This window comes from Oceaniferula marina (assembly GCF_013391475.1).
In the GTDB taxonomy this organism is placed as follows: Bacteria; Verrucomicrobiota; Verrucomicrobiia; order Verrucomicrobiales; family Akkermansiaceae; genus Oceaniferula; species Oceaniferula marina.
Genome location: NZ_JACBAZ010000004.1, coordinates 115,344 through 171,383, shown reverse-complemented (window position 1 = coordinate 171,383; position 56,040 = coordinate 115,344). Strand labels below are relative to the sequence as shown.

Sequence of the window (56,040 nt, the reverse complement as noted above, 5' to 3'; positions counted from 1 at the left end):
TTCCCGATGGTTGTTAGGGGATGGGGCTGAAACAAGGGAGGAGGCTGAAACGTTTTCTCATCATGCCCGTTACCGAAAAGGACGGGGGGGCGAGTCTGCGTCGGAGGCCTGGTCGAGACGCCTTGCCGGCCCCGAAGGATTTGACTTTGCGTTCTGGAACAATGCTTACGGGATCAAATGTGCCGGAGCCTTTAATGTGAATTCCACTTCAGTGGATGCTTGGATGAGTGTGTTGTCTGGAGCTTTGAGTAAGATGGAGGATGGGACCGGTAGAGAGTTTTCTCGAGTGGCTCGCCCCATGACACGGGTTGATGGTCAGCCAGAGGGAGTCGAGCAGCCTGAGTGTTGGGGAGGCTCCAGAAGCCTGAGTCACGATGAAATTGAGACATTGGCGAAGTGCCTGGTTGAGCTAGTGAAACAACGAGGCCCCTTTCTATCGATGGCTGATTTTGTTAATCGGCGTTTGGCCGGGGCTGCTGACCCATCGAGCCAATGTGGTGTGCTTGACGAGGCGATCATGCGGTCTGGCATTAATCAGGCCTTTCATGAATCGGTCTATCAAACCTCGTTCATGGCGGCCTATGATAACAATCATCCCTCGTGGAAACCGAGTCTGCAAAAACAAGTCCAATCCAAAGCCTGGGGGATCCCGGCATATTTAACTCAGGGGGACTTTTTTGCGTCCTTGGCTCCGGTGATGACAGTGCGCGGTGATTGTTTTACCGTACGTTGTTACGGTGAGTCTCATGATCGTGATGGCAAGGTTATGGCAAGGGCCTGTTTGCAGGCAGAAGTTGTGAGAGGGCCTGATTATCTAATGCCCGACCCAATACTCGATCCCTCATCTGGTAGGGGGGATCCTGCGATTCGTGGCGCATTGAAACAGAACCGGGTGACGGCGGCATTGGTTGATGGCGGCCTGCATGAGGTGAACCGAAAATTTGGACGAAGGTTTGAGGTCACATCGATGCGCTGGCTCTCTGATTGTGAGATATGATGATGGCGGCTGTACTGAACAAGGGAAAGCGGAGGGTGCCGGGAGCTGGCTTAGGTTTCCTATGGATGCTTTTGTGGGTGTCCCTGGATGCAGAACCGTCCATGGAACCAGCCCCTGCGTGGGTGACGGTGATTGCGGTGGGGGATCGTCCCCAGCAAAAGTTTAAGATGATCAGGGAGAATCGGAGGATGGACAAATCGGAAAGCAAGCATGCGGACATGGCGGGGCTTCCATTGCCTGTGGCTCCTGATCAGGGTTCACTTCCGCCCTCTCATTTGTATTTCCGTTCTCCGCAGGGTGTCGAAGACCAATCTGGTGATTTTGGCTGGCGGCGCTTGCCTGTCGGACTTGGAGTGGCTGCCGCCCCCATGGCTGTTCCTTCACAGGTGACGATCCCTCTTTGGCGAAACGTTCCCGAGCAAATATCAACAAAGCGTGCTTACCTCCAGCTGCCGCGGCTCGACCCCGGCTGCCAGTATTTGTGTTTTCTTCTCTGTGATCCTCAGATACGTGAAAAAGAGGGGGGCTCATGGCTACGGACGCCTCAGCTGAGGATGCAAAAATTGAATCACCCAAGGATGATGATAAAATCTCTGCTTATTCGTAATTTTGCCAGTCGCCCAATTGCTTATCGACTGGGTGACGCGGAATCCGAAATACTCAAGGCTGGGTCGAGGAGGAGTTTTGAAATGTTTGATTTCGATGCCTACCACCCGTTTGTTTTCGCTGACGCAGTTTCCGACAAGGTTTACGTTCGCTCGGTTTTACGCCCGCATCGGGACCGGTTGACGGTCCTGATCCTTTATGATCGGGCTCGAAGCTCCCAGCAGGACGGGGCTCCCGGATTATTCCGTGTCTCAGTGAGGAGACTGTCCGGGCCGCAGTTGCGGTTAAAGGCTGGGGGAACAAGCTAAGCTTTATGCCCCAGGCTCGCCATCGGGGAAATAGCAGGCATGGATGAGCTCTTGCACGGTTGTGGTGGCAAGTCCGATGCTGGTGTCCGCAGCTCCGTAGTAGATGTTAAGCTGGGTGTCGTCGGCGATACTGCCATCGGGCTCGGTGGACTCGGGGATGCAGCCGGATGGGAAGACGACGTTGGGGACCTGCCCCGTAAGTTCGTAGTTTTCCCGTGGCTCCAAGATATTCAGGCGTGTGCGTGCCAGAACATGTTTGGGGTCGTGGAGGTCGAGGAGGGCGGCTCCGGCCTGATAGATTTGGCTCGATGCAAAATGGGTGGCAACTCCGTGGTAGATGAGCAACCAGCCGTGTTTGGTTTTCAGGGGAGGCGGGCCAGCTCCAATGCGTTCGTCCCAGAACCTCCAGCGTCCGGCCATAACATCACCCCGGTGGTTCCAACGCAGGAGGTTGTCCGACTCCGAAATGGTGATCATATCGCCGGATGTTGGGTTGCCTGGTTCCTGCGGGAGGTTGGGGCGTTCGAGTCTGAGGTACTTGCCGTTGATTTTTTCAGGGAAAATCACGCCGTTACGCGTATCGGCATAGGTGCCGGATGTGTAGCCAAGAAATTCGAAGGTTTGGAAGTCGTCGCTGACGGCCAGTGCCAGGGTGCAACGATCGTCGAGATCCACGGCATACATCATGTAGCAGCGTCCGTCGATGACGCTTAGTCGCGCATCGTAGGCATGATGAACCTTGGGGATGGCAGGAAGGTTTCCGATTTGAAGGGGCTCTGTTTGGACATCAAAGCGAATCCCGTCACTGCTGGTCGCAGGGACAAAGAAGGTTTCCCGCGAGCGGCTTTGGGTGCGCAGCATCAAGCGGTAGCGCCCATTGAAAAAGACAGCCCCCGGGTTGAATACGGAGCTTGGGTCGCGCAATAAGGGATGCTCAGACTGGATGTCCGCACGGCTGAGGATGGGGTTGTGCGGATGGCGGATCATTGTCGGAAGCCCTTACTTGGCGGGGATGCGCACTGGTTCGATACGCTGGTTGATAAAGCGGATGGCCAGGAAGCATTGGTCTTTCTCGATGCCTGCTCCGAGAAGAACCGATTGGTCGTCATCGCGGTGCCAGATGTGAGACATCATCATACCATGTTGGCTGACATCGTGGCGGTCGGGGAAGCCGGCGTTCTGAGCGGGGGCACCATAAACACGGGAAAATAACTGACCCGCCTCGTTCCAGGCTTTGTAGAGAGTGGAGCTATAGGTCGATTTATTGATGTCCTCGGAGCGCAAAGTGATTTCACGTAGGCCGCCATTTTCATTCCAATCGAAAAAAAGGTGGTAGCTGAGGCCGGCCAGCGGAGTTTTGCACTTGAAGATGCCGTTGAGACCGGTTCGGGAGATCAGGCTGGTGTTGATCGTTTGTTCAACCAGTTTGCTTTGCTGTAGCTTTTTAGTGACGGTGTTGCGGTCGTCGCCGAATTCAAGGTCACCGTAAACTCCAGCCATGCAGGGAGCCATGGTAAGTATCAGAAGTGTGAATATCAGAGATTTCATTGGCGGATTGTGGTGTTGCTCAGGAGCAAACTGAGCGCAGGTGCTTTTTCTTAGGTGAATTTAGAGGATTTTCGCCCGTAAGCCGTCGGTTACCATTTTCGGGTTGGCCTTACCCTTGGAAGCTTTCATCACCTGTCCGGTGAGGAAGTTCAGCAATTTTTCGTTGCCGGCTTGAATCTCAGCTACTTTGTCTGGGTTCGCGGCAATCACTTCTTCAATCATGGTTTCAATGGCTCCGGTGTCAGCGGGCTCAAAGCCCATGGCTTTGGCTGTATCCGCGGCCTTGTCTTCCGGCTTGTTCCAGAGCGTGGCGAAGACCTCGCGGGCCTGATTGTTGGAGATGGTTCCGGCTTCGACCAATTCGACGAGTTCCAGAATACGTTCGGCGGGAAGTGGACAGTCGAGGATGTCGATTCCTTCTTCGTTCAGTTTTGCGAGCAAGGAGTTGGTGATCCAGTTGGCAATTTTTTTTCCGAGATTCGGTTTGCTGACTGCGGTTTCGAAATAATCGGCGAGGTTTTGGTCGCTGGTGATCACCCCTGCGTCGTAGGGGCTGATACCGAAATCGGCCTCAAAGCGTGCCCGTTTATCATGTGGGAGTTCGGGAACGTGGCTACGCATTTTTTCGACGAGCTCGGCGGTGCGGATCGGGAGTAAGTCGGGTTCCGGGAAATACCGGTAATCGTGTGCATCTTCCTTGGTGCGCATCATCTGGCTTTCCCCGAGGTCGGCGTCCCAGCGGCGGGTTGATTGGATTTGGGCGATACCGGCATCCAGTTCCTCAGCCTGGCGCAGGATTTCGTAATGCAGTGAGTTGCGCACTGCGGAAATGGAGTTGAGATTTTTGAGTTCCACTTTTTCTCCGAGTTCCTCTTGTCCGTGCGGACGGAGTGAAACGTTGACGTCACAGCGCATTTGGCCTTTTTCCATATCTGCATCGGAAATCCCTCCGTAAATGAGGATTTGTTGCAGCGATTTGAGGTAGGCGTAGGCTTCTTCAGGGGTTTCGATGTCGGGGTCCGAGACGATTTCCATCAAGGGGGTTCCGGCGCGGTTGAAGTCGATGGTTGAGTTGTTGCTGTGGTGGGTGGATTTGGCGACATCCTCTTCCAGGTGGATCCGGGTGAGTTTGACGACTTTTCCTGGATTCGGGATGTTTTTCTGGGTTTCTTTCGGGTAGGCGAGGTCGTAGAGCGGGACTCCTCCCCCGATGCAGAGCGGCAGGTCAAACTGGGTGAGCTGGTAATTCTTTGGCATGTCCGGGTAGAAGTAGTTCTTACGATCCCACTTCGAGACTTCCGGGGTTTTGCAGTTGATCATCATACCTGCGAGAATCGTTTGCTCGATGGCGTGCTGGTTGAGTACGGGCAGCGCTCCGGGAAGCCCGAGGCACACCGGGCATACGTTGCTGTTGGGCTCTTCGCCAAAGCTGGTGGCACAGCCGCAGAACATTTTGCTCTTAGACTTAATCTGGCAGTGGACTTCGAGGCCGATGGTGACGATGTAATCTGATACGGGCATGGTATGAGCGTGAAATAGGGCAAGGCCCTTGGGTTGCGGGAGGAATTAAGCGGATTATGGCCGACAGATCAACGCCGGATTTGTGCATCCGTGGAGATGGGGTGAGGCTCCGGGTCATAAAAAAAGCGCGCCAGATGACTGGCACGCTTTGAAAAGAAGAGTAAAGGGTGGTGTTGGCGCTGGTTATTCGCCTTCCTCGTGAACGTGACCAGGCTCTCCGTGGGGAGGATTGTCTGACTTGTTTCCCCCAGCCTGGGCTTTCATTTTCTCCAAGCGCGGTTTGAACTGTTCGGCAAATTTGCCAGCCCTTGTGTTGGGATCGACCGCGATGATGGCATCGATGACCTTAGCGGCTTCATCGAATTTCTTGGCCTGGAGCAATGGCCCCATTTTGACGCCGAGGACGTTTTGCTTCATTTCACCTTCAAGTTTGTTTTGGGTGATGTAGCTGTCCACGGTTTTGAGGGCTTTATCCATCTCTCCGCTGCGCGCCGCCGAGGAAACAAGGATCTGCAGTTTGGTGAATTCGAGTTCTTGTTTTTCCTCACCTTCCAGTTTGTGTTCAGCGATGAAGGCGTCGATCATGGGAGGCACGGTGTCGGCTTTATTTCCACGCATTGCTTCCGAGATGGAAGCCTCAAGTTTTTGCTTCGCTTCTTTGAGTTGTTGAGCTTTGACAAATCCGGACTGATCTTCGGGGTCGAGTTTGGAGATTTCACCGGTCAGTTCACTGTAGTGGCTGAGGTGGTCTTCGGGTAATTCCTTGAGCACGGCGACCAGAGCCTTGGCTTTTTCAACGCCTTCGAGTTTAGCGGCTTTGGCCAGGTTTTCGTCTCGCTTGACACGCTCGGCCTGGAGTTCATCGAGGTGGGTGACATAGGCCTCGGGGCCTCCTGCCTGATAGCCGGTCTGAGCGTAAGGGCGGCCTTTGGCGTCCATCAGGAGGATGGTTGGGTAACCTTTGATGGTGTAAGTCTCCTTGAGCTTTGCATTTTGCTTTTGTGTTTCTTCACTGAGTTTAGATTTGTCCCTTGGGTAATCGAGTTCGACGAGCACGAACTTTTCGGCGACTCCTTTTTTGAAGGCGTCGTGTTTAAAGACTTCGTCGTTGAGCTTGATGCACCATCCACACCAGTCGGAGCCGGTGAAGTCGACGAGTAGGTCTTTTTTCTCCTCCGCGGCTTTCTTTTTGGCTGCTTCGAAGTCGGTTACCCAGCCTTCGCCTCCGGCGAAAGCGAAAGATGCTGTCAGTGCCAGCACAAAACTGGCAAGTCGTGTGGTTTTTCTCATAATGATCGATTGTTGTTCAGGTTGGTCGCGCTCGGGCGGGAAGGCACCCTGTGCCCGCGCTGATGATTTGTCCATAAGGAACGGCGGTGATGCGGTGAATTGTTTGATTAATTGCAGGGGATGTCTACTTTTCAGGTTGCCCTTGGGGCCGTAGGGTGTTCAGGATGTCTCCGCCATGGCATATACGGCTGAAAAAGCATATCAACTGATTGAATCCGCGCATGGGCGCGGGCGTCTGGCGCATGCGTTTTTGATTACGGGGGAAGCCGGCAGCGGGAAGGAAGATCTGGCCGCACGTGTGATTTCATTGATCAATCCAGAAGAGGATGCAAGCGATGGCATGAATTTGTTCGGTGAACCTGAGGTGGTGGAGACGAAGTCCTTGGATGAGCTGGAAGGTGAGTTGGTTCGGGTCGTACGTCCGAGATCCAAGTCCCGCCGGATTCTGGTGGATGACATGCGTGGTCTTGAAAAATCTTTTTATGTGGCCTCAGCCCCAGGCAAATGGAAGGTTGGGGTGATTCTTCATGCCGACCGGATGGGGGAAGGGGCTGAAAATGCTTTTTTAAAGACGCTGGAGGAACCTCCATCGGATTGTTTGTTGCTCTTGCTGAGTGACGCTCCGGAGTTGTTATTGCCGACGATTTTGTCACGCTGCGTGCGTTTGCCTTTGATGCCCAGTTCCGGTGGGCGCGTGACCAACGATGGTCAGTCGGAACTTTTAACCTCCTTGGCCGGCTTGGCTAGGCAGGGGCTTGGTCATATCGGGGCAGCCCTGTCCTTACGGGCGACATTCAGCGATATTTTAGCCAAACGCCGGGCCGAGATATCGAAGCTTAATGACCAGGCACTGAAGGAAGAAGCCTTACGCTATAAAAATACCACCGATAGCGACCAGTGGTTAAAGGACAGGGAGAAATTTTACCTGGCACACACTGAATCCGAATACCTCAGTGAACGTGAGAAGTTGCTGGAGTGCTTGATTTCCTGGATGGGTGATGTCGTTCGATGCAAGTGCGCAGTTGAGCGTTTAGATTACCCATCAGAAAAGGCCATCACTTCCAAGGTTGCTGGAGCTCATGAACTCGGGGACTTGTTGCTGAGGATGGATGCCCTGGAGGATTTGAGAGCCAATATGGAAACCAATGTTCAAGAACAGTTGGCGCTTGAAGTCGCTTTTTTGACTGCTTTTGGTTAGGCAGTATCTGCGTGGGGCTCTGGAAGGAAAAAGCCAAGAGGTGTGCTCCCGGCCTGCAGGAGGAGCACTCGGTGCTGCTGGACGTTTCCGCCTTATACCAATGTTGAGTTGGTATTATACCATTCTCCCAGTTAAATTGGCAGAATGGTTTGAGTTTAAGATGATGAGTCAGTCAGCAAGCTGAATGGCAAGGGGGCACTGAATCTTTTAGATTTTACCGTTGTTGCGCGTCGGTTGCATAGCCCGCTATGCGCCTTCCTTGCGCCTAGTTAAAATCGAAAACCTTCAGTGCCATTCAGCCAATTTAACTGATCAAATGGTATTAGTAGCGGGTCCGGGTCTTGCTCGCAGAAGCCTCGACCATCGCTTTGTTGAGATACGTGCCCACCTTGTAGTCTCTCATGGTGCCGGCCAAGCGTGTATTGGCGGCCATGGCTTTTTTGATGGCAGAGTAAACCGTTTTCGTTAGGATGATCGATTTTCGTTCCTGATCTGAAACCACCAGTAGGTAGCCGACATACTTGTAGCCTCCAATATTGCCGGACCCTTTGTTATCACTATCGTAAGATGTGACCGTCGGCGGAGAATTAAAATCGGAGCCTTGGTGAGCGGGGGTGAGTTTGAAAGACTCATTGGCCAGAACCACAAAGCGATCACTGTACCTCTGGTTTTGACCAATGAAGAGAATATTGCATTGGCAAGTTGGGCTGAGAACGTTGCTGTCTTCGTTGGTCAAGGTGACCTTGCTCGAGATCGTCATCTCCTTCATGTAGTAACTGCTGTTTTCCGACTTGCGGCGTTTGCTTACGACAACGGTCGCATCAATCGGAGGGTAAGCCTCTTTGACTTCCTGCAATTTTTCTTTGATTTCTTGCTGCGACTCTTCGCTCAAGGTCGAGGGGTCGATGGTGAAGGTTTTGTTGTCCTTGAGTCTTTTGATTACGACTTTTTCTCCCTGTCTACTGACAAGTTCGACAATCATGGTTCGGCCTTTTTTATCACTGATGGTTAGGATTTCAGCGAATCCGAGTTGGGTCAGAAAGATTCCGGCGATTAGGGTGAGCAGTGTGTTTTTCATGGGCTATTGATTTTGGGTATTGTTTTTTTTAGTATGTTTCTGTTCCTCTCTTCCGAGGGCTAGGTTCTTCAACCTCTTCTTTTTCCTCATCATCCTCGTCCCCATCTTCATCCTCCTCTTCTGGGATGACTGTGGTCTTTTTACCTTGGACGATAGCGAGGTCGCCGTCGGAAATGTGGGTCACGAAGACCGAATAGGTCTTGGTTGATGTTATTTCCTCGCTGACATCAACCGCTTTGGATTTGAGACCTTTTTCATTGTAGGATGTGATGAGTTTTTTGAGTTCCTGGTGGTAGCGGTTTCTTAACTGTTCCACCTCGAGGATCATCGACGTCTCGTAGGATTTTTGTTTATCCGCACGGTAGGTGACGGTTTTCGCCAGGTTTTTGTTTAGAGTGTAGAGGTCGGTGTAGTATGGAATGCGATTGGCGCTACAGTGATCAACCAGCAAGGTGTAGGTGGGGGTGAGTGCCAGACGCTGGTTATTGGGAAGTCTGCGAAGTTCGAGACCGAGCTCCCGTTTGTAGGCCGCGATATTGTCCTCAAACTTTTTATCATGGGTGGTGAAAATCTTACGGATGGATTTTTTGCATATGTTCTGCAGGGCTTCCACATCATTGCTGACGATAGTCGTTTTGCTTTGTTCAGGGGCCGCTCGTGTGGCCGGATTCCATTCGATCATAAAATAGGAACATTCATTATCATTCGGGAGATCGGACCATCCTTCGTTTCCGTTGATACAGCATGCTGCTTTGGTGTCTTTGTGAACGGCGGGGGAGGACGGGGCCCATTTTGCGAAGCTCCAAGTTTCTCCGGAGGCCCAGTGCCATGCTGCATTTTCCTTTCTCATGCCCCCTATCCAGCAAGCGCTCCCATTGGGGAGTTGGGCGTTGATCGAAGAGATCAACCATTCATTCTCGTCCGGGTCGGACGGAACGACGAGGCTGGCTCCGGCCAGTTCAGCCATGGCCTGGGCTTGGTTCCAGTCGGCATCCAGTTTAACCAGCAGATAGTGTTGGTTACTGTATGAGATGGTTCCGGGAGGATAGTATGCGTTTCCGGAACGGATTTGTTCGGCGCAGCGTTTCAGTTGTTGTTCAAAGCTGGCTTGTTGTTCACCGTTGGTTTTCCATTCGATAAAGAAGCTGTTTTTGGCACTTGCAGGTTTGGGGGTGAGTGAGCCGATGTCGTCGACACTGACGTAGTAGGATTTCGAAGTGGAACGGATGTTCAAGTTCCACGGGCTGCCATCGATCCAGCTCCAGTTGTTTTTTCCTGCCGTTCCGGCGCCAAGCCAAACGCTGGTGTTGGACGGGATTTTGTTGCTCAGCAAGCTCAGGTCCTGATCGTCTGCCGTAACGGCCAAATGTCCGCCGTATTCTGCGCAGAATTGTTGGGCTTCATGCCAGGTCATTTTTTCATCGATGAACAATCTGGTTTTTCCCATTCTGGTGACGGATCCTTTTGGCATTTCTGCTCGTTGACCATTGACGAGGAATGGCTTCAGGCGTTGCAGGCTTTCTTCCGGGGTTTCGACGATTTCCACCTCTTGAGGTGCTTTGTTCAGCTCAGCCAGTGCTTTAGCCTTGCGTTTTTTTTCTATCTCAAGTTTGCGTAGTCGTTCATCTTCCGCCTTTTTTTCATCGATTCGTGCTTGTTCGATTCGTCTGTTTTCTTTGACCGCCTGGTAGCCTTTCCATGAGGCGACAATGGCGACCAGAAGTATGGCGATCACCGCAATGTTGCGGACTAAATGGCCAGCTTCACTCTGTGGACGCGTGGTGTAGGTTGGCTGGCTAGCCGGGCGGGGGCCGGTTGGGGCGGGGCTTGGCGTAATCAGAGCCGTTGTTTGGGTGGGGGCGGGTGTCGCGTTAAGGAGAGGTTTGAGATCGTCAATCATCTCTTCCGCACTGCGATAGCGTTTACCCGGGATCGGGTGCATGGCTTTGCTGATAATGCGGTCAAATTCCGGTGAGCAGGGGACGGTGTGGGTAACGGGCTGGTAGGGAATGCTTGGGAGCTCGGAGGTGATGAGTTCGTATAAGATGACGCCAACGGCATAGAGATCGGTGCTTTGATCAACGGCGTAAGGATTTTGGACAACCTCTGGAGCGGTGTAGCCGGGAGTTCCAAAAGCGCTGTCTTTGTCGTGATCGGTCACAGGTCGGGCCAGTCCGAAGTCGCCGATTTTGGGTTCGGCGTATTGATCGATCAGAATGTTTGCCGGTTTGACATCTCTGTGGAGCAGGCCTTGCTCATGCGCATTGGCCAGACCCTGACAAATTTTCAAGGTAAGTTCCGCGGCTTCTTCCGGTGCCAGCACGTTTCCGTGAGTGGCATCGAAGAGCGACGGCCCCTCGACCATTTCCATGATGATGTAGAGGAGTCCGTCGACTTGTCCAAAATCGTAGATGCCCACGAGGTTGGGATGGTTTAAACGGGCCATGCTTTTGGCCTCAGATTCAAAAGAGGTTCTGAATTCCTCATCTTCTCCAAAGTGGCGGGGAAGAACTTTGATCGCAACTTTGCGGTCGAGCGAAATGTGATTCGCCATATAGACAGCTCCCATGCCGCCTTTGGCAATGAAGCTGAGAATCTCATACGCGGGAAGCAAAGCTGCAATCTCTTCGATGGATGGAGGAGTAAAGTCGGTATCCGGAATGGCTGTTGTCATTGTGAACGATTTGCTTGTGTGTTTTTTGGGGGGGCTTTTAGTGCCAGAACGGCACCCGTAGCGGTTTACTTGGTGCTTGAGCGTAATCTATCAGATGTTCAACAAAAATGTGTTATAAAGTTGTAAACTGTTTGTAACAATCCCCCGGACCTCGATCTGGGGTTGGTTCGTTTTTTTGTTGAGTTGGCGGGTATCATTTTTCGCCAGTGGGTTATCGGAGGTTGCGGGAGGGGGGATTGCAGCTAGATTGCTGGCGTTCTTTTGTGGGTATTGCAACGCTGGGGGCTGCAGATACTGAAGAAACGAGATCCCTTAAAATGTGATGAATCAAGTGCCAACCATAGACACCCGGTTAGTGCAGCCATTTGTTGATTTTTTGGAAAATCATCACGTGTCTGTAGAAAAATATCTGGACCGCGTGCATGTTTCTCGGCGCATTATTTCATCGAGGGGTGCCAGATTGAGTAAAATTCAGTTTTACCGGATGTCTCAGATGGTTGCCGTTCATGAGTCATGTCCGGAAATCGGTTTTTACGGTGGTGATTTTGGAAGGGATGATCATTACTTCAATGCTGGGGTATTTCAGATGCCCAGTTTGGTTTGTGCTGTGCATAACCTTGACCGTTTTTGCCGGATGACGGTGGATGGCGCGGATATGAGGATTGTCAGTAACGACGGCGGCTTGTGGTTGGTTTACTCATCTGTGGCTGACCAGTTGAAGATTGATCGCTGGGTTGTGAATCAAATGACGATCAATGTCTTGGTTAAGACGCTGCGTTTGGTCGCGGGAGAAGAGTGGCAACCTACCGAAATTGCGGTGATTGACGGGCCGGAGAGTATTGGTGGGGTGCAGGAAATCCCCGGGTATGACGGACTTCAAAAAATCCATTACCATTTCGGGTGGATGGGGGTGAAGTTCCCGGTTGAGTTTTTGAGTCTGCCAATCAGGAAACCCGATCTTAAGGGGATGGCTCAATCTGCATTGTCTTATGAGTGGACGGCGTATGACTTTACGAGCTCCCTGCGTGGATTAATTGAGTGCCACTTGTTGGGGGGGAAGCTTTTAGGTTTCCGGCAAGCTGCCGATATTTGTGGTGTCAGTGAGCGCACCTTACACCGCCGTCTGGCGCAAGGAGGTGTGAATTACCGGGAGTTGGTGAATTACATACGCTTTGACAAAGCACGCGAGCTGTTGATTCGGGAGCCTGATATGAAGGTTCGCACGATTGCGCATCTGTTGGGTTATCCGCGGTTGAATAGCTTTGTCAGAGCGTTCAAAAACATGTCCGGCCTGACGCCATCGGAATTTCGGCTGGGGCAGAAGGACCCATCATTCATGGTTGCAACGGCTCTAGGCTAGGCTTCGAAACCAGGGTCCGGTGGGTTGCCCTTTCGGTCAGCGGCTGCGGTTGCCAGCGCATCGCACCGTTCGTTTTCACGGTGACCGGCATGGCCCTTGACCCATTGCCATGAGATTTGATGTTTTTGAACGGCTTTGGACATGCGTTGCCAGAGGTCTGCGTTTTTAAGTGGTTTATTTGGTCCGCGGGACCAGCCCTTTTTTCTCCATCCGTGAATCCAGCCTTTATCCATGGCGTCAATCAGATACTTGGAGTCTGAGTAAAGAGTGATTTTACAAGGCTCACTCAGCGCTTCGATCCCTTTGAGTGCCGCGAGGATTTCCATTCGGTTGTTCGTGGTTTTGGCGAAACCTCCACTGAGCTCCTTGCAGTGACCGTTGTACACCAGCAAGGTGCCGAAGCCTCCCGGCCCCGGGTTCCCCCGTGAGGATCCGTCCGTATAGATGCTGATCTGTTTCATGAGAAGCGAGAGGTAGATGGTGAACTCGATCCGGGCAAGTCTGATTCTGATCATCATGCTGCTGGAGCGCAAGGAATAGGCTGGGATTTGGAATTTGCCTTGCAAGTCCGGGCTGAATTTTGCGTATTGGGATTTATGTTTAAACCATTGATGAAAAAGCAGCTCCACCTTGCATGTGTAGTCTGTGGTGTGCTGGGATTCGCTAGCGCGGCCTGTGCCAACGAATTAACCGATAAGGAAAAGGCCGAGGGCTGGGTGTCTTTGTTTGATGGTAAGACGCTTGAGGGCTGGAGGAATTACAAGGGGGAGGGCGTGCGTGAAGGGTGGCAGGTGGTTGATGGAACCATGCAGCACACCAAAAAGGGAGGGGATCTGATCACCAATAAGAAATATCAGGACTTTGAACTGAAACTTGAATGGAAAATTTCAGAGCGTGGGAACAGCGGCATTTTTCTGTCCGTGATTGAAGAGCCTGCGAAGATCTATTTTTCGGGGATTGAGATGCAAATACTCGATGATGAGAGTCATCCTGACGGTAAATTTGTCAAACATCGTTCGGGTGGGTGCTATGGGCTTTATCAGCCTCCCGCAGGAGCTGTGGCTGCTGTGGGTTCTTGGAACAAGGTTCGGGTTCTCAAGCAGGGGGATCACTACCAGTTTTTTCTCAACGGTGTTAAAACCGCGGATTTTAAGACCGAGAGCGAGGCTTTCAAAACCTTGGTCAAAAAGAGTAAGTTCAAAAAATGGCCAGAATTTGCCTCGAGCTTGAAAGGTCATATTGGGCTCCAGGACCATGGAGATGTGGTGAACTTCCGAAATCTGAAAATTCGGGAAATCAAGAAATAGCGGTCGATGCGGCTGAATCGACGTGTGTGAGCTTGATTCGTCTGAGTAAAAGATGGGGAATCGGGTAGCCGGGGATTTGCGCGGTGCCGAACCCAATGTGGTGGATATTGGCTGTGGCGCGCTCAAAGTGCTCAAAATGAAGGGATTCGAGCGGATGTTGGGCGATTTTTGGAAAAAAAGCGAAATACGGCTTGCCAGATGGGGTTTCATTTGTATATTCGCCGCCCCCCGAGGTGACCTTCAGGGGTGAAAGTGGGTCGCCTGACAAGCAAAATCAGCTGCTGGCAAGCAGTGAGACCTATCGGGTAGCTCCGGATAAGAAGCGGTTTTTAAGAAGGTTTACCGACCTTTGGCCATTTGGGCACGCCGTTTTTTCGGGCGACGATATGTTTGATTCTTGCCATGAGCGACACAAAGAATTTCAAGCCAAACGACAACCGTAGCCAAACACGCTATACAGAACTTATTTAACCAAAACCACGCAGGAATATGCCGACCATTAACCAGCTCGTCCGCAAAGGACGTAAATCGCCCGTGACTGTCTCCAAGTCCCGCGCCCTCAATAACTGCCCGCAACGCCGTGGCGTCTGTCTCCAAGTGATGACCCGCACCCCTAAGAAGCCTAACTCCGCTCTGCGGAAAGTGGCCAAGGTGCGTTTGACCAATGGACAGGAAGTGATCGCCTACATCGGCGGTGAAGGTCACAACCTTCAGGAGCACTCCATCGTGCTTGTTCGCGGTGGTCGAGTAAAGGATTTGCCGGGTGTGCGTTATCACATCGTTCGCGGTGCCCTCGATACCCTCGGTGTTGATAAGCGTCGTCAATCCCGCTCCAAGTACGGAACCAAGCGTCCGAAGAAGTAATTCTACCAACCTTTAATTAATATAATACCATGGCTCGCCGCAAAAGAGTTTACAACAGGCCCGAAACCCGGGATCCCCGCTATGATAGCCCTGTCGTCGGGAAACTGATCAGCAAGGTGATGCGTGACGGTAAGCGTTCGCTTTCCGAGCGCATCGTTTACGCCGCAATCGACAAAGCGAATGAAGGCACTGATACCATCGACCCGCTCGAGGTCGTTACCCGTGCGCTTGAAAATGCCAAGCCTCGCGTAGAGGTGAAAAGCCGCCGTGTCGGTGGTGCTACTTACCAGGTGCCTCTCGAGGTGGACCCCAAGCGTTCCGAGTCTCTCGCAATGCGCTGGCTCGTCACCTTTGCCCGTAATAAAAAGGGAACTCCCATGTTTGTAGCTCTCGCTAACGAAATCAAGGACGCTGCCAATAATCAAGGTAACGCCGTTCGTAAGCGCGACGACATGCACAAGATGGCTCAAGCCAACCGTGCCTTTGCTCACTTCCGCTGGTAATCGACCAGCCTTATTCAAGAGACTGAAACACTCAACCTTTCATCCGTTATGTCTGCCAATCCCAATCATCCCAAGCGCCCATATCCCCTGGAGCGTACGCGGAATATTGGGATTGCTGCGCATATTGATGCCGGTAAGACCACGCTCACTGAGCGCGTGTTGTTCTACACCGGTATGATTCATCGGATCGGGGAGGTTCATGACGGTGCTACCGTAACCGATCACATGGAGCAGGAGCGTGAACGTGGTATCACCATCACCTCCGCCGCTGTGACCTGTGAATGGGTTCAGCATCCTGTTGATGGAGTGTTCAAGCTCTTCCAGAACGAAAAACAACGAATCAACATCATCGATACTCCGGGACACGTTGACTTCACTGCCGAGGTGGAGCGTTCCTTGCGTGTGCTCGATGGTGCGATCGTTGTTTTCTGCGGCGTTGCCGGTGTGCAGCCTCAGACCGAGACTGTCTGGCGCCAGGCTGAGAAATACGAGGTGCCACGCATTGTCTTTGTCAATAAGATGGATCGCACCGGAGCCGACTTCGAAAACGTTTTCCAAGACGTTAAAGAGAAGTTTGGCGTGAAGGCTGTCCGCATTCTCATCCCTATTGGTGCAGAAGAAAATCTGATCGGCCAAATCGATGTGGTGAACCTGAAGTCGGTTATCTACAAAGATGACGACACGATGGGATCCACCTTTGAGGTGAGCGATCTCGAAGGGGATCTGCTTGCTGAAGCTGAATCTGCTCGTGAGGAGTTGCTCGAAGCGCTCTGTGACTGTGACGAAGAGCTTGGCGAAAAATTCCTCATGGAGGAAGAGATCACAACCTCGGATATCAAAGCTGCTTTGCGCCGTCAGACGATCGCCAATCAGATTGTGCCGGTCGCCGGAGGTTCTGCTTTCAAAAACAAGGGAGTTCAATTCCTTGTGGACGCTGTGGTGGACTACCTGCCAAGTCCTCTCGATATTCCTGCAGCCAAGGGCCAGTCGGCAGATGATGAAGATACGGTTGTTCTCACTGAAACGAGTGACAACGCCAAGTTCTGTTCATTGGCATTCAAGCTTTGGGCTGACAAATTTGTTGGCAAACTCGTATTCTTCCGCGTCTACTCAGGAACCATTTCCAAAGGGGATATGGTTTATAACCCGCGGACTCGTAAGAAAGAGCGTATCGGTCGTCTGATCAAGATGCATGCTGACAAGCATGAAGATATTGAAACCTGCTACGCTGGTGACATTGCTGCAATCGTCGGACTTAAAAACGTCCAGACGGGAGATACACTCTGTCAGGAAAAATTCGATATCATGCTGGAGCCGCCGCTTTTCCCCGAGCCGGTGATTGCCATGGCTGTCGAGCCGAAGACCGTAGTCGACCAGGAAAAAATGTCCGTCGCTCTCGCCCGTCTTTCCGAGGAAGATCCTACCTTCCTCGTAAAGACTGACGAAGAAACCGGCCAGACCATCATTTCCGGAATGGGTGAGCTACATCTCGAAGTCATCGTTGACCGTATGATGCGTGAGTTCAAGGTGGCCTGTGGCGTTGGTAAACCCCAGATCGCCTACCGCGAGACCATTACCTCAGCCGCAGGCGGTGAAGGTGTGCTCAAAAAGCAGTCCGGAGGACGAGGTCAATATGGGCACGTGGTGCTTGACGTCGCTCCGGGCGAAAAAGGAAAAGGTCTCACGACCGAAAATTTGATTGTTGGGGGAGCTATTCCCAAGGAATTCGTCAACTCCGTATTTGCCGGAGTTCGCGAAGGTATGACCAACGGCGTCATCGCTGGATATCCGATGGTGGATGTTCATGTTCGCGTCACCGATGGTTCATTCCACGAAGTCGACTCCAACGAAAATGCATTCAAAATGGCAGCCATCTTTGCCATGAAGGATGCCTTCCGCAACGCCGGGCCCGTTTTACTCGAGCCCGTCATGGATGTGGAAGTCAGCACTCCCGAAGAATACCAGGGAGACATCATGGGGGACCTGAACCGCCGCCGTGGTCAAATCCAGGAGATCGAACACAAGCCGACGCACGCCATTCTCAAGGCTCAAGTGCCACTGGCCCAGATGTTCGGTTATTCCACCGCCGTTCGCACCCTTTCCAGTGGCCGGGCCGATTACACCATGAAGCCTGCCTCTTTTGAGCAAGTTCCACAACAAATCGTGGACGAGCTCGTCAATGAATACGCCTACGCCAGTTAATCATCTCGATTATCTCTCAGATAAACAACCCATCTCACAACCAATCTAAACAACATCCGCCATGCAACAGCAGAAAATCAGAATCCGCCTCCGTGCCTATGACCACCGCGCCATCGACAAGTCCGCTAAGGAGATCGTCGAGACTGCCAAACGCACTGGAGCTAAAGTCGCCGGGCCTATCCCATTGCCCACCCGCATTGAAAAGTTCAGTGTGAACCGTTCGGTTAACCAGGACAAGAAGTCCGCCGAGCAGTTTGAAATCCGTACACACAAGCGCATGCTGGATATCGTTGATCCAACAGCCCGCACAGTGGACGAGCTCAAGAAGCTCAACCTCCCAGCCGGTGTAGATATCGCCATCCGCATCTGACCTCAGGTCTGACCCTCACTCCGGGCCAATCTGGTCCATCGATCAAATCAATCATATTCTAACCATTTAACTACTTAAGAACCATGGCACTAGGACTACTAGGAAAAAAAGTCGGCATGACCCGCATCTTTGATGCTGAAGCCGGCACCTCCATCCCTGTCACCGTCATCGACGTTGCAGGCAACGAGTTTCTTCAAGTCAAAACTTCCGAGACAGACGGCTATTCTGCTGTTCAAGTCGGCTTTGACGATCAGAAGGACTTTCGCCTGAACCTTCCCGAGCGCGGACATTTTAACAAGTTTGGATCGGCTCCCAAAAAGCTGGTCAAGGAGTTCCGTTTTGACAGCGATGCGGACATCCCCAACACTGAAGAAGCTCACCCAGGCGCATCCCTGTTCCAAGACGGACAGTGGATCGACGTGATCGGAACCACAAAAGGTAAGGGTTTCCAAGGTGTTGTTAAGCGTTACAACTTTGCAGGTCAGCCTGACTCTCACGGTCACATGATGCACCGCCGCCCTGGTGGTGTTGGTGCAGGAACCTGGCCGGGACGTATCTGGAAAAATAAGAAAATGCCAGGTCGTCACGGTGTATACAACCGCACGGTTCAGAACCTCAAAGTGGTTCAAGTCCGTCCAGAAGACAACGTGGTGCTCGTTTCGGGTGCTGTTCCCGGACACAAGGGAGCATACGTTGTGATCCGCCCTGCTGTTAAAAAATCGGCTCCAGCAGCCAAGTAACATGATCGGGGAGTTTTAAGCTACCCGGCTGATCCCCGCTAACCACTAACGAATTACTGATATCATGTCTAAAACACTCTCAATTCAAGATGCGCAAGCTGCGAACATCCAAGTGATCGAAGGTCACAAGGGTGACCAGGCTGTGCACGATCTGATCACTGCTTACCGCGCTAACCGCCGCAGTGGCACTGCCAACACCAAGACCCGTGGCGAAGTCAAAGGTTCCAACAAGAAGCTTTGGAAACAAAAGGGGACTGGCCGCGCACGTGCCGGCACTACAAAGAACCCAGTCTGGCGTGGTGGTGGAATCGTTTTCGGTCCCAAACCCCGTGACTATTCCAAAACCGTAAACAAAAACGTTCGTCGCCTCGCACTTCGCAAGGTGCTCGGAGATCTTATCTCTGCCGAACGTGTGATTGCAACAGACAGCTTTGCGATCGCTGATGGAAAAACCAAATCGTTTGTCGCTGCTGTGAAGGCCTTCAGTGAAGCCCGCAAGGTGCTCGTTGTGGCTGAAAGCTTTGACGAAAAAACCTATCTCGCTGGCCGCAATGTTCAGTCTGTATTGTTGATGACCGCATCTGAGGTCAACATCGAGCAGTTGCTTCATGCAGACGCCGTTATTTTGGTCGAGGACTCTTATGAGACCCTTGCCCGCCGCACCGCCTAAACCACATAACCTACTTTATCACCATGAAAGATATCTATCAGGTCATCGACACCGTTCTCATCAGTGAGAAAGCCACCCTGCTTCAGGAGGAGAACAATGAATATGTGTTCAAAGTGGCTCGCGATGCGAACAAACTCGAAATCAAACGTGCGATTGAGCAACTCTTCGGTAAGAAGGTTGAAAGTGTGCGCACCCTCAACGTGAGCGGCAAGCAAAAGCGCAATCGTCGCGCTGACGCCGGTCGCACCGCGCACTGGAAAAAAGCCATCGTCAAACTCAAAGAAGGTGAAAACCTCGACCTCGTCTAATTCATTAGACCCATACGTATTTATTACCCGCTGAAAAACGAGAACATCGAACCCAATAGCGAACCATGCCTCTGAAAAAATTTAAACCTGTGACTCCCTCGAACCGCTACAAAGAGTGGCCAACGTACGAGGAGATCACCAAAACAACGCCTGAAAAAAGCCTGACCGCGCCCCTCAAGAAAAGTGGTGGTCGTAACAACCAGGGACGCATCACCTGCCGTCACAAGGGAGGTGGTCACAAGCGTAAGTATCGTCTTGTCGACTTCAAACGGAGCAAGATCGATGTGGAAGCCACTGTGCTCAGCATCGAGTATGATCCGAACCGGACGTGCCGTATCGCCCTGATTGAATACACCGATGGAGTGAAGAGTTATATCCTCGCCCCGGTTGGTCTGGGAGTCGGCGACAAAGTCATCTCCAGCGAAGATGCAGCGCCCAAGCCGGGCAATGCCATGAAGCTGAAGAACGTCCCGCTGGGAACCGCCATCCACAACATCGAAATGACCCCTGGAAACGGCGGCAAGATTGCCCGTTCCGCAGGTCAGCAAGCGATTCTTTCCAACCGTGAGGAAGGAGGACACGCCCTTGTGAAGATGCCATCCGGTGAAATTCGCAAGTTCAACCAGAATTGCTACTGCACCATTGGTCAGGTTGGAAACCGCGATCACATGAACGAAGTTTCCGGCAAAGCTGGACGCTCCCGTTGGAAGGGTGTTCGCCCGACTGTCCGCGGTATGTGCATGAACCCAGTCGATCACCCGAACGGTGGTGGTGAGGGTAAGTCCAAGTCCGGTGGTGGCCGTCAGCACCTCAAATCACCTTGGGGACACACCAAAGGTCAAAAGACCCGTAAGAAATATAAACCAAGTAACAAGTTTATCGTTTCCCGCCGCAAGAAGAAGTAATTTAAAAAGGGCTCACGGTCTCCGCCGTAACCCCCGAGCCAAACAACTATTAACAAATAACTAAAATGCCACGTTCACTTAAAAAAGGCCCATTCGTCGATCAGAAGCTTCTCGCCAAGATCGATGCTGCAGAAGCCAGCGGTAATAAGAAGCCGATCAAGACCTGGAGCCGTAAGTCCGTGATTACTCCGGATTTCGTCGGACACACCTTCCATGTTCACAATGGCAAGTCCTTCGTGACTGTTTATGTCAATGAAAACATGGTGGGCCACAAGCTTGGTGAGTTTTCTCCAACCCGTATTTTCAAGGCTCACGGAGGTCTTGGTAAGCGATAAACTTATCGATAGAGGTGGTCGACTGCTAAATAAAGATCACCTCTATCTCCCCATCTCAGCGCTCATTTCTTCTATTATCCCAATGCAACACTCAGCACAGATCATCACTCGTATCGTCGGAGCCTGGCTCCTGGCGCTCGTGATGCCATGCGCTGCGCAGAGCGGAACAGGGGAGAAAGAGCGTGAGATTCGGATGCTCAAGCGTGAGCTCAGCAAGACGAAGGCCCAATACACCGTGTTGGCCCGGGACCTTGCCGCTTCAAAGAAACGCGAAGCGGAACTACGCAAGAGTGTCAACGACCTGCGCCTGCGCTTTGCGGCACTCGGAGATAACCTGTTAAACGGCGGAGAGGAAGCTACCCTCGAAGCGGTAAAAAATGCAGAAGTCCTCGATAAGCGCAACCGTGCGACCGAAAAAGCTGCCTTGGAACTGATGGCCAATATGCGTGAATACTTACGCACAGCGGTTGTTGCCGACCCGGATGCCCGGGTTCGACTGGAAAGTTCCATACGAGAGCTTGACGCGGCGCTCGGTTTAAGGCAAAAGCCGCGCCCGCAGATGCCTCAGGGCAGTCTGCAACACGCAAAAGTCATTAGTATCGACGCTGAAAGCGGCATGTTGGTGATCAATGCAGGGGAAGAACAGTCCGTGAGACGCGGAATGACCTTTTCCATCATGCGAGGCAACCGCAAGCTCGCCGAAGCGATTGTTGCTGAGACCCGTAAGGATTTCAGTGGCGTGCTCCCAACCGAACTCGAAACACCTGAGGATCAGATTCGCACCGGCGACATCGCATCCGTCAATACCGTCCAACGATAAACTCTACCCTTTTCAACCACCTTTAAACCACTAGACCGATGGAAGTTAAATCCACTTACAAATACGCTCGCATCTCGCCAAAGAAGGCCCGTGATGTTGCCCGTGCCATCCAAGGCATGCCTGTTTCCGAAGCACTGGACGCCCTTGCTTACACTCCACGTAAAGCAGCCCAGTTGATCAACAAAACGCTGAAAAGCGCCGTTGCCAATGCTGAAAACAACTTCGAGTTGATTGCTGATGAACTCACCGTCAAGGAAGCCACAGTGGGTGACGGACCTACGTTCAAACGATTCAAGCCACGTGCACGTGGATCCGCAGGTGCCATCCGCAAGCGCACCAGCCACCTTTACATCGTTCTTACCGACGAGGAGGAAATTCCCGAGCCGCGTGAGCGTTCCTCCAAGCCAAAGAAGCGCACATTGAAGCCTAAAAAGGCAGCTGCTCCTAAGGCTGTGAAAAAAGAAGAGGCTCCTCAACAGGACGCCCCGGAAGCCGCCAGTGAAGAAACGGCAGCTGAAGAAACCGAATAATCCTCCATTTACCAACTTTAAACAAACTACATCATGGGCCAGAAAATCAATCCGATCTCGTTCCGTCTTGCCGTCTCCAAGGACTGGCGTTCCAAGTGGTATGCCACCGGCACTGACTACACGGATAAACTGCATGAGGATCTCAAGATCCGCAAGTATCTCAAGAAGCGTCTGCACATGTCCGGCGTGGCCAAGGTGGTCATCGAACGTGCTTGGAACAGCGTGCGTGTGACTCTTCACACCGCTCGTCCAGGTCTGGTCATCGGCCGCAAGGGTTCTGAAATCGAAAAACTGACCAACGACATTTCCGCTCTCTGTGGTGGAAGCCAGGTCAAGATTGATATCATCGAGATCCGTAAGCCTGAACTTGATGCCCAACTCGTTTGTGAAAACGTTGCCATTCAGCTGGAGCGCCGGATTGCTTTCCGCCGCGCCATGAAGCGTGCCGTGCAAACCGCCATGGAGTTCGGAGCTGAAGGTATCCGTATCCGTTGCGCCGGCCGTCTCGGTGGTGCTGACATCGCCCGTGCCGAATGGTATCGCGAAGGTAAAGTGCCACTTCAGACACTGCGTGTGCCAATCGATTACGGATTTGCCGAGGCTTCTACTGTCTACGGAATCATCGGAATCAAGTGCTGGATCAACAAGAAGGAAGAAAAGCCACAACAGCAACAAGGCGGCCGCCCACGTGGTGGACAGCGTCGTGATCGTGGAGATCGCAACGACCGCAACAACAATCGCTAAACTTTCAAAGAGGTCCCGCCATGATGCGGGACCACGCCATCATTACCACAACCATTTAAATAGGAGGAGAATACCATGCCATTAATGCCCAAAAGAGTGAAGTTCCGCAAAACCCAGCGCGGAAACCGTGGCGGAAACGCCCAGCGCGGAAACACCGTGAGTTTCGGTGATTTCGGACTTCAGTGTCTCGGTCGCGGATGGATGACCAACCGTCAGATCGAAGCCTGCCGTGTTGCCATTAACCGTCAGCTCAAACGTAAAGGAAAAGTCTGGATCCGAGTCTTTCCTCACAAATCCATCACTGGCCGTCCACCTGAAACCCGGATGGGTAAAGGTAAGGGTGCTGTCGAGGCGTGGGTCGCTGTGATCCGCCCTGGCACCATGCTTTTCGAAGTCGCTGGTGTTTCGGAAACGGCAGCCAAGGAGGCGCTTCGTCTCGCATCCTACAAACTCGGCGTTCCAACTCGTTTCGTTGTCCGTGGAAAACACGGTTAAGTCGTCACGCACGGCGGCTCAGGTCGCCGGACGTTTCCTCATCCCTGATAACCATTAACTGATACCCTATCCACCATGGCCCAGACAAAAATCAAAGACATTCGCGAGCTCACCACTGAAGAGCTCACCCGCAGTCTGCGTGACCTCAAGCAAGAGGCACTCAACCTGCGCCTCCAGCAGGCCACCGGCCAGCTTGAAAATACCGCCCGCCGCCGCCTCGTCCGCCGCGAAACCGCACGTGTGCAAACCGTGCTTTCCGAGCGCCGCAACCAGCAAGGCTAAGACACCTAACCATTAAGCATCTTTAAATCATGAGCGAATCACAAACCAAGACATCCGGTCTTCGCAAGACCCGCGTTGGCATCGTCATTTCCACATCCATGGATAAGACCATCGTTGTGGAATACACCAACCGAGTGCCGCACCCACGCTTCAAGAAGATCATTAAACGATCCAAGAAGTTCTACGCGCACGATGAAAATGGCGAAGCCGCCGTCGGCGACAAGGTCAGCATCATCGAAACCAAGCCTATTTCCAAGAAGAAGTGCTGGAAGCTCCAGGAAGTCCTCAGCCACTAAGCTCTTCTGCCGTCAGCTGACGGCTCGGCTTACCCCGATTACTAATAACTATTAACAGCTAATATATTTCCGCCATGATCCAGATGGAATCCAAAGTTCAGATCGCCGACAACACAGGTGCTCGAGTCGCCAAGATGATTGGCGTCATCGGCAAGCGCACCAAGGTGGCCCGTGTCGGTGATGTCATCACCGCCCACATCCGTGAGGCGATCCCAACCGCAAGCATCAAAAAAGGTGAGGTCGTCAAGGCCGTGGTTGTTCGTTCCGCTTACCCCGTTCGCCGTGCAGACGGATCCGTGCTTCGTTTCGACAGTAACGCTATCGTTATTATCGACAAGGACGGTAACCCGAAAGGTACCCGTATCTTCGGACCTGTTGCCCGTGAATTGCGTGACAAGCGTTACATGAAGATCGTTTCCCTCGCTCCCGAGGTGCTCTAATCAACCATTAACCGTTAATTTTATCATGCGTATCAAGACCCACGTTAAAAAAGGTGACCAAGTTCAAGTTGTTGCCGGTAACCAAAAAGGCAAACAAGGCACCGTTCTCGAAGTGAATGCAGAAAAAGGCCAGGTCATCGTTGAAGGTGCCAAGGTCATTAAGAAAGCAATTCGCAAGTCCGAGCAAAACCCGGACGGAGGAATCATCGAACAGGATGGCCCAATTGCCATTTCCAACGTTAAGAAAATCTAAACTGGGACCGACGGGCTGGATACATTTCAGCCTATTCACCCCAGCCCCAAATTCAGTAGAAGCGGTTTCTTAATGATAACCGCTTTTTACGCCGAATGACTAAAGAGGTAAAAACCCCTTTACAATTTCAATCAGAGGTGATTACAAGCCGCCTCGCCCCCACATAAACCCCAACCCGCGCTTAAGCGACCTATTAACCATTAAAGCTGACCCGCTATTATGACACCCACATTACAAACATATTATAAGGACAAGGTGGTGCCCGCTCTGACCAAAGAGCAGGGATACGCCAACCCTCACCAGGTTCCACGCCTGGAGAAAATTGTCGTCACCACTCACGTTGGTTCCGCATCCGACCGCAAACAAGCCGTCGAAGATGCCATCGAAGATATCAGCAAGATCACCGGCCAGAAGCCAAGCATTTCCTACTCTCGTAAGAGTGTGGCGAACTTTAAAGTGCGTGAAGGTGAAGCCGTCGGTGCCCGTGTCACCCTGCGTGGCGCCCACATGTGGGAGTTTCTCGACCGTTTCATCAACATCACCTCTCCGAACATCCGTGACTTCCGCGGAATTTCACCGAAGAGCTTTGATGGCCGTGGCAACTACGCGCTCGGCATCAATGACCAGTCGATCTTCCCTGAGATTGAACTCGACAAGATCAAACGTCAGCTCGGTTTTGACCTGATTTTTGTAACATCCGCACCTACGGACGATGAGGGCCGCGCGCTCCTCAAGGCACTCGGCATGCCATTCCGTGAAAATAAGAAATCCGACGACGAAGCTGCCGCTTAGTCCGCCGACAAACTGAAACCTAATTTACATTTACAAGCACTATGGCAGTTATAAGTGATCCCATTTCCGACTTCCTCATCCGCCTCAAGAACGCATCGCGTGCAGGCAATGAAAGTTTTACCGCTCCTTACTCCAAGATGAAGGGTGAAATCGCCCGCATTCTCAAGGATGAAGGATACATCTGGAACTACGAGCTGAAGACCGACGGCAAGTTCCCTGAAATCGAAGTCAAGGTGAAGTATTCGGACAGCGGCAAGGCTGTTCTCACCGATCTCAAGCGCGTGTCCAAGCCTGGACTGCGTCGCTACGTTGGTGCGGGGGAAATCCCGCGTGTCCTTAATGGCCTTGGCATCTCCATCGTCTCGACCTCCAAAGGTCTCAAGACAGGAGCGCATGCTCGCAAGGAAAAACTCGGTGGTGAGGTTCTCGCCTTCGTTTGGTAATCAACCAGAATAACCATATTTAACCAGAAAGGATACTACTATGTCTCGTATTGGATTAAAAACAATTACGCTTCCAGAAAAAGTCAGCGTTAAGTCTGACAATGAGGGCAACGTTGTTGTCGAGGGGCCGAAAGGAAAACTTGAGTGGACGATGCCTTCCGGTATCAGCCTCGAGGAAGTTGACGGTATTGTAACCGTCAAGCGTGCCAATGAGCACCGCAAAATGAAAGCTCTGCACGGAACATCCCGCAGCCTGATCAGCAACATGATCCAGGGGGTGAGCGCAGGCTTCATCAAAGAACTTGAAATTCAGGGGGTTGGTTTCCGTGCTGCTGTCAAAGGCAAGGAGCTGGACCTGAACCTGGGTAAGTCCCACCCTATTCTTCACCCGATTCCTGAAGGTCTCACGGTGACAGTTGACAAGAACACCGCCATCAAGGTGGAGGGAGTCGACAAGCAGTTGGTTGGTCAGTTTGCCGCAGAAGTGCGTCGCTACTATCCGCCAGAGCCGTTCAAAGGTAAGGGAGTTCGCTACGTTGGTGAGCGCGTCCGTCGTAAAGCAGGTAAGAGCGTTCAGTAAAAACCTGACTAACCATTATTAACGAATCAATTATTTTACAACATGAGCACTCTCAACCGTAAACAAGTCCGTCAGCGCATTCACCGCCGCATCCGTAAAAAGTTGTCCGGCACAACCGAATGCCCACGTCTTGCTGTGAGCTACTCGAACCAGCATATTTATGCCCAGCTCATCGACGATGAAGCGGGGAACACATTGTGTGCCGCCTCCAGTCTCGACAAGGGAATCGAAAACTCCGCCTCCAATCAGGAGACTGCCCAGAAGGTCGGAGCCCTCATCGCCACCCGTGCGAAGGAAGCCAAGATCGAAAAAGTTGTTTTCGATCGCGGTGGTCACCTTTATCACGGAAAAATCAAAGCACTTGCCGATGCCGCACGTGAAGCCGGCCTTCAATTCTAACCCACTTATTTATCATGTCTGAAAATCAAACAGATACTCCGGCACCAGCCGCTACCGAAACTCCGGCACCTGCTCAAACTCCAGCCAAGGACGCCGCAGCCCCTACTCCAGAAAACACCGATAACCGTGGCGGCCGTGGTGGTCGTGGTGGTCAAGGTGGGCGTGGCCGTGGCCGTCCCCAGCGTCAGGCTCCACCAAAGCCAATGACCGATGATGGTAAGGAACTTCACGAGAAGGTCGTTTTCATCAACCGCTGTGCCAAGGTCGTGAAAGGTGGACGTCGTTTCAGCTTCTCCGCCCTGATGGTCTCCGGTGACAAAGAAGGCCGTGTAGGTGTTGGGTTTGGAAAAGCCCAGGAAGTTGCTGAATGTATCCGCAAAGGAAGTGGTGACGCAAAAGCTCGCTTGCAGCGCATGAAGATCGTCAACGGAACTATCCCGCACGAAGTGCAGGCTGAGTTTGGTGGCGGTGTGGTGCTTCTCAAGCCCGCTGTTCCCGGAACCGGAATTATTGCCGGTGGTGGAGTTCGCGCCGTATGTGAAGCCGTAGGCATCACCGACGTGCTCGGCAAGAGCCTCGGGTCCAACAACCACGCCAATGTGGTGAAGGCAACCATGAAAGCCCTTTCCCAGCTCCGCACACGTGAGGACATCCTCGCCAGCCGCGGCAAGCAGGTGAAGGAGAAAATGTAACCCTCTGATAACTCAAAACTTCAAACCGATTATTTTATTATGAATCTTCACAACATTAAACCACGCCCTGGTGCCAAGCACCGTGTTAAGCGTCTTGGTTGCGGTGAAAGCTCCGGGCTTGGCAAGACCTCTGGTCGTGGCCACAAGGGTCAGAAGTCCCGCTCCGGTGGTGGTGTTCGTCCAGGCTTCGAAGGTGGTCAGATGCCCCTGCATCGTCGACTGCCCAAGCGTGGCTTCAACAACACCCGCTTCCAGGACAAGATTGCTGTCGTCAACGTAGCATCGTTGAACGATCGCTTCGAAGACGGCGCAACCGTCAACGAAGCCACCTTGCGTGCAGCCCGCCTGATCAAAGGCAGCTATGACGCAATCAAGGTGCTCGGCAATGGCGACCTTGCCAAAAAACTCACAGTCGAAGGCTGCAAAGTCAGTGCAACGGCTCGTGAAAAAATTGAGAAAGCCGGTGGATCTGTTGCTTAAGCAACCCCCTCGTGCTTTGTCACACGCAAGAAATACATTATTTCTGGAGGGGAAGTGCTTGCGCACTTCCTCTTCATGCGTATAAACCTTGCGCGCCAGTCGCACCAATCACCTGTGAGGTGGGAGGAATACTGGTAATTGAAAAACTTTTAACCATTCATTTCAAATCAATGATCTCCGCATTTGCGAGCACATGGAAAGTCCCGGAACTACGGGAACGCATTCTTTTTACCTTGGCGATGATCGTCATTATCCGTCTAGGCGTTCACGTCACCTTGCCTGGTGTCGATGCCAGTGTGATTGCCGAGTATCTGGCTGAGAAGCAGAAACAAGGTGGTGACAGTGGAGCCGGCGCTGCTGTGGGAGCCATGCTTGGTTTCTTCTCCGGTGGAGGCCTCCAGAAAATGGGAGTTTTTGCCTTGGGTATCATGCCATACATTTCGGCATCGATTATGATGCAGTTGATGACAGCTGTGGTCCCCAAGCTTTCCAAATTGGCCCGTGAAGACGGTGGGCGTGAAAAAATCAATCAATACACCCGCTTTATCACAATCGTGATTGCCTTGGTGCAGGGATACTTGCTTGCCATCAGCCTGGAAAACCCAGGGAACATCCCCGGATTGCAGGGGATTGGAACGGTGGTTCCCAACCATGATTGGTTGTTTATCTTTATGACGGTTCTGACCATTGTCACCGGCACCTTGTTGCTGATGTGGCTTGGTGACCAGATCACTGAGCGTGGCCTTGGTAACGGAATCTCACTGATCATTACCGTGAACATCATTTCAGCCCTTCCGGGTGCTTTGGTGATCACTTGGCAGACCTTGGTGACCGGCCCTAATGCTGGTCCTGGTGCTTCTGCTTTCCTTGTTTTCCTGGTGGCTTTCCTGATTTTCGTGATCGCAGCAGTGATCGCCATTACCCAGGCTCAGCGCCGGATTGTCATTCAGTATGCCAAGCGGGTGATGGGTCGGAAGCAGCTGGGAGGTCAAACTCAGTATCTACCACTGAAGGTGAACTATGCTGGTGTGATGCCGATCATTTTTGCCACGGCCATTCTTTCCCTGCCCACCTTCGTGCTTCAGTCTGCTTTCCCGACCGCTGAGTGGTCGGTGAAGATTCAGAACGCACTTGCCGGTGGTGGTCTGACTTACTACCTGGTTGCAGGTGTCATGATCTTCTTCTTCTCTTACTTCTGGGTGGCGACCATGTTCCAGCCCAGCGAGATTTCGGAGAATCTGAAGCGCAGTGGTGGCTATATCCCTGGCGTGCGTCCCGGAAAACCAACGGCGGACTTCCTGGATTTCACCATGACCCGACTGACCTTTGCCGGTGCCATTTTCCTGACCATCATTTTCATCCTTCCCTGGGTTGTCTCCCAGATGCCTCGAGGAATCATCGGTAGTGAGCTGCCATTCCTAGTGACTTCGTTCTTTGGAGGAACCAGTCTGTTGATCTTGGTAGGTGTTCTGCTCGACATGATGCGTCAGATCGAAACCCACTTGTTGCAGCGTCACTACGACGGGTTCCTGCGCAAAGGGAAAATCAAGGGTCGCTATGACCGTCTGCAGAACTCAGGAGATCGCGCTTCCAAAGGAACCATCGTTTACCTCTGGGTATTCGTTGCCATTCTGATTGTGGTTGCCGTTTCCTACGCGATTTACACCGGGTGGTAAGCTAAGTCGATCCCGCTTGATTCAATCATTTCAAGGCCCGAATCGCACCGCAGCGATTCGGGCCTTTTTTTTGTCAGCCTGCAGGGTGGACAATTCAATCATTCATAAGCAATCTTCATTTCCAACCTTGCTCTTTCCATGAAACCGACGGACACCAACCGACTATTTGAAGAAATCCTGAATGCGCGCGAACGCGTTTACAATGTGGGTGAGGCGACACCATTGCAGCAGTTGCCATTGCCCTCACTTGATGTAGATGTTTGGGTCAAACGTGAAGACCTGGGGCCGATCAAAGCCTACAAGTGGCGGGGGTCATACAATGCCATGGCTTGTTTGAGTCCTGAGCAGCGGGCGAAAGGTTTGGTTGCTGCATCAGCAGGGAATCACGCTCAAGGGGTGGCGCTTGGGGCGAAGGCCCTGGGGTGCAAGGCGGTTATTTTTATGCCGCGATCGACTCCCGAGGTGAAACAGCGGGAGGTTTTGCGTTTTGGCGGGGAGGCGGTTCAAATTCGCTTGGTGGGAGACACTTACGATGACGCCGGTGTTGCCGCTCGCGAGTTTTGTGCATCTTCGGGAGGGGTCTACATCCACCCCTATGACGATGAGGTGGTGATGGGCGGGCAAGGCACCTTGGCGGATGAAGTGGTGATGAGTGGGAAGGGGCCATTCGACCGGGTGTATGTGGCGATTGGTGGCGGCGGTTTGGCCGCGGCCGTGGCTTGCTGGCTGAAGCGTTACTGGCCTGAGGTCAAAGTCTATGGCGTGGAGGGGGTCGAGCAGGCGTCGATGAAAGCGGCAATTGAGGCGGGCGGGCCAACCGAACTCGATTATGTCGATGTTTTCTGTGATGGAACGGCGGTAAGGAAGGCGGGAGCAGTGACGTTTGGCTACTGTCAGGAGCTGCTCGATGGTATTGTCACGGTCAGCAATGACGAAGTGTGTCACGCGATCCGGAATCTTTGGGAGACCCTGCGCGTGATCCCTGAACCGAGTGGAGCCATGGCACTTGCTGGCTTTTATCAGGATTATGAGGCTGGGAAATGTTCTCCAGGCGACAAGGTGCTGACGATTGTCAGCGGAGCCAACATGGATTTTGCCCAATTGGCAGGGATTGCAACGCGAGCGGGGATCGGCTCAAAACATCGGCGTTTCCTGCGGGTGCCGATTCCCGAAGGAAAAGGATCCTTGGTCGGCTTTCTTAGGGAACTGCCAGAGGAAATCAGTATCGTCGACCTTCAATATGGAAGGACCGATTCGGATGTCCAGTATCCTGTGCTCGGCCTGATTGGCTCCGAGGAAGATTACCAGGTGCTGGATCAGGTGATTCAGTCCCGGGGGGTGGCGGCCAGTGATGTATCTACCGATGAGGATGTTGATTACCGGATTATCAACTACAGCCCTGAACTGTTTCGGTTTCCACTGTTCATCAACATTGAGTTTCCTGAGCGGGCAGGGGCATTTTTGGAATTTATGTCCGAGGTTCGGGATCTTGCCAGCTTGTGTTATTTTAACTACGCCTATTCGGGAGAACGGGTTGGTCGTGCCTTGGTGGGCATGGAGTTTTCCTCAGAGGATGCCCAGCTTGCTTGCCGAGAGAGAATCATGGCGATGCAGGGGGGGGCGATCCGGGCTGCCAGGGAGGTCAGTAACGAGACATTCTACCGATTGACCGGCCACAAGCGTGAGGATTGATGCAATTAGAGCTTGATCCGAAGCGTCGGAGACGTTAACCCCTCTGCACATCAATTATTTCCCATGGGTAAGCAACACAAAACCAACACCAAACGTCGCCGCCGGAAGCAGTACCTGAAGCGTAAGAAAGAGCAGGTCAAAGCATCCATCGTTCGCAAGGACTCGGCACCTGCCAAGAAGGTGACCAAGAAGGCCGCGACCAAAACTGCGACTAAGAAAACGGCCGCGAAAAAAGCGACCAAAAAAGTAGCAGCCAAGAAGACTGCCAAAAAAGCAGCCAAGAAAACAGCAGCCAAGAAGACGGCTAAAAAGGCTGCCAAAAAAGCCACTGAAGAAAAAGGTGAGGAGTAATCACGAAGGGTAGAATCTCTTTTTATTCGGGGTCGGTTGTTGAGATGCAGCCGACCCCGGTTTGTTTGTGATGGAGCAGGTTCTGATTGTTGACGGTCACAGTGCGATTTTTGCATGGCCGGACTTGTTGGCGTTGCATCGGCAGAGCACATCCAGGGCTAGGAGTGAGTTGGTGTCGATGCTGACCCGATACCGCGATGCTACGGCTTGGCACGTGGTGGTGGTTTTTGATGGCAAGGGCAAGCAAACCGACCGCCAGGGAGGAGGCGATGATGATATTCTAGTGGTTTATAGTCGTGCCGGGGAAACGGCCGACACGGTGATTGAGCGGATGGTTGCACGTAAAGCCGGTGAGATGAGGATCACTGTTGCCAGTAACGATCGTTTGGAGCTCGAAACAGTGGCTGCCTTTGGTGCTGATTGCATCGGGATGAAGACCTTGCGGGAAATGCTGGACGACCAGGACTCCGAGCAGCGTAGAAAGTGGAAGTATTGAACCTGCCAAGCTGAAGGCTTGCGTGCAGCGCAAAATCATAGGCCTGGGTTCTTGATCTCGGAACGGGCTCACGACTGCGCAGCGGCGGCCGTGCCTGCCAGATAGCCTGTTGTCCATGCGTTTTGGAAATTGAACCCGCCGGTGATGCCGTCGATGTCCAGGATTTCTCCTGCAAAATAAAGCCCGGGGGTGAGTTTGCTTTCCATGGATTTGAGGTTGATGTCAGGCAGTTTGACACCGCCGCAGGTGACAAACTCATCTTTATTGGTGCTTTTTCCTGTGACTTGGTACTCCCCATGATTGAGCTCATGAGCGAGCTGCTGCAGGGATGGTTTCGGAACTTGAGACCAGAGGCAGTCGGGCGGGATACCTGCAGCCGTGCAGAGGTTCCTCCAGAGTCGTTTGGGTATGGCATCGAATGGCGAGTGGCTGGCGACCCTGCGTTTCCCCCATGTTGATCGAAGTTGCTGCAGTTGGGTCATGGCATCGATGCCAGGCAGCCAATTGATCTGGATAGAGAACCGGTAATCCGAGCTGTGAAGTTTGCGCGCTCCCCAGGCTGACAGTTTGAGGACTGCTGGTCCGCTGAGCCCGTGATGGGTGATCAGAACCGGGCCGGAGGCTTCGAGCTTGGCAGAGGGAATACGGATATGGATATCGGTGACGGAGATTCCGGGGAGTTCCTCGATGCGGGGATCCGCGATGTTGAAGGCAAAGAGCGAAGGCACATTGGGGTGCAGTGCGTGCCCCAAGGATTGGGCGAGCTTGGCTCCGGAAGCGAGGCGTGTGCCGCCGGTGGCGATCAATATGGCGTCACTTTCGAGTTTGCTCTCCTGGTTGGTTGTGAGTGCAAATCGGGGCGACGTATCCTTTTTTATGAGTTGAATGCTGGTGACGGATTCAGAACAGCGGATCGTCACGCCTGCCCGTCTAGCAGCGCCGACCAAACAATCGATGATGGTTTGAGAGTTGTCTGTGGTTGGGAACATGCGGCCGTCGGGCTCGGTTTTGAGCTCGACTCCTCTGGAGGCAAACCAGTCCACGGTGTCGGTCGGGCTCCAGCGGTGGAACGGCCCGATGAGTGAGCGATGCCCCCGCGGGTAGTGGGAGCTGAGGGCCCGAGGGTCGTGGCAGTCGTGGGTGACATTGCAGCGGCCACCTCCCGAGACTTTGACCTTGCTGAGGACACGTCCGGATTTTTCAAGAATGAGGACTCTGGGTGAGTGTCCTTGTTTTTTCGCATACTGCTCGGCATAGTGGATGGCGCCAAAAAAACCGGCGGCTCCACCGCCAACGACTACAAGGTTCCAAGGATTGTCCACGTTGAGTGAGAGATTGGGATGGGGCGACGAAGAGAGGCCGTTTAGACCTCTTCTTCCAGCTCGAACTCGGCCCAGGTGATGGATTCGTTGAGGCGCGTGACGGCATTGTCGACCAGAATGTCGAGGTCGGGTTCTTCGCCTTTACTATTGAAGGCGAGAAGGGGGCCTCCGTGTTCGATTGGTGGCGGGTCTTGTTTTTCTCCGGATTGGCGCAGGTAAAACCAGTCGAGGATGCCTTCGCTGGTTTCGGGTAGCCAGCGGGCAATAATCTCAACAGTGACGATCGGGTCTTCGTCACCGAGTTTGCGCTGGTTTTCAAGGTCCTGCTCGTCGCAGTCGATCCCGGCTAGAGGTTCCAGTTCGACATCGTTTTGATGAGCGTCAAGGGAGGTTTCGACTTTTTCGAAGACCGCATCGTTGGTTGGAATGATTCTCATGGCTGGCCGTCACCATTGGGCCTGACACCGAAGGAGTCAAGGCCGCAGGTAAAGGGCAGATGAAAACGTCCTAGCGGTTCAGCCGTTTTAGCACGGTGTCGGGAACTGGATTGTTGTTGATCCAGCTGCTTGCGGCTTCAGCGTCCTGTTGTTTCCAGCGACTGAGGATGCGTTCGTAATAGCGTTCCTGGGAACGGGCGTCCGGGATTTCGGAGACTTGGGCCAGTGAGAATTCGGGGTGGCTGCGGGAGGTACTCCAGATATAGGATCTGAGGGTGCTTTGGTAGCCTGGCTCATTGTTCATGGATTGCAGCCAATTGGCGGCTTCTGCCGGGTTTTCACGTGCGTAGTCACCGATCAGTTCATTAGCGGCCTGGGTTTTACTGTTTCCGTCCAGAGTGTTCGCCCAGGCAATGGCGGACGAAAGGTCCTGATCTTCCCATTGTTCTGCGACTTCGCGGACGGCACGATGTTTCGCTTCGTTATCATCCAAGGTGCTCACCCAGTCGGCCGTTGTTTTCGGGTCGGATTTGGCGAGATTGGATGCCATATAGGCGGTTGCGCCGTTGAGGAGTTTTTCATCCTTGATGGTATCAAGCCAGAGTAGTGCCTGGTCATGACCTTGCTTGGCAATGTATGGAACGATGCTTCCCAGTGCTTCTCCTCGTTCTCTGCTAAATGGAAGTTCGTGCATGACTTCAGTCGCCCGTTTGGGGTCTGTGCTGGCAATACCGCGGATGACTCCGACCAGCCACGGGTTGGCGCGATCCCCTTCGTGGTGCTCTTTGGCCCAGACGATGGCGGATTCCGGATCGTCGCTGGCCCAACTAGCGAGGATCGTTTGGCGAGCGAATGGGGTGCCGGTATTTTGTTCAGCATAGTCGAGCGCTCCGACGGGGTCGACTTTGGCCCAGGCATGCAAGAGCATGGCATACTCACTCATGCGTTCACGGGTCATGTCCAGAGCTCTGAAATCGGCGACAACTTGCTGGAAATCGTTCGGGCCGAGGGTGTTGATCAGCTTGAGGAGGTCGGAGGTTCGGGAGACGGGGTCTATGTTGCTTGCGATGTCCCCAATTTCGAACGATTTGGCCGAGCTTGATTTTGCGGAGTTGCGTGAGTGGCTGCGTTTGCGAATCTCTGCCAGACTGTTGCCGCTGCCTCCGCTGGATGTGGACGAGTAGCTTTGTCCTTGGCTCTGACTGCCTGAATCGTCAGAGTCATTCGAGCTTTGCTTCGATTGTCCTCCAATAAGGAATGCTGCCACGAGGCTGACGCCCCATGCGCTGGGAATGATGATACGTGTGTAATTCATGGGTGTAGAATAAGAGAGAGCTGGTTTCAGGGACGCAAGTGGATGGGATCACCGCAGTGTGTCGTGAGCGGGGAGCCATTGGGTAAGAAGTATACGTCGGATAAAGAGTATACGCTCACTGAGAAGCATGTTTTTCGTTTAGCTGTTTACGGTGTAGCGGTTTTGAGGGCATGGTTTTGTCTTGGAATATGGCATGATTCACGTGGATTTCTTCAAAAAAAGACATGTTCAGGGGTTGCCAAGGCATAGGAGAGGGGATAAGTGAAGGGCATGAGCATGCTTGCTAAAGATTCCGCTGTCATGGCGAAGACCCAAGAGTTGTGTGAAGCTATTTCACAGGATATTGAATTTCTTGCCCTGCAGGGGCAGGTCGAACGCTTTTTGTCGGATGATGCAGCCAAGCTGCAGTATCAGTCGGTGCACGAGCGAGGAGAAGAGCTTCACCAGAAGCAGCACGCGGGGGTTGAACTTTCCGAGATCGAGATCAAAGGCTTTGAAGAGGCTCGTGACGCATTGATGAACAATGATGTTGCCCGCGACTTCATGGAAGCTCAGCAGAACTTGCAGACACTGCAACAGACCATCGGAAAATATGTCGGAATGACTTTGGAATTGGGCCGAGTGCCTGAGGCTGAGGATATGGAACAATCCGGTGATGGCGGGGGATGCTGTGGCGGTGGTTGTGGATGCCACTAATTTATCCTTGGAAAATGGTATCATTTTCCGATACTTGGACGGGTTCGCTTTTTAGTGGATCCGTCTTTTCTTGATTTAATGGAACCATGGCTATCGACGACAAGCGCGCGGCATTTAACGAGCAGATGAACGAGTGGGTTTCCCGTCAGGGGCTCTGGTTCCAGCTTCGGCACGCTGCTGACGGTCAGACTGCCATGTCGCGATTGGCGCGTCTTGGGTTGCGTTTGATCATTGTATTGTTGGTCGCCTCGCTGGTTTTTTGGATCTACCTGATTCGTCGCATCGGTAATGCCGATTTCCAAGAAGGGGTCCGGGCCGGGATTGAAACGCGCTTGCACGGCAAGGATTGTAAAATTGGCAGCATTCGTAAAGATCGTGATATTGCTTCGATCTCGATGGTGTCGATTGAAGGAACAGATGATTCGTTTTACCATAGTTTGCGGGCTCGCCTGGTCCGAATGAACATGAAGTTGACCGACGGATTGATTGGTAAGTGGAATGGAGGTGGGCTCTTTGTGGAGCGTTTGGATATCGACCTCAAGGGTGGAGGCGCGAATGATGAGGAGGCAGCCAAGGCATACGCGGCGCTTTTTGATGGCTATGGGCAATTTCAGTTTGACTGGCTTGAAGTCAATAAAACGAATCTAAGCTGGGGGTATTCGGCCAACAACAAAGGGCACATTCGGGAGAGCCGGATGACTGCCGCCAGAGATGAAGATAGTTGGACGCTTGAATTTCGGGGGGGGACTTTTTCTCAGAACTGGCTGAGTCAGTTGACGATTGAGAAGCTTGTCGTGCGGTGTGATGCGTCAGGAGTCCACTTAAAAGAGGGTGTTTTGACTTCAGGGAAAGGGAAGCTGAGGTTCAAGTTGGATATGGGAGAAGGTGGCCAACCAGAGGCTGAAGGGTCTTTGGTTTTGGAGTCGATGCCGGTCAAATCACTGCTTCCCGCATCTTACGCTGAGTGGATGGAGGGCAATGTTTCAGGTAAAGGTACCATCGGGGGGTCTACCAACAGTCAGGAGGGCATTGTGTTGAACCTGGCATTGTCGTTGGATGATGGTGATGTTTTGGTCTTGCGAGATAACAGTCTGCCCATCCTTTCGGCTTTGAGTGTGGTGGATGTGTATAATAGTTATCGCAAAATTTCTTTTACTGAAGGTGGGTGCCGGATTCGAACCGGAGGAAATCAGTTGAAAGTCAGTGAATTGGATTTTCAAGCGGGAGAATTGCTCCATTTGGCAGGTGGGTTTTTATTGCGCATGCCTAGCTATGAAGAGGTAGCCAAGGTTTTGAGTATCGAAGATGTTGCCGTGGTTCAGGACGTGATTGAAAAAAACTGGAGAGCAGAGGACGAAGTCCTGGAATCGCGGGATTCGGGGGTCTCACTCAATGAGGCCGCCAAGGGTGTGGGTGACGTTAAAAGTACCTCCAAAAATGGTGAGAAATCTGAAACTTTAAGTGTGCAGGATACGGCTATTTTAGCCGAGAACCGGGTGCGCCGCTTTGACGGTTTGGTGAAGCTCGGGTTGAATGAAGATGCCTTTGATAAATCTCCGGGCCTCAAGGCCGCATATCCTTTTGACCAAGAGTCCCAGCGGATATGGATTGATGTTCCCTTGACCGGGCGACTGCAAACCCTGACCTTGGATCAGGCACAGCAAATGTATGTGCTGGGCCGCAACCGCCGCTAGCCGTCACAGTGCTGGTGAGCGTGTAGTTTATTTACCAGGGTTTCCCATTTTTCATGGGATGGGCTCTACGCCATTCCGAGTGATGCGTAGACCTCCCGGGTCGCCCTGCTTTGATTCAGAGTGTAGAAATGAATGCCATCGACTTCGGCGTCGAGGAGTCCGGCGCACTGTTCCGCAGCATGTTGAATGCCGACGCGTTGGACGGATTCCTGTTTATTGCCAGCCCGGTTCAGCGCTCGAAGCAGTCGGGCCGGAAAGCGGGCTCCGGCGGCCAACTCTGCCATCCGATGGATTCCCTTGGCTGAAGTGACAGGCATGATGCCTGCAATGATCGGGATTTCGATGCCTGCCAATCGGCAGCGGTCTCTAAAGTCCAGAAAATCATGGTTATCGAAGAAGAGTTGGGTGCAGATGTAGTCGGCTCCTTCGTCTACCTTGGCTTTGAGGTAGTCCATTTCCTTTAGCCGGTTTGGCGTGTCGGGGTGGCCCTCGGGGAAAGCCGCAACGCCGATGCCAAAGCCACGAGGGTCCGGGTGTTGTCCGCTTTCATTGAACTGGCGAATGTGCCGGACCAGGTCGGCAGCGTGTTGAAAGCTGTCGTTGGCTGGGTTGTAGTCGGTGAGGTTGGCGGGGGGGTCTCCGCGGAGGGCCAGGATGTTGCCGATCCCGACGGACGCGTAGCGGCTGAGTGTTTGAGTGATTTCCTCTTCGTTGTGGTTGACGCAGGTGAGGTGGGGGATGGGTGGGATGCTTGTGGTTTCTTTGATGCGGACAACCAGGTCATGGGTAAGTTCACGGGTTGAACCGCCGGCTCCGTAGGTGACACTGACGAATGAGGGCTTACAGGAGGAGAGGTCGCGGATGACTTCATACAGAGCATTGGATGCCTCGTTGTTTTTCGGAGGGAAAAATTCGAATGAAAACGTAGGTTCGGGGCCTTTGAGAATGTCTTGGATGTGCATCGCGGAGTTGAGATAGGTGTTAACAGGCTGGCAAACAACTCAAAAAAAAGGGGCTGAGACACAACTCTTTTGTCTGGATGGGGTTAAAGCGGCATTGACAGCACCCGTGCGGTGTCGGCAAGATGCTGGTGCAGGTCAGATGTTTGTCTTGGAAGTTTTTATGTTCTTTGTCGGTGATGGTTGCCGAGAGGGGCGGATTTCAGGCGAGCTAATGACTGTGCTGTCGAGGGCTTTGCTGAAACCTCAGCCTGGTTAAACACGAAAATCACCTGACAATATCACCCTGCGTTCAACGTAATCCAATAGACAGAATGCTCAATTTAGCTTCCAGCGCGACTTTGTTGAACAGTGTCATAACGACGCTGTCATTACTTGTTGTTACCATGGGCGACCTCTCAGCTTTTCCCCAGGAAAAGGCACGCGAGGGGGACGGGCGAGGGGCGGAGCGCAAGGGCGGCAAACCACGCCCTGGGCAGGACCGGCCTGGTCGCCCGGACGCCTCGATTGATTTCAAGGCCTTGGATCTCGACGGTGATGGTTTTTTGACCTTTGAAGAATTTTCCCAATCGCCACGTTTGGCTCGGATCGATGATCAAAAGAGGCGCCGCTTGTTTTCCTATTTGGATCGCAATAAAGATGGAAAGCTGGACATGAGTGAGCTGAAGCCGAAGCCGCCTCGCTGGACCAAGTCGATTGAGGATGAATTCGACCAGCACGACACGGACAAGTCGGGGGCTATCGATTACGAAGAGTTTTCCAAGATTTCTTTCTTTGCCAAAATGGAGGATGCCGAGCGGCGCAGGATGTTCCGTCGTCTGGACCGCAATCAAGATCAAAAAATCCAGAAGGGTGAGGTCAAACGTGCCATGCATGGGCCTGGGCGGGGGATGCCTCATCTTGACATTCATAAATACGACACCAACCAGAGCGGAGGCCTCGATTACTCGGAATATTCGAGCATGCCATGGGTGGACCGTATCCCGGAAGAGCGCCGCAAATTATTGTTCGAGCGATTGGATGTTGATGGCGATGGCGAAATTAAGCCGGAGGACATTCGTAGAGCCCACGACCGAATGCGTCGCCATGGCCCACATCCGAATGAGGCAAAGCCAAGGAGAGGGAAAGGCCCTCACGGTAAGGGTCCTTCGACTCCCGGGGATAAGCGGGGAGGAGGCCGACCGGGAGCTCAAGGAGGTCCCAAGGGGGGAGTCAAAGGTGGGGCTCCACGGTTGATGTAAGCTGAGGTGGATGCAAAGGACATTTTTTTTGGAGAGATCGCAGCGAGGAGTCAAATCCCTGAAAGGGAGGCTTGCCAGATGCCGTGAAATGGGTTGTTTTACTCTCACAACATGAGTAACTGTGATGAAGACCAAGGCCTTGCTCCAGGCGAAACCGATGACGAATCCAAGGTGATTCAGAAAGGAGGGGCCCGGTTGATCGTTTCGGGTGAGGAGTCCCAAGCTGATGCGCAGGTAGCCCAGCCTCGCGAAATTCGTCCGGAACCCCGTGTGGCTGTAGCCGTGCCTTCGACTGCACAATTGCAGGAGACCGAACAGGAAGAGGTTTTGCGATTGGAGCGCTCGGTTGACCCCGGCAAGGAGCGAATCAAGGTGGACAAAGCGAAGTTTGAAAAACTTGCCGCTCGTCCGGATCAAGCGGAGCAGCAGGAAGAGGAATGGGGGCAATCGTTTTCGATCGGGTGGAAATCTCTGGTGCTCGGAGGGCTGACTGTGGTGTTGGTTGTGGTTGGTGGCGTGACCCTTAGAGGTGCTTTTGGTGGAGCTACTGTGAAGGCAGAGGAAGTTCCTCCTCCAGTGGAAGAAAAGAAGGACCCCTATGCGGGAAGTCCGGAAAAATGGTTTCGTGACCGTTCGGGTGTTATTGGGAAGCAGGCACTGAAGGTGTTGACCTCCTTCACCGAGGCGTCCGACCTGGAGGCGAGAAGCCAGTGGGTAAGAAACCCGGACCAATATCTGGCATTGGCTCCTCATTGGGATAGCCGCGTTGACCCCCATCTCGGTGCTGGAAGCAAACAAGCATGGGACATTGGTCATACCGACCAGACTGCGTATTTGATTTTTAAAGGTCGAAATCAGGAGTTTTTTCCTTTTAGAGCTTACTTCACGCGTGAGGAGGGGGAGTTGAAATTGGATTGGCAGGCAACGACGGGCTGGTCTGAGGTGTCATTATTGTCGATTCGTGAGGTCATGGAAAAACGGGCGGGAGCGAATTCGAACGAAGAACGGGAGTTGGGTGTGGTTTCTGCATCGGAGTTGAGTCCTCGCCCCAAGTCTGAATTGCCAACAGCCATTTACGATGACTCGGTCTTGTTGCGTTGTTTGATTCGCAAACAACATGATTATTATGCAGGTGTTTACAACGACCGTGAGCATTCCGCGTATATGTTGTTTTCTGCCGATAAAATGCATCACATGTGGGGGTATGCGCCGAAAGGTTCCGAGTTGGATCGTCGCTTGAAGGCCATTTTAGATCACGGTAGTTTTGTCGTAAGTTTAAAGAAGGACAAACGAGTGACGGTGAAAGTCCGGATAAATGAGAAAGTAGCCTTGCCTAACCAGCTGGATCTGGTGGAATTGGTGAACCCTGAATGGGTAACCCCCTGATAGAATATGGCTGGATTGATCAAAGGTTATTATCATTGTTTGGAGTGTGGAGCGCTTTTTGAGGCTGTTCTTAAAGACCCCAAGGATCAACGTTGTCCTATTTGTGGGAACCCTCCTACGGGGAAGATCCTGGCAGGGGCGGGCTTGGAAGGTTTTCCTGAAATGGAGGTGCCTGAGGTTTCATCTGGCGTAAGTCTGAAGCCCAGAGTGTCGAGCAAATTGCATGGCGTGAACCACGACACGCAACAGATTTATGAGGCCACCATGGCGACCATGGACGCCCAGAAAGAAAGTCGCCAAGGGAGAGTCAAGCGGACGAAACGGAAGGGGCACGGAGGCAGCAAGCGCTGGCTGTTTGTCGCTGCGTGGTTGGTGTTGATGCTGGTGATTGTTGTGGCTGTCAGGATGTCCGGAGAGGGAAGTGAGGAGGATGATCAGCAGGGGGCACAGCGGATAGAAGACGCCCGTAGAGCTCAGGAACTGGAACTGCAAAAGCGGCAGAGGTTGGTGGAGGCGGCCTTGCCTGAGTGCCGGAATGTGATGCAGGGATTTCTGCAGGCTGCGACGACGGCGGCACGTTCCCAATATGTGTATCAAGGTGTGAAGCTTACCGGCGAGATGAACCGTTACTACCAGGATGTTCTTGGGTTTTCTTCTTCACAAAGTCGGGTTCGGATTATTGATGCTAAGTTGTTGGATGGATTTGCAGAAACGGTCATCGGGGTGCTGTTTAAGAACGACCGCGAAGAGGTCTGGGAGGCGGTGTTGATTGAAACGAGCCAAGGGTGGAAGCTGGATTGGAAGTTTCTGGTCCGTTATGATGAGCTTTCATGGTCTTTGTTTGCCGCTTCTGATGATGGCGCGGAGGGCGAGTTCCGGCTGTACATGCGAGTGAGGGATGTGGATGAAGATTTCGAGCAAAAAGAAATGAGTTTGGTGTTCTATAAACCGACGATGTATGTGAAGGACGAATTTCGGGGTATGGCCTCTGTTCCTGTCAGTGTATTGATTGATAGTGATATGGGGCGGGCTATTCAGGGTTTGCTTGATGCTGAAGATCTGACCTCGGGTGAGGTTCTTCGTGACGCCTTTGGCATGCCGATCGGCCGCATTGATCCTGCCCGCTATCATCGGGTCAGAGTGAAGATGCGTTATCACCGGGAAAATAAAGGGGGGAAGGGGTATCGCTTGGAATTGCTAGAAATTCTCGACCACCATTGGTATGGCATTCGTCCGCTGGAGGCATCCGCAGCCCCAGAGGAATCCGGCGCTTCCGAGGAGTCTGAAAGGGCTGAATCGGAGCAGGATGCAGATGAGGCTGAGGAAGTTTGAAAATCTTTGCTGGCCTGAGTTTGGTTCATTCAGATAGTGCTGTTGCGTTATGAAGGTTTCTGGAGATGCAGAAAAAGCCAAGCATTTGGTATCGGACTTGCAGCTCCGTCTCGTGTCGGGTTTGGAGGCTCTGAATAGAGGCTCTTCTTTTACCTGTGTACAGTGGATGAGAGACGAGGGGCGGCATGGAGGAGGTTCTCGCTACATGTGTGGGGCTGGTGAGGTTTATAACCGGGCTTCAGTCAATGTTTCACAGGTTCATTATCTTGATGACCCATTGAAAAAGCTATCATCAGCCACTGCGCTGTCCGCCATTATTCATCCGGAGCACCCGTATGCGCCATCGATGCACATGCATATTAGCTGGACAGAGATGAAAACAGATTCTGTTGGAAGGGATGGCTACTGGCGTATCATGGCTGATTTAAACCCCTCCCATGTCAATACGGATCATGTGCGGAGGTTTCAAGCGTGCTTGAAAAAAGAGGCTCCAGAGCCGTATCAGCAAGCCTTGATCCAAGGGGACCGGTATTTTTTTATCCCTGCGATGCAGAGGCACCGGGGGGTGGTGCATTTTTACCTGGAGCAATACCGAACGGATGACGCGTTGGCTGACCGGCAATTGGCAAAACGACTGGGTCGGGCAGTTGTGGATTGTTACCTTGGCATGGTTGGTTCTGTGCAAGCTGAAGCTAGACCGGTTGATGCGTCTGCCCGCAAGCAGCAGTTGGCTTATCATACCCTTTATTTATTGCAGGTGTTGACTTTGGATCGGGGAACCACATCCGGGTTGTTGGTGCATGACCAGAATGATTTGGGGATTATGGGATCCTTGCCTGCCCGGGTGAGTAAGGGCTTGCTGCAGTCGTGGCGTGAGCGCTTGCCTGTGTTGCATCAAAAACTACTGGACCGTATTTTGGACGTTTTTCCCGCTGAAGACATCTGTGTGGTGGATGATGATGTTCGCCTGGGCTTGGCAAAAGTGGTCAGAGAGCATTATCAACAATTCCCTGAGTCTCTAAAGCTATTGGCTTCGGGGGGTGTTGAGCCTCCAACCGTGGCAAACCACGGCGTGATCCGCGAGGAGAAGTGAAGCTGTCGGCGGAAAGCCAAGCAAAACGTCTGAAACAGCAGAGACGGCTTAAACAGTTTAAACAGCCCCTAGGGCCCGAAGGGGGGAGGTTATGCCCTGAGGTCGCATGCAGATAAAATAAAAATACCGGCGAAGGGACTCGAACCCTTACTTCCGAAGAAACATGATTTTGAATCACGCGCGTCTACCAATTCCGCCACGCCGGCATTGTCGCTGCGACGGCGGTGAATGTGCGTGATTCGGAGTATTTGTCAAGCCGATGCGTGCACCTTCTTTCGAAAAAATACATTTTTTCTGACGGGTCGTGATTTTATCGCTGGCACTGAGGACAGAAAAAGGTCGATCTCTGTCCGATGGTGGTTTTGCGAATGGCTGAAGAACATTGATCGCAGGCTTGGCTTTCACGGCCGTAGACTTTGAGCTTCTGTTTGAAGTAGCCGGGTTTTCCATCTTGATTGAGGAAGTCTCGGAGGGTAGTGCCCCCTTGTTCAATCGCTTCGGATAGAACACTGCGAATGTCCTGACATAAGTTGGAGAGCCGAATGGCTGAGATGTTTCCTGCCGCTCGACTCGGTCGAATTCCACTGCGAAAGAGAGCCTCGCAAGCATAGATGTTGCCAACCCCGACGACCGTTCGGTTGTTCATGATGTGTTGTTTGATGGTGCAGGATTTTCCGTGGCACGAGTTGATCAGATAGGAAGGTGTGAAGGTATCCCCCAAGGGTTCCGGGCCGAGGTCTTTGAGTCGCGGGTGCTCAAAGAGGGGTCCGTCGCAATGCTGGTGCCATAACACGGCTCCAAAGCGGCGTGGGTCATGGAGTCTGAGGTCGAGGCCGCTGTCTAGTTGGAGGATAAAGTGGTCGTGTTTTTTGTAGGGTTCATCACGGCCGGAGATCCGGGTGCTGCCGGACATTCCAAGGTGGAGGATCAATGTTCCGGATTGGGCGTGTAACAAGAGATACTTGGCCCGGCGCCCCACTTCGGTGATGGTTTGATTTTTCATTTCGAAAACATCAGCTTCGATAGGCCACCTCATATTGGGGTTGCGAACTTCCAGATCCGTGATGCGGTGCTTGATCAGATAGGGGGCGATTCCTCTCCGGGTGGTTTCAACTTCTGGGAGTTCGGGCATGATGTGGAATATAGCTTCTTCTTTTCGAGATCCCAGTGAAGATTGTGACTGTCTGGGGCAGCAATGGGGGTGACACCACTCCAAAAAATCGTTTGTTTTATAATTGTAAATCGGAGGCGAATGACAGTTAATCGCGCCAGTATGAAACGTAAATATATTCTTATTCCGTTGCTATCAGGTGTTGTTGCCTTGTCGGCATGTAAAGACAAGCCCAAGGCTGAGGATACGTCCGCACCTTCCCCTGAAGCTCCTGCATCTGAAGTGAATGTTCCGGATGCCCCCAAAGCTGCGCCCATTCAGCCGAGCGCGAGTGTTGAAGAACGCGCTGCCAAGCTTGGTTTTGCAAAACGATTGCCCAAGGATATCCAGTACTATGGAGCGGTTTACAATGGTCGCAAGGCCTTTGAGCAGTTTATGCAGACGGGCATGGGTGAATTTCTGATGCAACGCATGGCAGAAGAGGGAATGGACATGGCGGACCTGCTGGAGTCCGATGAGCTTGCCGCTCAAGTGGCATCTTATAGTGAAGAGTATTTTGCGGCTTATGGCAAAGGTACGGGAGAGGCTTTCGATCTGGTATTGAAGCTGTATGAGCGATTTGCTTATTACGGTGCCCGGACGGGGGTGGCGATGGGGGACGGATTTGTCGCTGACGGTGAAGATTTTGAGCCGGATTTTGAAGCCTTGTTCAAAGATGGCTACCTGAAGGACATTCCTAAGGAACTGACTGCAATGCTTGGGTCTTTTGACATGCCTTCTTATTATCAGGGAGCGAAAGTTTCGGATGAAGAGACCCGCGAGGAAGTGTTTGCTCAGCTGGAGCAAAGCTTTTCCATTTTGGAAATGATGTTCGATGATGCGGCAGAACCGATTACGATCAAACGAGGTGATGTTGAATTCTCCGGATACAAGGTGGACGGCAAAATCCTCTCTGAAAAGATTGACGATGACACGATCGAAGAAATGCAGGAGGTGATCGATATCGCCGACATCGAGGCATTCAAAAAGACCCTGGCCAGTAAGAGCTTTGTTGCTGTGAATGGCATCATGGACGACTACGTGATTACTTTCTTTGGTCAGTCCGAAGAGGATCTGGTGTTTGTCGATAAGGCAGAGGACTCCCTCTGTGCCCATAAGAGTATGGCATTTGTTGATTCCTATTTAAGCAAGGATTTGCTGACCGTCGGATACTGTGAGGCTGATGTCATGGATGGAGTGGGTAGCCTCAGTTCCATTGTTTATCGAATGGTGGGCTCCTTTGCCAACGGCTTGAAGGATGGCCTGGGTGACGCCTCTTCTCTCGGGGATACACAGGACGTTGAAGTATTGCTGGAAAGTTTGAGTCAGCAGGGTGAGAAATTGGCATCGTTGTTCACCGTTTCGGATTCGGCTGGAGTGGTTTATCTCGAAGATGGAATTAAGATTGAAGTGGTTGGTGGCTCGAATTCACCGGCATTGGATCTTGATGCCCCCCACACCTTCTCCTCGTTGGAGGATGGTAGCGGGACCCTCTTATTCGCAAACTGGGTAGATGACAAAGACTACGGGCAGAAGATGCTCGAATACATGGACACGCTTGGCGAGACCACGTATATGGTAACCAAGCGGGTTGCGGCTTTGGATATCGATGATCCCGACTTCAATGAATTCAAGCAAGGGGTTGAGATGTTTGACGGCACGTTCCGAAATGATGCCCTGGGTATTTGGCGGGCCTTGAGTGCTGATCTTTCGGCCGGTCTTGGTGGAGAGTCTGCCTTGGTGGTTGATGTTAACGGATCGCTGCCCAAGGTGCCAAACGTTCCCAAAGTTCTGTTGGATGAAGGGAAAATGCCCCGGATTGGTTTTGTCAGCAAAGTGGATGACCGCTCCCAGTTACAGGCGTCGTGGAAGCAAATCAATACTTCGGCTGAGAAGATCTTGAAGACCGTCAGTGAAATGGTCGGAGAAGAAATCCCGATGCAGGCGCCGATGAGCAGTGAGAAAAATGATCTTAAAACCTGGTTTATGGCCATTCCATTCCAGAATGATGATTTTGTTCCTTCGGTGTCCGTCAGTGACGACTTGTTCTTTGCCTCCACATCCAAGATGTTCTCGGAGAGTTTGGCTGCCAAATATCAGTCCGATAACAGCAAACGCCGAGGCTGCTGGATGAAGTTCGATTTCAAGGTGCTGAACCAGTATGCCAATGAGTGGCTCACACTGGTTGATAAACACGCCGAGGAATTGATTCCCTCGGAGAGTGCCCGTGAGGACTTTACGACCAATAAGCCAATGATTGTGAAAGCGCTTAAGTCTCTGGAGTCGCTTGACGAAATGACGCTCCATACCCGCAAGGAAGACGGCCGTCAGCGGATCTCATTCCAGCTGAAAGCGAAGTAGTCAAATTGGTTGAATCAATAATTGTGGCATAGGGGCAGCTTACGCTTGCACCCTATGCCACAATTTTTTACAAGGGAGTCTCATGTCCGCGAAAAAGTCAGTTTTATTTGTCTGTACTGGAAACACTTGTCGAAGCCCGATGGCAGAGGCTCTGTTGAAGGTTGCCCTTGAAGATGGCTTGAATATCAGCGTGGCATCTGCCGGAGTTGCTGCCATGCCTGGGCAAAAGATGAGCCGGGAAACGCATGCGATCCTTGCTTCTAAATCCGCTGGGATGGATGGCTTTCGGAGTCAGTCTGTGGACGAAGACCTATTGGAGGGGGTTGATTTAGTGATTCCCATGACCTCTTCTCATGCTCAAATGCTGAGGTATGCTTTCCCTGCGTGTGAGGCTGAAATTCGGCTGATGTGTGATTTTATTTCCCCGGATGAGGGAATGGAGGGAGCTGATATCCCGGACCCATTCGGGATGGGGGTGGATGCTTATGAGGAAGTGGCTGCTGTGATGGATTTGGCCGTGCCGGGTATTAAAAAAGCGTTGAATGACTAATGATGGGCTCCTTGCCTGCGCCGTGCGAGAGCTGCTGATAGAAAGTAAGAAAGAGAAGAGCTATGATTGATGACGAAAGCCATATTGAGGATGTCGCCCATGAATTTGCCATTGCCGGTGAGTTTGTTTGTGGTGAGGAAGTGTACAGTGGGCATATTAACTCAACCTTTATGGCGACGTTTAAACGGCCGAGCGGGAAGGTGAATCGTTACATCTTGCAGCGGATTAATGCCAATGTGTTCAAGGATCCGCACGCCGTGATGCGTAATGTCGAGATGGTGACCCGCCATATCAACTGGAAGGTGTTGCGGGTGAAGCGGGATTTGGGTGGTCAGACCTTGAATCTTTATCCAGCACGTGGAGGGAGGTTTTATGCGCAAGGAGAAGGTGGTGGAATTTGGAGGTGTTACAATTTTATCGAAGGATGTCAGACGTATGACATCGTTGAGAATACTCGACAGGCGTACCAGGCAGCCCAGGCATTTGGTTCGTTTCAGGATTTGGTGAGTGATATCCCGGTTGAGGATATTGAAGAAACCATTCCGGATTTTCATAACACGCCGAAACGCTACCAGCGCTTGATGGAGGTGATTGAAGCCGATGTAAAAGGTCGACTTGCTTCGTCGATGCCTGAAGTGGAGTTTATCCGTGAGCGGCAAGCGATTGTTTCCAAGTTGCTCGATCTGAAAGATGCCGGAGTGATTCCCGAGCGGATCACGCATAACGATACCAAAATTAACAACGTGATGATGGATACGGAGACCGACGAGGCGGTTTGTGTGATCGACTTGGATACCGTGATGCCTGGGCTTGCGCTCTATGATTTTGGTGATTTGGTGAGAACTGCGGTCAGTCCGGCGGCTGAGGATGAGCAGGATTTGTCCAAGGTGGAAGTGCGGATGCCGATGTTTGAGGCTTTGGCTGAAGGATACATGAATGGTTGTGACTGTCTCAGCGATGCCGAGATCGAGCACTTGGCCTTTTCCGGTATTTTGATTTCGTTGGAGATCGGTATTCGGTTCCTTACTGACTACCTTGAGGGGGATGTCTATTTTAAAACCCAGCGAGAGGCCCACAACCTGGACCGTGCCAGAACCCAATTGAAGCTGGTGGAAAAACTCGAGGAATGTGAGCCTCAAATGGTGGACTTTGTCGCCCGATTGGCAAAAGCTCGTCGATGATGTCGCTAAGGTGAGCTTGAAATGGGGCGAGGTGATCATGCACTCTCGCGCCCTTGCATCTCTCAGCCCCGAGGTGTCCCAACCGGGTGGGGTGGCGGCCACTGGCGGTCGATTGGTTTTCTTCTTGCTGGGGTGATGCCAGCTTGTTTCAGATCAGATGACCATCATCTTGGAAAGAAAAATGCCGCATCCCGGTGACGGGAGGCGGCATTTGTAAAAACTTGGATATAGGCTTGGATTACTCCGCAGCTTCTTTGTCTTCACCTTCAACGGTAACGTTGATTTTAAGTGTGGTGCTGACGCTGCTGTGCAATTTGACTTCGATGTCTTTTTTGCCGGATGTCTTGATCGGTCCGTCCAGGGCGATAGCGTGGCGGTCGATTTCGATTCCTTTATCAGAGAGTTGTTTATGGATGTCGATGTTGGTGACGGATCCGAAGGCTTTGCCTCCCTGACCGGTTTCCAATGTGAACTCAAGCTTGAGCTTGGCGATCTTACCGGAGAGCTCCTGGGCTTCCTGGAGTTCGGCGGCTTCACGCTCGACGCGCTTGGCTTGCAGGGATTCGAGCTGCTTGAGGTTGCCTTTGGTGGCTTCGAACGCTTTACCTTGGGGGATGAGGTAGTTGCGGGCGTAGCCAGCTTTGACGGTTACGACGTCGGCTTCGGCGCCGAGTTGGTTGATTTTTTCGCGGAGAATTACTTCTGTAGTGGCCATGGGAAAAAGGGTTCGTTACGTTGCGGGAGGCAGGAGATAGAGTCGTTTTAGCGGGGAGTCAAGCAGGATTTCGTGTAGAATTCAATATTGCCATGTTGGCCAGGCTGGCTAGGCTGGCGCCGATGAGCGAAGAGCGTGAAATGAGTCGTGAGGAGATCGCGGCAATGCGAGAAGAATACGGTAGCCGTGAATTGCGCCGTTCCGATTTGGCAAATGATCCGGTAGTGCAATTTGAGCGCTGGTTTGCCGAAGCCCGGGAGGTTCAGTTGGAAGAACCCAATGCGTTGGTGCTTTCGACGCTTGCTCTCGATGGGTATCCGGCATCGCGCACGGTCCTGATGAAGTTTTTTGATGCCTCTGGATTTGTTTTTTACACGAATTATGGAAGTGCCAAGGCGAAGGAGCTGGATGTCTGTGCCAAGGCGGCGATGCTTTTTCCCTGGTTGCCGCTTGAGCGGCAGGTTCGAGTCGAGGGCGATGTCGAAAAGGTGAGTGTCGCTGAGTCCATGAAATATTTTGCTTCACGTCCCCGCGAGAGTCAGATCGGTGCCTGGGTGTCGGACCAGTCCAGTGTGATTGATTCGCGGTCATTGTTGATGAACAAGTTTGCTGAACTTCGACAGAAATTTAAAGGTGGGGAGATTCCTCTTCCTTCGTTTTGGGGCGGATACCGGGTCAGGCCTCTGAGGATGGAGTTCTGGCAAGGGGGCAAGGGGCGTGTGCATGATCGTTTTTTGTATTCACGTCAGGGGGATGGCTGGGCGATTGACCGACTGGCTCCCTGATGGGGCCTTGATTGTGGCCGTTTTTCGTATGGCTGTCCGATTCGCTAGCTTCTTTGAAGATTGCTAGGTGAGTTGTTTTAGCGGTCGAAATCGCTTGTAATTCGGTAAGAAAGAATGAGTTTCTGCTTGTCAGGACGCTCATTCAGCTCTATGGGGTGTGCGCATCAGCTCTGCGAATACTCGGGGGTGGGTCATCAGACCCACTCTTTTGTGTCTCGGGGAGTGACCTAAACAGATTTGACCGTTTTTCATTTTATACAAGCAAAGCCATGACCAACGATATTGTCGCACTCATCGATTATTACGAAAAGGAGAAGGGGATTGCCCGTGAAAAAGTTCTCGGAGCACTCGAATTTGCTTTTATTTCGGCATATCGCAAAATGGTTCCAGGTGCCGATAAAATTGAGAAGATTCGTGCTGATATCGATACTCGTAAGGGAGATACCGTGATTTACGCATCGCTGAGTGTCGTGGCAGATGACGATTATCTCGATAAGTTTAATGAGGTCCCCGTGTCCTTGGCCCGTAAAAATAAGGCGGATGCCGAGGTTGGCGACGAACTGGACTTCAACGTCACGCCGAAGAACTTTGGACGGATTGCCACTCAGACAGCAAAGCAGACGATGATGCAGCGTCTCCGCATGGCTGAAAAGGAGATGATTTATGACGAATACAAGGACCGTGCCGGTGATATCGTCAGTGGGACAGTGCGTCGTTTTGAGAAGAGCGACGTCATGATTGATCTGGGTAAATTCGAAGGCCGTATTCCGTCGCGTGAGCGGGTGGTGACCGAGGATTACAATATCGGGGATCGCATCCGAGTTTACGTGGTTGCTGTTGAAAATGAGAACCGCGGCCCTGAAATTATTCTTTCCCGTAGTCACCCGAACTTCGTGCGCCGTCTTTTTGAGTCCGAAGTGGCGGAAATTGCCGACGGAACCGTGGATCTGCGTGGTATCGCCCGTGAAGCCGGTTACCGGACCAAGGTTGCGGTCGCGAGTAATGACGAAAAAGTCGACCCCGTCGGCGCCTGTGTTGGTCTCCGTGGAGCCCGGGTGAAAAATATCGTCCGTGAGTTGAATAACGAAAAAGTGGATATTATTCGCTGGAATTCCGATCCGGCTACTTTTGTGGTGGAAGCATTGAAACCTGCCAATATCCGCTCCATCAAACTCGATGAAGCCAATAAGGTTGTCTCCGTAACGGTCGATGAGGATGAACTGAGCAAGGCGATTGGTCGCCGTGGTCAGAATGCCCGCTTGACCGCCAAATTGCTCGGCTGGGAAGTCCAGGTGAGTAAAGATGAAAGCCAACATGAACAATTTGAAGCCCGCGTAGAAGACGCCGCATCCAGCCTGGCAGACCAGCTTGGGCTCGATTCCGAGATGGCAGACAAGCTGTTCCGCGCCGGTGGTGCGACAGCCGAGCTTGTTGCCCAGATGCCCGAGGAGTATATTATTGCTCAACTCGGGATCAGCGAAGAGGCCGCCCGCGATGTTCTGTCCAAAGCGGCCTCCAATGGCAGCGACGCCTAAGTCGTTTCCTTTTTCGCCTTTGCCTATTTTTCCAAATCCCACAATCCAAGCTTAAACACAATTCTATCCCAACCATCACCCAGTATGGCAGACTCCAGCGATAAACCTAAAAAAAACAAAGAGGTTCTCGATTTGATCGATGAATCCGCAAAGAAGTTGTCGCGCCGTGAGCGTCAACGAGTCGAAGCCACAAAGGTGGAGAGCATTGGAGAGAAGAAAAAGGCTGCGCTGGATATTTTCGAGGATGAGGGGGAAAAGAAAAAAACATCCCTGATCCATAAGAAAAAAGGATCAGGTGCCGCCATGCCCTCGATTTCCAAGGTCCTGGATAAAAAGGCCGACGAGTTTGTAGCGAGTAAAGCCGTGGAGGCTCCGGTCGAGGAGGTTGAGGAAGAGATTCCTTCCAGTGAAGAAGAGCCCGAGCCTATGGCCGAAGTCAAGGAGGGGAATGTGATTACCATCAAGCCTCCGATCATTGTCAGTGATTTGGCTGATCTGATGGAGCTGAAGCCCTTCCAGTTGATGGCCGATTTGATCAAGCTTGAGGTTTTTGTCGCACCTCACCAAGCGATTGAGCCGGAAATTGCGGAAAAGCTTTGCCAGATGCACAACTATGTCTTTGAGCGTGAAAAGCGTGAAAAAGGCGGTGGCGTGCACAAGAAAAAGAAGAAGGTCAAGGAGCCAAAGGCGGTTGAACATGAACCCGAGGAGAAGCTGGAACTCAGAGCTCCCATTATTACATTCATGGGGCATGTTGATCACGGTAAGACATCCTTGCTCGACTACGTTCGCAAGAGTCGCGTGACTTCTGGTGAGGCCGGAGGTATTACCCAGCACATTGGAGCTTATCGCGTTGAACACGAGGGGCGTCCTATTTCCTTTATCGATACACCCGGGCACTCGGTCTTTACCGAAATGCGCGCCCGTGGTGCTGGCGTAACCGACATCGTGGTGCTTGTTGTGGCTGCGGATGACGGGATCATGCCTCAAACAAAGGAGGCCATCGAGCACGCCAGAAATAATGAGAAGACCATCATTGTGGCCATCAATAAATGTGATACCCAGGGCGCTGACCCAACACGGGTAAAAACCCAATTGATGGAGCACGGTTTGAACCCAGTAGACTTTGGTGGCGATACCGAATGTGTGGAAGTCTCTGCGATTACAGGTCAGGGAATGGAAGAATTATTGGAGCTTATGGCGCTCCAGGCCGAAGTGCTTGAACTGAAAGCCAACCCACGTGCCAATGCCCGTGCCGCTGTGATTGAAGCCAGCGTGCAACCCGGGCGTGGGCCGACCGCCACCGTGATGGTGCAGGCCGGAACCTTGAAGACTGGTATGCCATTCATTTGCGGCCCTTACGCTGGTAAGGTTAAGACGATGCTCAACGATCTGGGTGAATCAGTCAAAGAGGCTGGACCCGCAACTCCGGTTGAGGTGCTCGGTTTTGCCGAACTTCCTCATGTGGGCGATGAACTCGTCCAGATGAAAAACGATCGCGCTGCCAAGAAACTTTCTGAAGAGCGACTTGAGAAGAAGCGGGCGAGCCGGCTTCAGCGTCCGAAGAAGAGCCGGATGGAAGATCTTCTTTCGATGGTTCAGGGCGATACCAAAGCACAACTCAAGCTGATCCTCAAAGGTGACGTGCAGGGGTCGGTTCAGGCCATCGAAAATGCGATTGGTGAGATCAAGAGTGACAAGGTGGAAGCCCGCTTTATTGGTGCTGCTGCCGGAGCGATCACCGAAACCGACATCATGATGGCCAGTTCGTCAGATGCCATCGTTCTTGGATTCAACACCAAGGTGGAAGCCAATGCGGTTCGTGCTGCCAAACGTGAAAATGTGCAGGTGAAACTGTTCTCCATCGTTTACGAACTCATCGATACGGTTGAGGAAGCGATGCTTGGCTTGCTTGATCCGTTGACGCGCGAGACGATCATTGGTCACGCCGAGGTCGCCCAGGTATTTAAAGTGAAGCGTGGTCGCGCTGCCGGTTGTATTGTCAAGGATGGCAAGGTGACCCGTACCGCTCACGCCCGTGTCCTGCGCGGTGGCGTTCCTGTCTTTGATGGCAAGATGTCGACCCTGCGCCGGGTCAAGGACGAGGTAGAGGAAGTCAAACAAGGAATCGATTGCGGTATCCGTCTGGGTGACTTCGATGAGTATGAAGAAGGTGACGTGATTGAATGTTACATTCTCGAAAAAGTTGAGCAAACGCTCTAAGTGGACCACCACTTGAATCCCAACCGATCATCATCCATCCCGTGTCCCAACGATTAGACCGAATCAACGAATTGCTTCGCCGTGAAATTAGCACGGTTGTGCAGAAGGATTTTGAGTTCCCCAATTTGTTGGTGTCCGTCAATGGGGTGGAGATCACTCCGGATTTGCGTGAAGCCAAGGTTTTTGTTGGCGTGCTTGGAGGCCCGAGCGGTGGCGTCATGGAAAAACTCAGCCAAAAGCGCGGCTTGATCCAGAGCCGTGTGGCCAAGCGGGTGGTGTTGCGCTGCACTCCGATTCTGAGCTTCCGACTCGATACCTCAGCCGAGCGTGGTGTCGAGATGGTGAACATCCTGGATGAGGTGGAAAAACTCCCCAAAGCTCCTCCCGTCGAGGAAGACGAGGAGAGTTCATAGCCTTGCCAGAACTCTGCTAGAGTCTGGCTACACCTTGTGGCGAGGACTTTTTTTGCCGGATGGCATGTTGGATGGCATGTTAACTCTCTTTTTCGGAGTTCGACCATAGCTCCCGCAGCCGTCATGGGGAGCTTTGTAGTCCCAGAGTGGGGGGGGGATGAGCGATTTGTTGGTGAGTATGTTCAGATTTGAACGATTGTTTGGAAGCTGCTTGATCTCAGGTCGGTATCGATGTATTTACATCGTTGTTATGCTGCGTCGTCAACATGTATTCATCTCAGCGAATCAGCGTGTTGCTCGTAGTCGGGTTTCTGGGGCTCCAGGATTTTCCTTGGTTGCAACCCTGAGTGTGATGCTCTGCCTTGCTTTGGTGACCTTGGCCCTATTGCAAATGAGTGTGGTGGAGGTCCGATCATCGGCGCATGACGATTACCGGCAGGTGGCAAGGTCGAACGCGCGTATGGCCTTGATGGTCGCTCTTGGCGAGTTGCAAAAATATGCAGGACCTGATCAGGTGGTTACAGGTAGATCGGATATGCTCGATATGCGGTCTCTTTCGGCCTTGGATGAGCAGGTTGACCCGGAGCTTGACCATGCTCGTTATTCTGTGGTGTGGCCGACGACGGCGGTGGGTGAGGGGCCCTATGATTATCAGCACGCAAAGTATGGCAATGGGGTGTTTCTCAGAAAAGTGGCACATGCCGGAGCGGTCCTCGTTTCGGGTAATGAGCGTTATGATCTGAACCATTTTCAGCCACAGAAGGGGGAAGACTACCCCGAGGGGTATGTGACGGCCCATGACCCTATTGAGGGTGAATGGGTAGAATTGGCTGGGAGGTCGGCCGAAAAGGATGAGGATCGGGTCAGGGTGCCTCTGGTGGATGTTCATGCAGGTCCTGGTAAAACCGGGTCTTATGCTTATTGGGTTAGTGACAACGGAGTGAAGGCCCGGATCAATTTGCGCGATCGCGACCGACCATCCAATCAGTCACTTGTGGCTGGGGGGGATGGCACCCGCGGGGACTTCAATGCAGTGCTGGCCCCTGCCTCTTATGATTTGTTATCCTTGGGTGAGGATTTACTGGATTCTGAACATCTCAGTGAACATGCCCGGAAATACATCAGTGTATCATCTCTGGAGTTGGCATCTGATAGCCTGCGCGAACATTTGAAGAAACGTTTCCCGCATGACCTTACGGCCGATTCCTACGGTCTGCTGACGGATGTAAAATTGGGTGGGCTGAAGAAAAATTTGACGTCGGCGGTCAATGTAGATGATGCAGAGTTTCAGGATTTGATTGCTCATGAGGGGGATGAGCAGGAGCATCGCGATAATCCGGTCTTTTTATTCAAAAATTGGAGTTTTCCATTGGATCCGGATGCGAATGGTTCAGCCAATGTGAGTTT

58 protein-coding genes, 1 tRNA gene and 1 pseudogene (2 of these 60 running past the window's edge) are annotated in these 56,040 nt (G+C 52.4%); 46 read left to right on the top strand and 14 right to left on the bottom strand.

Going from position 1 to position 56,040, the window contains the following annotated elements:
• Together HW115_RS10990 and HW115_RS10985 are read left to right on the top strand one after the other, a co-directional pair.
• A protein-coding gene (locus HW115_RS10990; RefSeq protein ID WP_178932833.1) for a hypothetical protein crosses the window boundary here: on the top strand, positions 1-997 show its final stretch. The gene continues 2,960 nt to the left of window position 1, outside the view; only the last 997 of its 3,957 coding nucleotides appear in the window; the start codon falls outside the window, past its left edge; its stop codon occupies positions 995-997.
• Between the two features lie 101 nt (positions 998-1,098).
• Positions 1,099-1,911 (top strand): hypothetical protein, encoded by an 813-nt coding sequence (locus HW115_RS10985; RefSeq protein WP_178932831.1) that lies wholly within the window; start codon positions 1,099-1,101, stop codon positions 1,909-1,911.
• Between the two features lie 3 nt (positions 1,912-1,914).
• Here the strand turns inward: HW115_RS10985 and HW115_RS10980 are convergent, their stop codons facing one another.
• From HW115_RS10980 to HW115_RS10965, 4 genes are all read right to left on the bottom strand, one after another.
• Entirely contained in the window at positions 1,915-2,898 is a 984-nt protein-coding gene (locus HW115_RS10980) for a glycoside hydrolase family 130 protein (RefSeq protein ID WP_178932830.1), read from the bottom strand.
• A gap of 12 nt (positions 2,899-2,910) precedes the next feature.
• The gene (locus HW115_RS10975) at positions 2,911-3,459 is read right to left on the bottom strand and encodes a hypothetical protein (protein ID WP_178932829.1); all 549 of its coding nucleotides are present in this window, start codon (positions 3,457-3,459) and stop codon (positions 2,911-2,913) included.
• A gap of 60 nt (positions 3,460-3,519) precedes the next feature.
• The gene (gene gatB, locus HW115_RS10970) at positions 3,520-4,980 is read right to left on the bottom strand and encodes an Asp-tRNA(Asn)/Glu-tRNA(Gln) amidotransferase subunit GatB (protein WP_178932828.1); all 1,461 of its coding nucleotides are present in this window, start codon (positions 4,978-4,980) and stop codon (positions 3,520-3,522) included.
• A gap of 183 nt (positions 4,981-5,163) precedes the next feature.
• Positions 5,164-6,345: a thioredoxin family protein gene (locus HW115_RS10965; protein ID WP_178932827.1), complete on the bottom strand. Its 1,182-nt coding sequence runs from the start codon at positions 6,343-6,345 to the stop codon at positions 5,164-5,166.
• Between the two features lie 100 nt (positions 6,346-6,445).
• Here HW115_RS10965 and HW115_RS10960 point away from each other — a divergent pair, with 100 nt between their 5' ends.
• Positions 6,446-7,468: a DNA polymerase III delta subunit-related protein gene (locus HW115_RS10960; protein WP_178932826.1), complete on the top strand. Its 1,023-nt coding sequence runs from the start codon at positions 6,446-6,448 to the stop codon at positions 7,466-7,468.
• Positions 7,469-7,790: 322 nt separating this feature from the next.
• Here the strand turns inward: HW115_RS10960 and HW115_RS10955 are convergent, their stop codons facing one another.
• Both HW115_RS10955 and HW115_RS10950 read right to left on the bottom strand, forming a co-directional pair.
• Positions 7,791-8,546, bottom strand: a complete 756-nt coding sequence (locus HW115_RS10955; RefSeq protein WP_178932825.1) for a hypothetical protein — start codon at positions 8,544-8,546, stop codon at positions 7,791-7,793.
• Positions 8,547-8,574: 28 nt separating this feature from the next.
• Positions 8,575-11,220, bottom strand: a complete 2,646-nt coding sequence (locus HW115_RS10950; protein WP_178932824.1) for a protein kinase domain-containing protein — start codon at positions 11,218-11,220, stop codon at positions 8,575-8,577.
• 391 nt (positions 11,221-11,611) lie between these two features.
• On the opposite strand from HW115_RS10950, the gene HW115_RS20075 reads away from it, so the two are divergent.
• Positions 11,612-12,580, top strand: coding sequence for an AraC family transcriptional regulator (locus tag HW115_RS20075; RefSeq protein WP_178932822.1), 969 nt, complete (start codon positions 11,612-11,614; stop codon positions 12,578-12,580).
• Here the strand turns inward: HW115_RS20075 and rnhA are convergent.
• Positions 12,577-13,095 carry a ribonuclease HI gene (gene rnhA, locus HW115_RS10940; RefSeq protein ID WP_343219701.1) on the bottom strand — a complete coding sequence of 173 codons (519 nt, stop codon included), beginning with the start codon at positions 13,093-13,095 and terminating at the stop codon, positions 12,577-12,579. The genes HW115_RS20075 and rnhA overlap by 4 nt on opposite strands.
• Positions 13,096-13,191: 96 nt before the next feature.
• Between rnhA and HW115_RS10935 the strand changes: the two genes are divergently transcribed.
• From HW115_RS10935 to HW115_RS10800, 28 genes and pseudogenes are all read left to right on the top strand, one after another.
• Positions 13,192-13,887 (top strand): 3-keto-disaccharide hydrolase, encoded by a 696-nt coding sequence (locus tag HW115_RS10935; RefSeq protein WP_178932820.1) that lies wholly within the window; start codon positions 13,192-13,194, stop codon positions 13,885-13,887.
• 489 nt (positions 13,888-14,376) lie between these two features.
• Positions 14,377-14,751 carry a 30S ribosomal protein S12 gene (gene rpsL, locus HW115_RS10930; protein WP_178932818.1) on the top strand — a complete coding sequence of 125 codons (375 nt, stop codon included), beginning with the start codon at positions 14,377-14,379 and terminating at the stop codon, positions 14,749-14,751.
• A 29-nt stretch (positions 14,752-14,780) separates the two neighbouring features.
• Complete coding sequence (gene rpsG / locus HW115_RS10925) at positions 14,781-15,254, top strand: 30S ribosomal protein S7 (RefSeq protein WP_178932816.1); 474 nt, start codon at positions 14,781-14,783, stop codon at positions 15,252-15,254.
• A gap of 48 nt (positions 15,255-15,302) precedes the next feature.
• A complete protein-coding gene (fusA, locus tag HW115_RS10920) occupies positions 15,303-17,456 on the top strand; it encodes an elongation factor G (RefSeq protein ID WP_178932814.1) in 2,154 nt (717 codons plus the stop codon).
• 61 nt (positions 17,457-17,517) lie between these two features.
• On the top strand, positions 17,518-17,826 hold the full coding sequence (rpsJ, locus tag HW115_RS10915; protein WP_178932812.1) for a 30S ribosomal protein S10: 309 nt from the start codon (positions 17,518-17,520) through the stop codon (positions 17,824-17,826).
• 83 nt (positions 17,827-17,909) lie between these two features.
• Positions 17,910-18,566, top strand: a complete 657-nt coding sequence (gene rplC / locus HW115_RS10910) for a 50S ribosomal protein L3 (RefSeq protein WP_178932810.1) — start codon at positions 17,910-17,912, stop codon at positions 18,564-18,566.
• Positions 18,567-18,630: 64 nt separating this feature from the next.
• The gene (rplD, locus tag HW115_RS10905) at positions 18,631-19,236 is read left to right on the top strand and encodes a 50S ribosomal protein L4 (RefSeq protein ID WP_227021438.1); all 606 of its coding nucleotides are present in this window, start codon (positions 18,631-18,633) and stop codon (positions 19,234-19,236) included.
• A 17-nt stretch (positions 19,237-19,253) separates the two neighbouring features.
• On the top strand, positions 19,254-19,544 hold the full coding sequence (gene rplW / locus HW115_RS10900) for a 50S ribosomal protein L23 (protein ID WP_425498139.1): 291 nt from the start codon (positions 19,254-19,256) through the stop codon (positions 19,542-19,544).
• Positions 19,545-19,609: 65 nt separating this feature from the next.
• Complete coding sequence (gene rplB / locus HW115_RS10895; protein ID WP_178932806.1) at positions 19,610-20,449, top strand: 50S ribosomal protein L2; 840 nt, start codon at positions 19,610-19,612, stop codon at positions 20,447-20,449.
• 65 nt (positions 20,450-20,514) lie between these two features.
• Positions 20,515-20,784 carry a 30S ribosomal protein S19 gene (gene rpsS, locus HW115_RS10890; RefSeq protein ID WP_178932804.1) on the top strand — a complete coding sequence of 90 codons (270 nt, stop codon included), beginning with the start codon at positions 20,515-20,517 and terminating at the stop codon, positions 20,782-20,784.
• An 82-nt stretch (positions 20,785-20,866) separates the two neighbouring features.
• A complete protein-coding gene (locus tag HW115_RS10885) occupies positions 20,867-21,604 on the top strand; it encodes a hypothetical protein (RefSeq protein WP_178932802.1) in 738 nt (245 codons plus the stop codon).
• Positions 21,605-21,642: 38 nt separating this feature from the next.
• A pseudogene (gene rplV / locus HW115_RS10880) lies at positions 21,643-21,972 on the top strand (50S ribosomal protein L22); the annotation flags it as partial.
• A gap of 195 nt (positions 21,973-22,167) precedes the next feature.
• Entirely contained in the window at positions 22,168-22,878 is a 711-nt protein-coding gene (gene rpsC, locus HW115_RS10875; protein WP_178932798.1) for a 30S ribosomal protein S3, read from the top strand.
• A 75-nt stretch (positions 22,879-22,953) separates the two neighbouring features.
• The gene (gene rplP, locus HW115_RS10870) at positions 22,954-23,373 is read left to right on the top strand and encodes a 50S ribosomal protein L16 (protein WP_178932796.1); all 420 of its coding nucleotides are present in this window, start codon (positions 22,954-22,956) and stop codon (positions 23,371-23,373) included.
• Between the two features lie 75 nt (positions 23,374-23,448).
• Entirely contained in the window at positions 23,449-23,655 is a 207-nt protein-coding gene (gene rpmC, locus HW115_RS10865; protein WP_178932794.1) for a 50S ribosomal protein L29, read from the top strand.
• Positions 23,656-23,684: 29 nt separating this feature from the next.
• The gene (gene rpsQ, locus HW115_RS10860) at positions 23,685-23,951 is read left to right on the top strand and encodes a 30S ribosomal protein S17 (RefSeq protein ID WP_178932792.1); all 267 of its coding nucleotides are present in this window, start codon (positions 23,685-23,687) and stop codon (positions 23,949-23,951) included.
• Between the two features lie 74 nt (positions 23,952-24,025).
• Positions 24,026-24,391 (top strand): 50S ribosomal protein L14, encoded by a 366-nt coding sequence (gene rplN / locus HW115_RS10855; protein WP_178932790.1) that lies wholly within the window; start codon positions 24,026-24,028, stop codon positions 24,389-24,391.
• 25 nt (positions 24,392-24,416) lie between these two features.
• The gene (rplX, locus tag HW115_RS10850; protein ID WP_178932788.1) at positions 24,417-24,644 is read left to right on the top strand and encodes a 50S ribosomal protein L24; all 228 of its coding nucleotides are present in this window, start codon (positions 24,417-24,419) and stop codon (positions 24,642-24,644) included.
• Positions 24,645-24,863: 219 nt separating this feature from the next.
• Positions 24,864-25,436: a 50S ribosomal protein L5 gene (gene rplE, locus HW115_RS10845; protein ID WP_178932786.1), complete on the top strand. Its 573-nt coding sequence runs from the start codon at positions 24,864-24,866 to the stop codon at positions 25,434-25,436.
• Positions 25,437-25,477: 41 nt separating this feature from the next.
• Entirely contained in the window at positions 25,478-25,879 is a 402-nt protein-coding gene (gene rpsH / locus HW115_RS10840) for a 30S ribosomal protein S8 (RefSeq protein WP_178932784.1), read from the top strand.
• Between the two features lie 40 nt (positions 25,880-25,919).
• The gene (rplF, locus tag HW115_RS10835) at positions 25,920-26,459 is read left to right on the top strand and encodes a 50S ribosomal protein L6 (RefSeq protein ID WP_178932782.1); all 540 of its coding nucleotides are present in this window, start codon (positions 25,920-25,922) and stop codon (positions 26,457-26,459) included.
• A 42-nt stretch (positions 26,460-26,501) separates the two neighbouring features.
• Positions 26,502-26,858: a 50S ribosomal protein L18 gene (rplR, locus tag HW115_RS10830; protein WP_178932780.1), complete on the top strand. Its 357-nt coding sequence runs from the start codon at positions 26,502-26,504 to the stop codon at positions 26,856-26,858.
• A 14-nt stretch (positions 26,859-26,872) separates the two neighbouring features.
• Complete coding sequence (gene rpsE, locus HW115_RS10825; protein ID WP_178932778.1) at positions 26,873-27,550, top strand: 30S ribosomal protein S5; 678 nt, start codon at positions 26,873-26,875, stop codon at positions 27,548-27,550.
• 39 nt (positions 27,551-27,589) lie between these two features.
• Entirely contained in the window at positions 27,590-28,030 is a 441-nt protein-coding gene (rplO, locus tag HW115_RS10820) for a 50S ribosomal protein L15 (protein WP_178932776.1), read from the top strand.
• Positions 28,031-28,200: 170 nt separating this feature from the next.
• Positions 28,201-29,706, top strand: coding sequence for a preprotein translocase subunit SecY (gene secY / locus HW115_RS10815; RefSeq protein WP_178932774.1), 1,506 nt, complete (start codon positions 28,201-28,203; stop codon positions 29,704-29,706).
• Positions 29,707-29,844: 138 nt separating this feature from the next.
• Positions 29,845-31,398: a pyridoxal-phosphate dependent enzyme gene (locus tag HW115_RS10810; protein ID WP_178932772.1), complete on the top strand. Its 1,554-nt coding sequence runs from the start codon at positions 29,845-29,847 to the stop codon at positions 31,396-31,398.
• A gap of 63 nt (positions 31,399-31,461) precedes the next feature.
• Entirely contained in the window at positions 31,462-31,749 is a 288-nt protein-coding gene (locus HW115_RS10805) for a hypothetical protein (protein WP_178932770.1), read from the top strand.
• A 70-nt stretch (positions 31,750-31,819) separates the two neighbouring features.
• Entirely contained in the window at positions 31,820-32,245 is a 426-nt protein-coding gene (locus tag HW115_RS10800) for an NYN domain-containing protein (RefSeq protein WP_178933361.1), read from the top strand.
• 68 nt (positions 32,246-32,313) lie between these two features.
• Here the strand turns inward: HW115_RS10800 and HW115_RS10795 are convergent, their stop codons facing one another.
• The 3 genes from HW115_RS10795 to HW115_RS10785 all read right to left on the bottom strand — a co-directional run bounded on the left by HW115_RS10795 (position 32,314) and on the right by HW115_RS10785 (position 35,319).
• Positions 32,314-33,567, bottom strand: coding sequence for a BaiN/RdsA family NAD(P)/FAD-dependent oxidoreductase (locus HW115_RS10795; protein WP_178932768.1), 1,254 nt, complete (start codon positions 33,565-33,567; stop codon positions 32,314-32,316).
• Positions 33,568-33,608: 41 nt separating this feature from the next.
• Positions 33,609-34,004: a hypothetical protein gene (locus HW115_RS10790; protein ID WP_178932766.1), complete on the bottom strand. Its 396-nt coding sequence runs from the start codon at positions 34,002-34,004 to the stop codon at positions 33,609-33,611.
• Positions 34,005-34,074: 70 nt separating this feature from the next.
• Complete coding sequence (locus HW115_RS10785; protein ID WP_178932764.1) at positions 34,075-35,319, bottom strand: hypothetical protein; 1,245 nt, start codon at positions 35,317-35,319, stop codon at positions 34,075-34,077.
• Between the two features lie 276 nt (positions 35,320-35,595).
• Here HW115_RS10785 and HW115_RS10780 point away from each other — a divergent pair, with 276 nt between their 5' ends.
• Positions 35,596-36,015: a YlbF/YmcA family competence regulator gene (locus tag HW115_RS10780; RefSeq protein ID WP_227021437.1), complete on the top strand. Its 420-nt coding sequence runs from the start codon at positions 35,596-35,598 to the stop codon at positions 36,013-36,015.
• An 86-nt stretch (positions 36,016-36,101) separates the two neighbouring features.
• Positions 36,102-37,709, top strand: a complete 1,608-nt coding sequence (locus HW115_RS10775; protein WP_178932760.1) for a hypothetical protein — start codon at positions 36,102-36,104, stop codon at positions 37,707-37,709.
• A 65-nt stretch (positions 37,710-37,774) separates the two neighbouring features.
• Here HW115_RS10775 and metF read toward each other — a convergent pair whose 3' ends face one another.
• On the bottom strand, positions 37,775-38,671 hold the full coding sequence (metF, locus tag HW115_RS10770; protein ID WP_178932758.1) for a methylenetetrahydrofolate reductase [NAD(P)H]: 897 nt from the start codon (positions 38,669-38,671) through the stop codon (positions 37,775-37,777).
• 311 nt (positions 38,672-38,982) lie between these two features.
• Between metF and HW115_RS10765 the strand changes: the two genes are divergently transcribed.
• From HW115_RS10765 to HW115_RS10750, 4 genes are all read left to right on the top strand, one after another.
• Positions 38,983-39,909, top strand: coding sequence for an EF-hand domain-containing protein (locus HW115_RS10765; protein WP_227021436.1), 927 nt, complete (start codon positions 38,983-38,985; stop codon positions 39,907-39,909).
• A gap of 111 nt (positions 39,910-40,020) precedes the next feature.
• On the top strand, positions 40,021-41,295 hold the full coding sequence (locus HW115_RS10760; protein WP_178932754.1) for a hypothetical protein: 1,275 nt from the start codon (positions 40,021-40,023) through the stop codon (positions 41,293-41,295).
• A gap of 6 nt (positions 41,296-41,301) precedes the next feature.
• Positions 41,302-42,627: an FmdB family zinc ribbon protein gene (locus HW115_RS10755; RefSeq protein WP_178932752.1), complete on the top strand. Its 1,326-nt coding sequence runs from the start codon at positions 41,302-41,304 to the stop codon at positions 42,625-42,627.
• Positions 42,628-42,676: 49 nt separating this feature from the next.
• Complete coding sequence (locus HW115_RS10750) at positions 42,677-43,720, top strand: coproporphyrinogen III oxidase (RefSeq protein ID WP_178932750.1); 1,044 nt, start codon at positions 42,677-42,679, stop codon at positions 43,718-43,720.
• A 124-nt stretch (positions 43,721-43,844) separates the two neighbouring features.
• On the opposite strand, the gene HW115_RS10745 is transcribed toward HW115_RS10750, so the two are convergent.
• Both HW115_RS10745 and mutM read right to left on the bottom strand, forming a co-directional pair.
• Positions 43,845-43,926: transfer RNA gene (locus HW115_RS10745), tRNA-Leu, on the bottom strand.
• A 104-nt stretch (positions 43,927-44,030) separates the two neighbouring features.
• A complete protein-coding gene (gene mutM, locus HW115_RS10740) occupies positions 44,031-44,852 on the bottom strand; it encodes a bifunctional DNA-formamidopyrimidine glycosylase/DNA-(apurinic or apyrimidinic site) lyase (protein ID WP_178932748.1) in 822 nt (273 codons plus the stop codon).
• Positions 44,853-44,993: 141 nt separating this feature from the next.
• Here mutM and HW115_RS10735 point away from each other — a divergent pair, with 141 nt between their 5' ends.
• The 3 genes from HW115_RS10735 (at position 44,994) to HW115_RS10725 (ending at position 48,962) form a co-directional block, all read left to right on the top strand.
• Complete coding sequence (locus HW115_RS10735) at positions 44,994-47,231, top strand: hypothetical protein (protein WP_178932746.1); 2,238 nt, start codon at positions 44,994-44,996, stop codon at positions 47,229-47,231.
• An 82-nt stretch (positions 47,232-47,313) separates the two neighbouring features.
• Positions 47,314-47,781, top strand: coding sequence for an arsenate reductase/protein-tyrosine-phosphatase family protein (locus tag HW115_RS10730; RefSeq protein ID WP_227021435.1), 468 nt, complete (start codon positions 47,314-47,316; stop codon positions 47,779-47,781).
• Positions 47,782-47,843: 62 nt separating this feature from the next.
• Positions 47,844-48,962 carry a phosphotransferase enzyme family protein gene (locus tag HW115_RS10725; RefSeq protein ID WP_178932743.1) on the top strand — a complete coding sequence of 373 codons (1,119 nt, stop codon included), beginning with the start codon at positions 47,844-47,846 and terminating at the stop codon, positions 48,960-48,962.
• Between the two features lie 238 nt (positions 48,963-49,200).
• Here the strand turns inward: HW115_RS10725 and rplI are convergent, their stop codons facing one another.
• Positions 49,201-49,677 (bottom strand): 50S ribosomal protein L9, encoded by a 477-nt coding sequence (rplI, locus tag HW115_RS10720; protein ID WP_178932741.1) that lies wholly within the window; start codon positions 49,675-49,677, stop codon positions 49,201-49,203.
• A 122-nt stretch (positions 49,678-49,799) separates the two neighbouring features.
• On the opposite strand from rplI, the gene pdxH reads away from it, so the two are divergent.
• From pdxH to HW115_RS10695, 5 genes are all read left to right on the top strand, one after another.
• Positions 49,800-50,462 (top strand): pyridoxamine 5'-phosphate oxidase, encoded by a 663-nt coding sequence (gene pdxH / locus HW115_RS10715; protein ID WP_178932739.1) that lies wholly within the window; start codon positions 49,800-49,802, stop codon positions 50,460-50,462.
• A 269-nt stretch (positions 50,463-50,731) separates the two neighbouring features.
• Positions 50,732-51,997, top strand: a complete 1,266-nt coding sequence (nusA, locus tag HW115_RS10710) for a transcription termination factor NusA (RefSeq protein ID WP_178932737.1) — start codon at positions 50,732-50,734, stop codon at positions 51,995-51,997.
• Between the two features lie 84 nt (positions 51,998-52,081).
• Entirely contained in the window at positions 52,082-54,220 is a 2,139-nt protein-coding gene (gene infB / locus HW115_RS10705) for a translation initiation factor IF-2 (protein ID WP_178932735.1), read from the top strand.
• Positions 54,221-54,261: 41 nt separating this feature from the next.
• Positions 54,262-54,633, top strand: a complete 372-nt coding sequence (gene rbfA, locus HW115_RS10700; protein WP_178932733.1) for a 30S ribosome-binding factor RbfA — start codon at positions 54,262-54,264, stop codon at positions 54,631-54,633.
• A gap of 250 nt (positions 54,634-54,883) precedes the next feature.
• A protein-coding gene (locus tag HW115_RS10695) for a hypothetical protein (RefSeq protein ID WP_178932731.1) crosses the window boundary here: on the top strand, positions 54,884-56,040 show its 5' end (the start). 2,644 nt of this gene lie beyond the right edge of the window; only the first 1,157 of its 3,801 coding nucleotides appear in the window; the start codon lies at positions 54,884-54,886; its stop codon lies beyond the right edge, outside the window.

Excerpts from the sequence above, each read along its gene's own strand:
- HW115_RS10985 (WP_178932831.1), top strand. The coding sequence starts at position 1,099 with ATGGAACCAGCCCCTGCGTGGGTGACGGTGATTGCGGTGGGGGATCGT.
- HW115_RS10980 (WP_178932830.1), bottom strand. The coding sequence starts at position 2,898 with ATGATCCGCCATCCGCACAACCCCATCCTCAGCCGTGCGGACATCCAG.
- HW115_RS10975 (WP_178932829.1), bottom strand. The coding sequence starts at position 3,459 with ATGAAATCTCTGATATTCACACTTCTGATACTTACCATGGCTCCCTGC.
- gatB (WP_178932828.1), bottom strand. The coding sequence starts at position 4,980 with ATGCCCGTATCAGATTACATCGTCACCATCGGCCTCGAAGTCCACTGC.
- HW115_RS10965 (WP_178932827.1), bottom strand. The coding sequence starts at position 6,345 with ATGGACAAATCATCAGCGCGGGCACAGGGTGCCTTCCCGCCCGAGCGC.
- HW115_RS10960 (WP_178932826.1), top strand. The coding sequence starts at position 6,446 with ATGGCATATACGGCTGAAAAAGCATATCAACTGATTGAATCCGCGCAT.
- HW115_RS10955 (WP_178932825.1), bottom strand. The coding sequence starts at position 8,546 with ATGAAAAACACACTGCTCACCCTAATCGCCGGAATCTTTCTGACCCAA.
- HW115_RS10950 (WP_178932824.1), bottom strand. The coding sequence starts at position 11,220 with ATGACAACAGCCATTCCGGATACCGACTTTACTCCTCCATCCATCGAA.
- rnhA (WP_343219701.1), bottom strand. The coding sequence starts at position 13,095 with ATGATCAGAATCAGACTTGCCCGGATCGAGTTCACCATCTACCTCTCG.
- HW115_RS10935 (WP_178932820.1), top strand. The coding sequence starts at position 13,192 with ATGAAAAAGCAGCTCCACCTTGCATGTGTAGTCTGTGGTGTGCTGGGA.
- rpsL (WP_178932818.1), top strand. The coding sequence starts at position 14,377 with ATGCCGACCATTAACCAGCTCGTCCGCAAAGGACGTAAATCGCCCGTG.
- rpsG (WP_178932816.1), top strand. The coding sequence starts at position 14,781 with ATGGCTCGCCGCAAAAGAGTTTACAACAGGCCCGAAACCCGGGATCCC.
- fusA (WP_178932814.1), top strand. The coding sequence starts at position 15,303 with ATGTCTGCCAATCCCAATCATCCCAAGCGCCCATATCCCCTGGAGCGT.
- rpsJ (WP_178932812.1), top strand. The coding sequence starts at position 17,518 with ATGCAACAGCAGAAAATCAGAATCCGCCTCCGTGCCTATGACCACCGC.
- rplC (WP_178932810.1), top strand. The coding sequence starts at position 17,910 with ATGGCACTAGGACTACTAGGAAAAAAAGTCGGCATGACCCGCATCTTT.
- rplD (WP_227021438.1), top strand. The coding sequence starts at position 18,631 with ATGTCTAAAACACTCTCAATTCAAGATGCGCAAGCTGCGAACATCCAA.
- rplB (WP_178932806.1), top strand. The coding sequence starts at position 19,610 with ATGCCTCTGAAAAAATTTAAACCTGTGACTCCCTCGAACCGCTACAAA.
- rpsS (WP_178932804.1), top strand. The coding sequence starts at position 20,515 with ATGCCACGTTCACTTAAAAAAGGCCCATTCGTCGATCAGAAGCTTCTC.
- HW115_RS10885 (WP_178932802.1), top strand. The coding sequence starts at position 20,867 with ATGCAACACTCAGCACAGATCATCACTCGTATCGTCGGAGCCTGGCTC.
- rpsC (WP_178932798.1), top strand. The coding sequence starts at position 22,168 with ATGGGCCAGAAAATCAATCCGATCTCGTTCCGTCTTGCCGTCTCCAAG.
- rplP (WP_178932796.1), top strand. The coding sequence starts at position 22,954 with ATGCCATTAATGCCCAAAAGAGTGAAGTTCCGCAAAACCCAGCGCGGA.
- rpmC (WP_178932794.1), top strand. The coding sequence starts at position 23,449 with ATGGCCCAGACAAAAATCAAAGACATTCGCGAGCTCACCACTGAAGAG.
- rpsQ (WP_178932792.1), top strand. The coding sequence starts at position 23,685 with ATGAGCGAATCACAAACCAAGACATCCGGTCTTCGCAAGACCCGCGTT.
- rplN (WP_178932790.1), top strand. The coding sequence starts at position 24,026 with ATGATCCAGATGGAATCCAAAGTTCAGATCGCCGACAACACAGGTGCT.
- rplX (WP_178932788.1), top strand. The coding sequence starts at position 24,417 with ATGCGTATCAAGACCCACGTTAAAAAAGGTGACCAAGTTCAAGTTGTT.
- rplE (WP_178932786.1), top strand. The coding sequence starts at position 24,864 with ATGACACCCACATTACAAACATATTATAAGGACAAGGTGGTGCCCGCT.
- rpsH (WP_178932784.1), top strand. The coding sequence starts at position 25,478 with ATGGCAGTTATAAGTGATCCCATTTCCGACTTCCTCATCCGCCTCAAG.
- rplF (WP_178932782.1), top strand. The coding sequence starts at position 25,920 with ATGTCTCGTATTGGATTAAAAACAATTACGCTTCCAGAAAAAGTCAGC.
- rplR (WP_178932780.1), top strand. The coding sequence starts at position 26,502 with ATGAGCACTCTCAACCGTAAACAAGTCCGTCAGCGCATTCACCGCCGC.
- rpsE (WP_178932778.1), top strand. The coding sequence starts at position 26,873 with ATGTCTGAAAATCAAACAGATACTCCGGCACCAGCCGCTACCGAAACT.
- rplO (WP_178932776.1), top strand. The coding sequence starts at position 27,590 with ATGAATCTTCACAACATTAAACCACGCCCTGGTGCCAAGCACCGTGTT.
- secY (WP_178932774.1), top strand. The coding sequence starts at position 28,201 with ATGATCTCCGCATTTGCGAGCACATGGAAAGTCCCGGAACTACGGGAA.
- HW115_RS10810 (WP_178932772.1), top strand. The coding sequence starts at position 29,845 with ATGAAACCGACGGACACCAACCGACTATTTGAAGAAATCCTGAATGCG.
- HW115_RS10805 (WP_178932770.1), top strand. The coding sequence starts at position 31,462 with ATGGGTAAGCAACACAAAACCAACACCAAACGTCGCCGCCGGAAGCAG.
- HW115_RS10800 (WP_178933361.1), top strand. The coding sequence starts at position 31,820 with ATGGAGCAGGTTCTGATTGTTGACGGTCACAGTGCGATTTTTGCATGG.
- HW115_RS10790 (WP_178932766.1), bottom strand. The coding sequence starts at position 34,004 with ATGAGAATCATTCCAACCAACGATGCGGTCTTCGAAAAAGTCGAAACC.
- HW115_RS10785 (WP_178932764.1), bottom strand. The coding sequence starts at position 35,319 with ATGAATTACACACGTATCATCATTCCCAGCGCATGGGGCGTCAGCCTC.
- HW115_RS10780 (WP_227021437.1), top strand. The coding sequence starts at position 35,596 with ATGCTTGCTAAAGATTCCGCTGTCATGGCGAAGACCCAAGAGTTGTGT.
- HW115_RS10775 (WP_178932760.1), top strand. The coding sequence starts at position 36,102 with ATGGCTATCGACGACAAGCGCGCGGCATTTAACGAGCAGATGAACGAG.
- metF (WP_178932758.1), bottom strand. The coding sequence starts at position 38,671 with ATGCACATCCAAGACATTCTCAAAGGCCCCGAACCTACGTTTTCATTC.
- HW115_RS10765 (WP_227021436.1), top strand. The coding sequence starts at position 38,983 with ATGCTCAATTTAGCTTCCAGCGCGACTTTGTTGAACAGTGTCATAACG.
- HW115_RS10760 (WP_178932754.1), top strand. The coding sequence starts at position 40,021 with ATGAGTAACTGTGATGAAGACCAAGGCCTTGCTCCAGGCGAAACCGAT.
- HW115_RS10755 (WP_178932752.1), top strand. The coding sequence starts at position 41,302 with ATGGCTGGATTGATCAAAGGTTATTATCATTGTTTGGAGTGTGGAGCG.
- HW115_RS10750 (WP_178932750.1), top strand. The coding sequence starts at position 42,677 with ATGAAGGTTTCTGGAGATGCAGAAAAAGCCAAGCATTTGGTATCGGAC.
- mutM (WP_178932748.1), bottom strand. The coding sequence starts at position 44,852 with ATGCCCGAACTCCCAGAAGTTGAAACCACCCGGAGAGGAATCGCCCCC.
- HW115_RS10735 (WP_178932746.1), top strand. The coding sequence starts at position 44,994 with ATGAAACGTAAATATATTCTTATTCCGTTGCTATCAGGTGTTGTTGCC.
- HW115_RS10730 (WP_227021435.1), top strand. The coding sequence starts at position 47,314 with ATGTCCGCGAAAAAGTCAGTTTTATTTGTCTGTACTGGAAACACTTGT.
- HW115_RS10725 (WP_178932743.1), top strand. The coding sequence starts at position 47,844 with ATGATTGATGACGAAAGCCATATTGAGGATGTCGCCCATGAATTTGCC.
- rplI (WP_178932741.1), bottom strand. The coding sequence starts at position 49,677 with ATGGCCACTACAGAAGTAATTCTCCGCGAAAAAATCAACCAACTCGGC.
- pdxH (WP_178932739.1), top strand. The coding sequence starts at position 49,800 with ATGAGCGAAGAGCGTGAAATGAGTCGTGAGGAGATCGCGGCAATGCGA.
- nusA (WP_178932737.1), top strand. The coding sequence starts at position 50,732 with ATGACCAACGATATTGTCGCACTCATCGATTATTACGAAAAGGAGAAG.
- infB (WP_178932735.1), top strand. The coding sequence starts at position 52,082 with ATGGCAGACTCCAGCGATAAACCTAAAAAAAACAAAGAGGTTCTCGAT.